This is a genomic window from Bacillus sp. BSL6, assembly GCF_052928345.1.
The window spans coordinates 286,601-344,271 of sequence record NZ_JAVGCW010000001.1; the positions used below are offsets into that span (position 1 = coordinate 286,601).

General features: G+C 36.2%; 60 protein-coding genes, 1 pseudogene and 3 other annotated features (2 of these 64 running past the window's edge). Of the genes and pseudogenes, 45 read left to right on the forward strand and 16 right to left on the reverse strand.

The annotated features are described in order from the left end of the window. From rpmI to RCJ96_RS01685, 4 genes are all read left to right on the forward strand, one after another. Positions 1 to 58, forward strand: partial view of a 50S ribosomal protein L35 gene (rpmI, locus tag RCJ96_RS01670; RefSeq protein WP_001125945.1) — the 3' portion only. It extends 143 nt beyond the left edge of the window; only the last 58 of its 201 coding nucleotides appear in the window; its start codon lies off the left edge, out of view; it ends in the stop codon at positions 56 to 58. Positions 59 to 95: 37 nt separating this feature from the next. After that, entirely contained in the window at positions 96 to 452 is a 357-nt protein-coding gene (gene rplT / locus RCJ96_RS01675) for a 50S ribosomal protein L20 (protein ID WP_001138362.1), read from the forward strand. Between the two features lie 470 nt (positions 453 to 922). Then, positions 923 to 1,414 carry a dUTP diphosphatase gene (locus RCJ96_RS01680; RefSeq protein ID WP_000365050.1) on the forward strand — a complete coding sequence of 164 codons (492 nt, stop codon included), beginning with the start codon at positions 923 to 925 and terminating at the stop codon, positions 1,412 to 1,414. A gap of 69 nt (positions 1,415 to 1,483) precedes the next feature. After that, positions 1,484 to 2,569, forward strand: coding sequence for a M42 family metallopeptidase (locus RCJ96_RS01685; RefSeq protein ID WP_000163568.1), 1,086 nt, complete (start codon positions 1,484 to 1,486; stop codon positions 2,567 to 2,569). Positions 2,570 to 2,609: 40 nt separating this feature from the next. Here RCJ96_RS01685 and RCJ96_RS01690 read toward each other — a convergent pair whose 3' ends face one another. Further along, positions 2,610 to 3,227 carry a TetR/AcrR family transcriptional regulator gene (locus tag RCJ96_RS01690; RefSeq protein ID WP_000023665.1) on the reverse strand — a complete coding sequence of 206 codons (618 nt, stop codon included), beginning with the start codon at positions 3,225 to 3,227 and terminating at the stop codon, positions 2,610 to 2,612. A gap of 297 nt (positions 3,228 to 3,524) precedes the next feature. On the opposite strand from RCJ96_RS01690, the gene RCJ96_RS01695 reads away from it, so the two are divergent. Further along, positions 3,525 to 4,178, forward strand: a complete 654-nt coding sequence (locus RCJ96_RS01695; protein ID WP_001071404.1) for an HlyD family secretion protein — start codon at positions 3,525 to 3,527, stop codon at positions 4,176 to 4,178. 12 nt (positions 4,179 to 4,190) lie between these two features. Then, positions 4,191 to 5,990: a DHA2 family efflux MFS transporter permease subunit gene (locus tag RCJ96_RS01700; protein ID WP_074610072.1), complete on the forward strand. Its 1,800-nt coding sequence runs from the start codon at positions 4,191 to 4,193 to the stop codon at positions 5,988 to 5,990. 22 nt (positions 5,991 to 6,012) lie between these two features. On the opposite strand, the gene RCJ96_RS01705 is transcribed toward RCJ96_RS01700, so the two are convergent. Beyond that, a complete protein-coding gene (locus RCJ96_RS01705) occupies positions 6,013 to 6,369 on the reverse strand; it encodes an ammonia permease (RefSeq protein ID WP_074610074.1) in 357 nt (118 codons plus the stop codon). Between the two features lie 37 nt (positions 6,370 to 6,406). Continuing rightward, entirely contained in the window at positions 6,407 to 6,778 is a 372-nt protein-coding gene (locus tag RCJ96_RS01710) for a hypothetical protein (protein ID WP_000950050.1), read from the reverse strand. A gap of 146 nt (positions 6,779 to 6,924) precedes the next feature. Between RCJ96_RS01710 and RCJ96_RS01715 the strand changes: the two genes are divergently transcribed. Both RCJ96_RS01715 and RCJ96_RS01720 read left to right on the forward strand, forming a co-directional pair. Beyond that, entirely contained in the window at positions 6,925 to 7,467 is a 543-nt protein-coding gene (locus tag RCJ96_RS01715) for a sigma-70 family RNA polymerase sigma factor (protein WP_074610076.1), read from the forward strand. Positions 7,468 to 7,488: 21 nt separating this feature from the next. Further along, positions 7,489 to 8,514: a DUF4179 domain-containing protein gene (locus RCJ96_RS01720; protein ID WP_316148872.1), complete on the forward strand. Its 1,026-nt coding sequence runs from the start codon at positions 7,489 to 7,491 to the stop codon at positions 8,512 to 8,514. Positions 8,515 to 8,541: 27 nt separating this feature from the next. On the opposite strand, the gene RCJ96_RS01725 is transcribed toward RCJ96_RS01720, so the two are convergent. From RCJ96_RS01725 to sspI, 4 genes are all read right to left on the reverse strand, one after another. After that, complete coding sequence (locus RCJ96_RS01725; RefSeq protein ID WP_270795625.1) at positions 8,542 to 9,216, reverse strand: CPBP family intramembrane glutamic endopeptidase; 675 nt, start codon at positions 9,214 to 9,216, stop codon at positions 8,542 to 8,544. A gap of 240 nt (positions 9,217 to 9,456) precedes the next feature. After that, entirely contained in the window at positions 9,457 to 10,170 is a 714-nt protein-coding gene (locus RCJ96_RS01730) for a CPBP family intramembrane glutamic endopeptidase (protein WP_074610084.1), read from the reverse strand. A 139-nt stretch (positions 10,171 to 10,309) separates the two neighbouring features. Then, positions 10,310 to 10,867 carry an HD domain-containing protein gene (locus RCJ96_RS01735; protein ID WP_000554791.1) on the reverse strand — a complete coding sequence of 186 codons (558 nt, stop codon included), beginning with the start codon at positions 10,865 to 10,867 and terminating at the stop codon, positions 10,310 to 10,312. A 174-nt stretch (positions 10,868 to 11,041) separates the two neighbouring features. Then, positions 11,042 to 11,251 (reverse strand): small acid-soluble spore protein SspI, encoded by a 210-nt coding sequence (sspI, locus tag RCJ96_RS01740; RefSeq protein ID WP_000009513.1) that lies wholly within the window; start codon positions 11,249 to 11,251, stop codon positions 11,042 to 11,044. 82 nt (positions 11,252 to 11,333) lie between these two features. Here sspI and RCJ96_RS01745 point away from each other — a divergent pair, with 82 nt between their 5' ends. The 5 genes from RCJ96_RS01745 to RCJ96_RS01765 all read left to right on the forward strand — a co-directional run bounded on the left by RCJ96_RS01745 (position 11,334) and on the right by RCJ96_RS01765 (position 18,042). Next, positions 11,334 to 12,131: a TrmH family RNA methyltransferase gene (locus tag RCJ96_RS01745; RefSeq protein ID WP_139302891.1), complete on the forward strand. Its 798-nt coding sequence runs from the start codon at positions 11,334 to 11,336 to the stop codon at positions 12,129 to 12,131. A gap of 48 nt (positions 12,132 to 12,179) precedes the next feature. Beyond that, positions 12,180 to 12,408: a binding site (T-box leader), on the forward strand. 43 nt (positions 12,409 to 12,451) lie between these two features. Further along, positions 12,452 to 13,486 carry a phenylalanine--tRNA ligase subunit alpha gene (pheS, locus tag RCJ96_RS01750; protein ID WP_000388219.1) on the forward strand — a complete coding sequence of 345 codons (1,035 nt, stop codon included), beginning with the start codon at positions 12,452 to 12,454 and terminating at the stop codon, positions 13,484 to 13,486. Between the two features lie 18 nt (positions 13,487 to 13,504). Then, a complete protein-coding gene (pheT, locus tag RCJ96_RS01755) occupies positions 13,505 to 15,925 on the forward strand; it encodes a phenylalanine--tRNA ligase subunit beta (protein ID WP_316148862.1) in 2,421 nt (806 codons plus the stop codon). 194 nt (positions 15,926 to 16,119) lie between these two features. Then, positions 16,120 to 16,371 (forward strand) — a binding site (T-box leader). A gap of 52 nt (positions 16,372 to 16,423) precedes the next feature. Next, the gene (gene asnS, locus RCJ96_RS01760) at positions 16,424 to 17,815 is read left to right on the forward strand and encodes an asparagine--tRNA ligase (RefSeq protein ID WP_000432167.1); all 1,392 of its coding nucleotides are present in this window, start codon (positions 16,424 to 16,426) and stop codon (positions 17,813 to 17,815) included. Between the two features lie 92 nt (positions 17,816 to 17,907). Further along, positions 17,908 to 18,042: a YuzL family protein gene (locus RCJ96_RS01765; protein ID WP_000039589.1), complete on the forward strand. Its 135-nt coding sequence runs from the start codon at positions 17,908 to 17,910 to the stop codon at positions 18,040 to 18,042. Positions 18,043 to 18,082: 40 nt separating this feature from the next. Here the strand turns inward: RCJ96_RS01765 and RCJ96_RS01770 are convergent, their stop codons facing one another. The 3 genes from RCJ96_RS01770 to rnhC form a co-directional block, all read right to left on the reverse strand. Further along, positions 18,083 to 18,334, reverse strand: coding sequence for a hypothetical protein (locus RCJ96_RS01770; RefSeq protein ID WP_000994759.1), 252 nt, complete (start codon positions 18,332 to 18,334; stop codon positions 18,083 to 18,085). Next, the gene (locus tag RCJ96_RS01775; protein WP_000925546.1) at positions 18,331 to 18,600 is read right to left on the reverse strand and encodes a hypothetical protein; all 270 of its coding nucleotides are present in this window, start codon (positions 18,598 to 18,600) and stop codon (positions 18,331 to 18,333) included. The genes RCJ96_RS01770 and RCJ96_RS01775 overlap by 4 nt, the downstream gene beginning before the upstream one ends. A 116-nt stretch (positions 18,601 to 18,716) precedes the next feature. Beyond that, positions 18,717 to 19,652, reverse strand: a complete 936-nt coding sequence (gene rnhC, locus RCJ96_RS01780; protein ID WP_270795621.1) for a ribonuclease HIII — start codon at positions 19,650 to 19,652, stop codon at positions 18,717 to 18,719. 124 nt (positions 19,653 to 19,776) lie between these two features. Here rnhC and zapA point away from each other — a divergent pair, with 124 nt between their 5' ends. From zapA to srtB, 12 genes are all read left to right on the forward strand, one after another. Further along, positions 19,777 to 20,046 carry a cell division protein ZapA gene (zapA, locus tag RCJ96_RS01785; RefSeq protein WP_000082701.1) on the forward strand — a complete coding sequence of 90 codons (270 nt, stop codon included), beginning with the start codon at positions 19,777 to 19,779 and terminating at the stop codon, positions 20,044 to 20,046. 1 nt (position 20,047) lies between these two features. After that, the gene (locus tag RCJ96_RS01790) at positions 20,048 to 20,587 is read left to right on the forward strand and encodes a CvpA family protein (protein ID WP_000565408.1); all 540 of its coding nucleotides are present in this window, start codon (positions 20,048 to 20,050) and stop codon (positions 20,585 to 20,587) included. A 55-nt stretch (positions 20,588 to 20,642) separates the two neighbouring features. Further along, positions 20,643 to 22,361, forward strand: a complete 1,719-nt coding sequence (gene polX / locus RCJ96_RS01795; RefSeq protein ID WP_000867535.1) for a DNA polymerase/3'-5' exonuclease PolX — start codon at positions 20,643 to 20,645, stop codon at positions 22,359 to 22,361. 19 nt (positions 22,362 to 22,380) lie between these two features. Next, on the forward strand, positions 22,381 to 24,741 hold the full coding sequence (locus tag RCJ96_RS01800; protein WP_000893749.1) for an endonuclease MutS2: 2,361 nt from the start codon (positions 22,381 to 22,383) through the stop codon (positions 24,739 to 24,741). Positions 24,742 to 24,936: 195 nt separating this feature from the next. Then, positions 24,937 to 25,626: a 23S rRNA pseudouridine(2604) synthase RluF gene (locus RCJ96_RS01805; RefSeq protein WP_074610099.1), complete on the forward strand. Its 690-nt coding sequence runs from the start codon at positions 24,937 to 24,939 to the stop codon at positions 25,624 to 25,626. Positions 25,627 to 25,734: 108 nt separating this feature from the next. Beyond that, positions 25,735 to 25,990, forward strand: a binding site (T-box leader). A gap of 113 nt (positions 25,991 to 26,103) precedes the next feature. Further along, positions 26,104 to 27,429 (forward strand): branched-chain amino acid transport system II carrier protein BrnQ6, encoded by a 1,326-nt coding sequence (gene brnQ6, locus RCJ96_RS01810; RefSeq protein ID WP_074610102.1) that lies wholly within the window; start codon positions 26,104 to 26,106, stop codon positions 27,427 to 27,429. Between the two features lie 499 nt (positions 27,430 to 27,928). Further along, complete coding sequence (gene isdC / locus RCJ96_RS01815; protein WP_074610104.1) at positions 27,929 to 28,654, forward strand: heme uptake protein IsdC; 726 nt, start codon at positions 27,929 to 27,931, stop codon at positions 28,652 to 28,654. 51 nt (positions 28,655 to 28,705) lie between these two features. Then, complete coding sequence (locus RCJ96_RS01820) at positions 28,706 to 31,411, forward strand: NEAT domain-containing protein (protein ID WP_316148970.1); 2,706 nt, start codon at positions 28,706 to 28,708, stop codon at positions 31,409 to 31,411. Positions 31,412 to 31,480: 69 nt separating this feature from the next. Further along, entirely contained in the window at positions 31,481 to 32,362 is an 882-nt protein-coding gene (gene isdE, locus RCJ96_RS01825; RefSeq protein WP_139302892.1) for a heme ABC transporter substrate-binding protein IsdE, read from the forward strand. Positions 32,363 to 32,389: 27 nt separating this feature from the next. Beyond that, entirely contained in the window at positions 32,390 to 33,373 is a 984-nt protein-coding gene (locus RCJ96_RS01830; RefSeq protein WP_074610110.1) for a FecCD family ABC transporter permease, read from the forward strand. Next, on the forward strand, positions 33,363 to 34,133 hold the full coding sequence (locus RCJ96_RS01835) for an ABC transporter ATP-binding protein (RefSeq protein ID WP_074610112.1): 771 nt from the start codon (positions 33,363 to 33,365) through the stop codon (positions 34,131 to 34,133). The genes RCJ96_RS01830 and RCJ96_RS01835 overlap by 11 nt, the downstream gene beginning before the upstream one ends. A gap of 31 nt (positions 34,134 to 34,164) precedes the next feature. Beyond that, positions 34,165 to 34,929 (forward strand): class B sortase, encoded by a 765-nt coding sequence (gene srtB, locus RCJ96_RS01840; RefSeq protein ID WP_270795618.1) that lies wholly within the window; start codon positions 34,165 to 34,167, stop codon positions 34,927 to 34,929. A 65-nt stretch (positions 34,930 to 34,994) separates the two neighbouring features. On the opposite strand, the gene isdG is transcribed toward srtB, so the two are convergent. Next, entirely contained in the window at positions 34,995 to 35,318 is a 324-nt protein-coding gene (isdG, locus tag RCJ96_RS01845) for a heme oxygenase (RefSeq protein WP_000587815.1), read from the reverse strand. 343 nt (positions 35,319 to 35,661) lie between these two features. On the opposite strand from isdG, the gene RCJ96_RS01850 reads away from it, so the two are divergent. Continuing rightward, positions 35,662 to 37,452 carry a cation:proton antiporter gene (locus RCJ96_RS01850; RefSeq protein WP_000230341.1) on the forward strand — a complete coding sequence of 597 codons (1,791 nt, stop codon included), beginning with the start codon at positions 35,662 to 35,664 and terminating at the stop codon, positions 37,450 to 37,452. Between the two features lie 89 nt (positions 37,453 to 37,541). Next, a complete protein-coding gene (locus RCJ96_RS01855) occupies positions 37,542 to 38,741 on the forward strand; it encodes a class I SAM-dependent rRNA methyltransferase (RefSeq protein WP_074607603.1) in 1,200 nt (399 codons plus the stop codon). A gap of 38 nt (positions 38,742 to 38,779) precedes the next feature. On the opposite strand, the gene RCJ96_RS01860 is transcribed toward RCJ96_RS01855, so the two are convergent. Together RCJ96_RS01860 and RCJ96_RS01865 are read right to left on the reverse strand one after the other, a co-directional pair. Next, entirely contained in the window at positions 38,780 to 38,974 is a 195-nt protein-coding gene (locus RCJ96_RS01860) for a YwbE family protein (protein ID WP_074607606.1), read from the reverse strand. Then, on the reverse strand, positions 38,975 to 39,148 hold the full coding sequence (locus tag RCJ96_RS01865) for a hypothetical protein (RefSeq protein WP_446699716.1): 174 nt from the start codon (positions 39,146 to 39,148) through the stop codon (positions 38,975 to 38,977). A gap of 168 nt (positions 39,149 to 39,316) precedes the next feature. Here RCJ96_RS01865 and RCJ96_RS01870 point away from each other — a divergent pair, with 168 nt between their 5' ends. The 7 genes from RCJ96_RS01870 (at position 39,317) to RCJ96_RS01900 (ending at position 44,514) form a co-directional block, all read left to right on the forward strand. Beyond that, the gene (locus tag RCJ96_RS01870) at positions 39,317 to 40,009 is read left to right on the forward strand and encodes a response regulator transcription factor (protein ID WP_074607607.1); all 693 of its coding nucleotides are present in this window, start codon (positions 39,317 to 39,319) and stop codon (positions 40,007 to 40,009) included. 1 nt (position 40,010) lies between these two features. Next, positions 40,011 to 40,946, forward strand: coding sequence for a HAMP domain-containing histidine kinase (locus tag RCJ96_RS01875; protein ID WP_316148846.1), 936 nt, complete (start codon positions 40,011 to 40,013; stop codon positions 40,944 to 40,946). A gap of 125 nt (positions 40,947 to 41,071) precedes the next feature. Beyond that, a complete protein-coding gene (locus RCJ96_RS01880; RefSeq protein ID WP_087968427.1) occupies positions 41,072 to 41,995 on the forward strand; it encodes an ABC transporter ATP-binding protein in 924 nt (307 codons plus the stop codon). Next, the gene (locus RCJ96_RS01885; protein WP_000931774.1) at positions 41,988 to 42,149 is read left to right on the forward strand and encodes a hypothetical protein; all 162 of its coding nucleotides are present in this window, start codon (positions 41,988 to 41,990) and stop codon (positions 42,147 to 42,149) included. The genes RCJ96_RS01880 and RCJ96_RS01885 overlap by 8 nt, the downstream gene beginning before the upstream one ends. Positions 42,150 to 42,183: 34 nt before the next feature. After that, positions 42,184 to 42,888 carry an ABC transporter permease gene (locus RCJ96_RS01890; protein WP_270795611.1) on the forward strand — a complete coding sequence of 235 codons (705 nt, stop codon included), beginning with the start codon at positions 42,184 to 42,186 and terminating at the stop codon, positions 42,886 to 42,888. A 37-nt stretch (positions 42,889 to 42,925) separates the two neighbouring features. After that, on the forward strand, positions 42,926 to 43,795 hold the full coding sequence (locus RCJ96_RS01895; protein WP_316148844.1) for a DUF4097 family beta strand repeat-containing protein: 870 nt from the start codon (positions 42,926 to 42,928) through the stop codon (positions 43,793 to 43,795). Between the two features lie 26 nt (positions 43,796 to 43,821). Continuing rightward, positions 43,822 to 44,514: an ABC transporter permease gene (locus tag RCJ96_RS01900; RefSeq protein WP_270795608.1), complete on the forward strand. Its 693-nt coding sequence runs from the start codon at positions 43,822 to 43,824 to the stop codon at positions 44,512 to 44,514. A gap of 63 nt (positions 44,515 to 44,577) precedes the next feature. Here the strand turns inward: RCJ96_RS01900 and RCJ96_RS01905 are convergent, their stop codons facing one another. Further along, entirely contained in the window at positions 44,578 to 45,081 is a 504-nt protein-coding gene (locus tag RCJ96_RS01905) for a DinB family protein (RefSeq protein WP_316148843.1), read from the reverse strand. 113 nt (positions 45,082 to 45,194) lie between these two features. Further along, a pseudogene (locus tag RCJ96_RS01910) lies at positions 45,195 to 45,527 on the reverse strand (iron chelate uptake ABC transporter family permease subunit); the annotation flags it as partial. Positions 45,528 to 45,710: 183 nt separating this feature from the next. Here RCJ96_RS01910 and RCJ96_RS01915 point away from each other — a divergent pair. From RCJ96_RS01915 to uvrC, 8 genes are all read left to right on the forward strand, one after another. Further along, positions 45,711 to 46,496 (forward strand): BclA C-terminal domain-containing protein, encoded by a 786-nt coding sequence (locus RCJ96_RS01915; RefSeq protein ID WP_316148842.1) that lies wholly within the window; start codon positions 45,711 to 45,713, stop codon positions 46,494 to 46,496. A gap of 189 nt (positions 46,497 to 46,685) precedes the next feature. Continuing rightward, positions 46,686 to 48,371, forward strand: coding sequence for a long-chain-fatty-acid--CoA ligase (locus RCJ96_RS01920; protein ID WP_316148841.1), 1,686 nt, complete (start codon positions 46,686 to 46,688; stop codon positions 48,369 to 48,371). A 106-nt stretch (positions 48,372 to 48,477) separates the two neighbouring features. Beyond that, the gene (locus RCJ96_RS01925) at positions 48,478 to 49,065 is read left to right on the forward strand and encodes a TetR/AcrR family transcriptional regulator (RefSeq protein WP_000742222.1); all 588 of its coding nucleotides are present in this window, start codon (positions 48,478 to 48,480) and stop codon (positions 49,063 to 49,065) included. An 11-nt stretch (positions 49,066 to 49,076) separates the two neighbouring features. Continuing rightward, the gene (locus RCJ96_RS01930) at positions 49,077 to 49,853 is read left to right on the forward strand and encodes an enoyl-CoA hydratase (RefSeq protein WP_000911295.1); all 777 of its coding nucleotides are present in this window, start codon (positions 49,077 to 49,079) and stop codon (positions 49,851 to 49,853) included. A gap of 78 nt (positions 49,854 to 49,931) precedes the next feature. Continuing rightward, the gene (etfB, locus tag RCJ96_RS01935; protein ID WP_001029030.1) at positions 49,932 to 50,705 is read left to right on the forward strand and encodes an electron transfer flavoprotein subunit beta; all 774 of its coding nucleotides are present in this window, start codon (positions 49,932 to 49,934) and stop codon (positions 50,703 to 50,705) included. 36 nt (positions 50,706 to 50,741) lie between these two features. After that, positions 50,742 to 51,719, forward strand: a complete 978-nt coding sequence (etfA, locus tag RCJ96_RS01940; protein WP_000101965.1) for an electron transfer flavoprotein subunit alpha — start codon at positions 50,742 to 50,744, stop codon at positions 51,717 to 51,719. A gap of 211 nt (positions 51,720 to 51,930) precedes the next feature. After that, on the forward strand, positions 51,931 to 52,245 hold the full coding sequence (trxA, locus tag RCJ96_RS01945) for a thioredoxin (protein ID WP_001018943.1): 315 nt from the start codon (positions 51,931 to 51,933) through the stop codon (positions 52,243 to 52,245). Positions 52,246 to 52,393: 148 nt separating this feature from the next. Then, positions 52,394 to 54,178, forward strand: a complete 1,785-nt coding sequence (gene uvrC / locus RCJ96_RS01950) for an excinuclease ABC subunit C (RefSeq protein WP_000544272.1) — start codon at positions 52,394 to 52,396, stop codon at positions 54,176 to 54,178. A 114-nt stretch (positions 54,179 to 54,292) separates the two neighbouring features. On the opposite strand, the gene RCJ96_RS01955 is transcribed toward uvrC, so the two are convergent. Further along, positions 54,293 to 54,742: a YslB family protein gene (locus RCJ96_RS01955; protein WP_000042220.1), complete on the reverse strand. Its 450-nt coding sequence runs from the start codon at positions 54,740 to 54,742 to the stop codon at positions 54,293 to 54,295. Positions 54,743 to 55,042: 300 nt separating this feature from the next. Between RCJ96_RS01955 and sdhC the strand changes: the two genes are divergently transcribed. The 3 genes in view from sdhC to sdhB are tightly spaced (at most 13 nt apart) and all read left to right on the forward strand, a layout consistent with a single transcriptional unit that may run on beyond the window. Further along, entirely contained in the window at positions 55,043 to 55,669 is a 627-nt protein-coding gene (gene sdhC, locus RCJ96_RS01960) for a succinate dehydrogenase cytochrome B558 (protein ID WP_000678354.1), read from the forward strand. A gap of 13 nt (positions 55,670 to 55,682) precedes the next feature. Beyond that, positions 55,683 to 57,476 (forward strand): succinate dehydrogenase flavoprotein subunit, encoded by a 1,794-nt coding sequence (gene sdhA / locus RCJ96_RS01965; protein WP_000676735.1) that lies wholly within the window; start codon positions 55,683 to 55,685, stop codon positions 57,474 to 57,476. Next, positions 57,469 to 57,671, forward strand: partial view of a succinate dehydrogenase iron-sulfur subunit gene (gene sdhB / locus RCJ96_RS01970; RefSeq protein ID WP_001291826.1) — the start only. It continues 559 nt past the right edge of the window; only the first 203 of its 762 coding nucleotides appear in the window; the start codon lies at positions 57,469 to 57,471; its stop codon lies beyond the right edge, outside the window. The genes sdhA and sdhB overlap by 8 nt, the downstream gene beginning before the upstream one ends.

A 57,671-nucleotide genomic window follows, 5' to 3' on the forward strand; every position in this document is an offset into this window, starting at 1 on the left:
TGTAGTAAGCGCTGGTGACTTCAAACGCATTCGTCAAATGCTTGACAACTTAAAATAAGTTCGGCTGATATATAGAACAATTAGGAGGTAATATTATGCCAAGAGTAAAAGGTGGTACAGTTACTCGTCAACGTCGTAAAAAAGTAATTAAATTAGCAAAAGGTTACTACGGTTCAAAAAATACATTATTCAAGGTTGCTAACCAACAGGTTATGAAATCTCTAATGTATGCATTCCGTGACCGCCGTCAAAAGAAACGTGACTTCCGTAAATTATGGATTACACGTATCAACGCAGCAGCTCGTATGAATGGTCTTTCTTACAGCCGCTTAATGCACGGTCTTAAAAATGCTGGCATCGAAGTTAACCGCAAGATGCTTGCTGACTTAGCTGTTCATGACGAAAAAGCTTTCGCTGAATTAGCAACAGTTGCAAAAAACAACATTAACTAATTAATTAGTTGAAACCTTAGAAGATTTTTCTTCTAAGGTTTTTTTATTTGTATGCAAAGAGAAGTATGTCGTTATCGATATGACAAAATCAATATAAAAGTTATAGCAATATAGAAGAATATGCATATGAAGTCAGGAGAATCCTCCTGGCTTCTTTTAATTATCATCCTCTGGAAAGAAGAGTATCTTTCCTACCTGAAACGACACTGCTATAATGGAAAGATGATATGGAACTTTCATCAGATAAAATAATATTTTTAATAGTGGGTAATTCCTGGATAATTATTAACTATCACCAATCGGAGTGAACAATCTAATCGTGATGATTGAAACGTATTTGTAAATTAAGGACAAGCTATTTTGTAAAGAGGTAAATGGCTGACTTATTAATAAGAAACGAAAAATAATAATGAACTTTGAGATGAAACAACATTGTTGCGTAAAATGCGATGTTGGAGGAGGGCAATAGAGTGGACTTACTACAACTATTTAAATTACAAAAAGAATTAGATGACCGTATTGCGAAAGAACATGACTTACAACCGAAAAAATTGTTAAAAGAGAAAATGTTAGCTCTTCTTGTAGAAATTGGAGAACTTGCAAATGAAACACGTTGTTTTAAATATTGGAGCAATAAACCAGCATCAGAACGTGAAGTCATACTAGAAGAATACGTAGATGGTTTGCATTTTATTTTATCAATCGGAATTGATTTAGGTATTGATAAAAACTTCTTATTCTATAAGTGTGCACAGACGAATAAAACACAAGTAGAAATTTTCTTAGACACATATGCGAAGGTGATTCGTTTTACAGATCAACCATCTATTACGAACTATATTGAATTATTTACAAGTTATCTTCGACTTGGACAAGCGCTTGAGTTTGAACAAGAAGAGATTGAAAAGGCATATTTAGATAAAAACGAAGTAAATCATCAGCGTCAAACACAAGGATACTAAGTTGATTTTTGAATATTTCAATTTCCTTTTGTATAATGAAGTGACTGAAGAAAAAGGAGGGTGTTGGCAATGACAAAATTAGACGAGACATTGACAATGCTAAAAGAATTAACAGATGCACGTGGTATTGCGGGTAACGAGCGTGAACCACGCGAAGTAATGAAGAAATATATTGAGCCGTTTGCGGACGAACTTTCTACTGATAATTTAGGAAGTTTAGTTGCGAAAAAAGTAGGGGAAGAAAACGGCCCGAAAATTATGGTTGCAGGTCATTTAGATGAAGTTGGCTTTATGATTACGCAAATTGATGACAAAGGTTTCCTTCGTTTCCAAACAGTTGGTGGCTGGTGGTCACAAGTTATGCTTGCACAGCGCGTAACAATTGTAACGCGTAAAGGAGATGTAACAGGTGTTATCGGTTCAAAACCACCGCATATCTTACCTCCAGAAGCGCGTAAAAAGCCAGTTGAAATTAAAGACATGTTCATCGATATTGGTGCTTCTAGCCAAGAAGAAGCAATGGAGTGGGGCGTACGACCAGGAGATCAAGTTGTACCTTACTTTGAATTCCAAGTGATGAAGAACGAAAAAATGTTACTTGCAAAAGCATGGGATAACCGAATTGGTTGTGCAATTGCAATTGACGTATTAAAACAATTAAAAGATGAAAAGCATCCAAACGTTGTATACGGCGTAGGGACTGTACAAGAAGAAGTTGGTCTTCGTGGTGCAAAAACATCTGCAAACTATATTAAACCAGATATCGCGTTCGCGGTAGATGTTGGTATTGCTGGTGACACACCTGGTGTAACGTCAAAAGAAGCGCAAAGTAAAATGGGTGATGGACCACAGATCATTTTATATGATGCTTCTGTTATCGGTCATACCGGTTTACGTGACTTTGTAGTTGATGTTGCTGATGAATTACAAATTCCATACCAATATGATTCAGTAGCGGGCGGAGGAACGGATGCAGGTGCGATTCATATTGCTGTAAATGGTATTCCGTCTATGGCAATTACGATTGCAACTCGTTACATTCATTCTCACGCGGCAATGTTACACCGTGACGACTATGAAAATGCAGTGAAGTTAATTGTAGAAGTTATTAAACGTCTTGATAAAGAGGCTGTACATAACATTACATTTAATTAATAAAAAAAGCGAAGGAGCCTCTCCTTCGCTTTTTTATGTTTTAAAAAGGTCGTTCTAATCCCGCTGCAGTATGAGCCCCTAAAATGATTAAACGAGTTAATTGCATGGCCATAAAATGCGGGGTATATATCATTCCTCTCTTTAGCCATGACATAATCATGCCGAGGTGGGCACCGGTAACATAACTAATGAGAATATCACGCGGAACCATTAGTTTTTCATCGTTAGGTTGTGAAATAGAGAGGCTTAATGTTAAATGTGTTTGAATGGCTTTCATCATTTTATACGTATAGTTTCCGGCAGCTTTATCACCAAGCATGACGTTATAGAAATTCGCATTTTCTGCAATATGTTCAAACAATGCTAAGAAATTTGGATGTGGTGAATCAAATGCAAGTTGAAAATCTTCTTTATTTCTATTTTTCGGTTTAATAACTTCTGTTAGCTTCTCTAACATTTCTTCAATGCTTTTGTCCAATAAGTCATATTTATCGTGGTAATGGCTATAAAACGTAGCACGATTTACAGGAGCACGTTCTGCAATATGTTGAACAGTTACATTTTCAAACCCTTTTTCGCCTACTAAAGCGACAAAAGCATCCTGTATGAGTTGTCTCGTCCGTTTTACACGTGGATCATTTGTATTTTTAATAGACATTTTTATTTCCCCTCGTTTAATTTTCTGTACTTAAGCAACATATTGGTATTATATTGTTGTTTAAGCGACATTTCATACGTAAATTGTCGGTTGTAGATTTAAAATAATTATTTATAATTATAAACGATAGTCCTTCAGAAATCAGCACCGCTCGCAGGTAGATAAATTTCGATTTACACCGCAGATGGTGTGATTTTTTTGTTTAAAAGTTAATATAATTAACAATTAAACAATCTAAACAATAAGGACGTAAATAGTTTAGAAAAAAATTATATGCGATATAAGGAGAGGAATGCAATGAATCAGTTTCGAAGAATGGTGATTATCAACATTATCACATTAATTGTACTAGTTGGCGGCGGTATTGGCGGTTATTACTATTACAATCAAGCGGAAAATTACTTAAAAACAGACAATGCAAAAATTGATGGAAAGGTAATTCCGATTGCATCACCAGTAGCAGGGAAATTAACTGACTGGAAAGCTGAAGTAGGTAAGAACTACAACGAGAATGATAAATTAGGTGCTGTCACTGTAGCAGCAGCGAATGGAGAACAAACAGTAGATGTAACAATTCCACAAAATGCAACAGTTGTACAATCAAACGCGACAACAAATGCTTTCGTTGGAGCAGGTAGCCCGATTGCTTATGCATTTGATATGAACAATTTATGGGTAACAGCAAACATTGAAGAAACAGATGTTGATGATGTTCAAAAAGGTCAAGATGTAGATGTGTATGTAGATGCATACCCAGATACAACGTTAACAGGAAAAGTAGAACAAGTGGGCTTAACAACAGCGAACACATTCTCTATGTTACCATCAAGCAACGCAACAGCGAACTATACGAAAGTAACACAAGTAGTACCAGTTAAAATTTCTTTAGATCATAGCAAATCAGTAAATATTGTTCCTGGCATGAATGTGACAGTTCGTATTCATAAGTAAGGGGGAGATGAGATGTCCTCAATCGTAATTGCAGGATATGCACTATTTTGTATAATCGTCTTCTTCCTTGTAAATCGTCTTTTACGAAAGAAAAAAACGAAAATGGGAGAAGAACAAGTCCCAGCCGTAAGTAAAATAGAAGTAAGTAAGGTAGAAACAGAAGAGAAAGACATTGAACGAAAGCAAGAACCAGAAATTTCTAATGTAGTTGAGTTGGAAACAGGAAAGCAAGAAGAAGTAAAACAAGAAAAAGAAGTGCCGAAAAAACAAATGTCTATGCCTGTAGAGAATGTGAACGTAAAAGCAGTGGTAGCTGTATTAATTCTCGGCATGTTCGTTTCTATTTTAAACCAAACAATCATTAACGTTGCATTGCCTCCGTTAATGAATGAATTTAACGTATCAACTTCAACAGCACAATGGTTAATTACAGGCTTCATGCTTGTAAATGGTATTTTAGTACCGATTAGTGCCTTTTTAGTTTCACGATTTACGTATCGTAAATTATTCGTAGCCGCAATGTTATTCTTCACGGTAGGATCTATCATTTGTGCTACTTCAGGAAACTTTACAATGATGATGACGGGCCGTGTTATTCAAGCGGTTGGCGCGGGTATTTTAATGCCGGTTGGTATGAATATCTTCATGACACTATTCCCGCCTCATAAGCGCGGAGCAGCGATGGGATTACTAGGTGTAGCAATGATTTTAGCACCAGCTATCGGACCAACTGTAACAGGTTGGGTAATTGAAAATTACAGCTGGAACTTAATGTTCTATGCGATGTTTATTATCGGTTTAATTATTACGTTCCTATCTTTAAAATTCTTTACACTAGCTCAGCCAGTGTCTAAAACAAAATTAGATATATTTGGTGTTGTTAGTTCAAGTATTGGACTAGGAAGCTTATTGTACGGATTTAGTGAAGCTGGAAATAATAGTTGGACTAGTGCAGAAGTTGTTATTTCACTTATTATCGGTGTAATTGGTTTAGCGTTATTTATTTGGAGAGAGTTAACAACGGACAATAAAATGCTTGATTTACAAGTATTTAAATACCCAGTATTTACTTTTACTTTAGTAATTAATGCAATCGTTACGATGGCATTATTCGGAGGTATGTTATTACTTCCGGTATATCTGCAAAACATTCGTGGCTTTACGCCAATTGAATCTGGTTTACTACTTCTTCCAGGATCATTAATTATGGGAATCATGGGGCCAGTAGCGGGTAAATTATTCGATAAATATGGCATTCGTCCATTAGCGATAATTGGATTGGCAATTACGACGTATGCGACATATGAATTTACAAAATTATCGATGGATACACCGTATAGCGTTATTATGACGGATTATATTATACGCTCAATTGGTATGTCATTCATTATGATGCCAATTATGACAGCTGGTATGAACGCGCTACCGATGAAATTAATTTCTCACGGTACAGCAACGCAAAATACGTCAAGACAAGTAGCTGGTTCAATTGGAACAGCGATATTAATCACGCTTATGACGCAACAAACGACTGCGCACGTAGCAGATTATGGAAATATGTTAACAACGTCAAACCCAATTTTAGTTGATAAAGTACACGGCATGGGGCAAAGCTTAGCGGCCTTAGCCGGCTCAGCGCAAGCAGGAGATGCGATGAGCACGCAGCTATTATATGGACAAATTTCAAAGCTATCTGCAATTAACGGTATTAACGATGCCTTCTTAATCGCGACAATACTCGCAGGGATTGCTTGGGTGTTATCGTTCTTCTTACCATCAGGCAATAAACCAAATAGAAAAGCAGGGAATTAATTTCCCTGCTTTTTTGTGCTTTTTATGCAGTTACATATAAAAGATGATAACCAGTTACGGAGCAAAGCCCTGCTATAAACAAAATCGTCCCCATAGAACGAATACTCGATATTTGTCTTCCGCTTATAATAGCTAATAGTCCAGCTAAAGAGAAGAAGCACCAATATAAAGTTCCCGAAATTGGAACCATCCCCTCTAAATCTATTCCAGAACCTATACAAATGATAGGAACAATGATAAGGGATATGCTAATGAAACCAGCTATAGTGGTAAGTGATTTCCGATGTTTCATGCCACCAATAATTAAAAAAATACCGACAATGAATTCGCATAACATCAAAGTAAGAGCTAAAATCATCCAAGTTAATATTCCGAACACTTCTGTACTACCTCCGATTTGTGAGTTTCAAAAAATATTATATATAGTATGAATCACCCACAGTCATGAGTAACCAGAAGATAACCCCTAATATACCAGCGATAAAAATAATGAATCCCATATTACGGATACTTTTAATCTTTGCTTGTAATCCACTTAATCCAGCTAATAATCCAGTTAAAGAAAACAGTACCCAATATAAAGTAGTTGAAATAGGGATGATTGTATTGCTCTCCACTCCCATGCCCCAAAAAACAAAAGGTAGTGTGACAAAGGAAAAGCTAAGTAGCCCCATTAAACCGACAAATAATTTACGGTGTTTCACGCTAGTAACAATTAAAAAAATACCACCGAAGAATCCGCATAAAACAAGAAGTGGCATATAAACAACCCAAAGTAAGCTCAACATATGTAATCTCCTTCTGTGTAATCAGTTATATTTTACTACATGAGGTTTATTTTGGATATTATATAATAAATATGTATAAATTGATAGAAATGAGTAGTACCGATACGAATTAATAGATGTAGAGCATGAGAGAGGGGAGGAGACGTATGAAAATTACAGAAGAAAATGTTGTAAATCAGCTAAGGAAAAGGAATGAAAAAGCATTGTATTTTATTATTGACCAATACGGCGGACTAATAAAAAGTATTATTCAGAAGCATTTAGCTTCGTTTGAAGATGTGCAAGAGGAATGTATGGATGATGTGTTATTGGCAATTTGGAATCATATTGAAAAGTATGATGAAGAGAAAAATACGCTAAAAAATTGGATTGCAGCTATTACAAAATATAAATCTATCGATTATGCGAGAAAATATACGAAGACAGTAAATGAAAAAGGAATAGATCAAATAGATGAAATAGCGGTACATACCGATACTACTAAAAAAGAGATTAGTAATGATATGGAACATATATTAAATCATTTAAAGAAGAACGATAAAGAAATTTTTATGAAGCATTACGTGGAAGAGGATAGTGTAGAAGATATTGCGGAGAAAATGGGGGTGAAAACTTCTTTTATATACAATCGCCTATCAAGAGGTCGAAAGAAGTTAAGGGCATTATTTTTACATAACCGGATGAAATAAATAAGAAAAGAGGTGAAGGAAATGAAAGATCCATATGAAATGTTAAATGATATAAAAATGGATGAGAATGAATATGAAGAGATTAACCTAACGCACATAGAGAAAAAGAAAATAAAAAAGCGAATTCACAAAAAAATAAACAAGAACAAAGCCCATACGAAACAGAATATAGCTATTGTAACAACGGCCGCGGCATTATTTATTATGATGATGACTGTAGATATGAGAAGGATGATTGCAGATATACCGTTAATCGGAAGTAAAATGGAAGACTACGTGAACAGTAGAGGAGAACCTTTAAAAGAATATAAAACGACAATAGGACAAACAGTTTATGATAATGGTGTAGAAGTACGATTAGACGAAGTGATGATAGATGAGGGACAGATTATTGTTAATAGTACGTTTAAGTCTAGTCAGGTCAATTTAGAGGACTCTTATCCTAGCCCTGATATTTATATAAATGGAAAACTGTTAAATGGCAGCGGTAGTGGCGGAGACAAAAAAATAAATGAATACACATATACATTTTTCTCAAATGTAGATTTAAAAGACGATGAAATGAATCCTCTAGAAATTCGTGGAGAATGTGATATACAAGTTGTGTATAGGGATATCTCTTTAAAAGAGGGGAAATCAACATGGAAAGGAGAATGGGGTTTTTCCTTTAAAGCATCTGGGGACAAATTAAAAGCTGAAACGAAAACAATTCCAATTCATAAGCATTTTAAATTAGAAAATGGTCAAAAAATAGAAGTGGAAGATTTGAAAGTGTCTCCTATATCTATAAAGTTGAACTATAAGATGTTGAATGGAACAAAGGTAGATGTAACATTTATTGGAAAAGATCAAGATGGTAAAGAGTTAATACCACATTCAGGTCTTACCTTATCGAAAAATAGTTATTGGCGTTTTGAAAAACTAGAAAATAGTGTAACGAAAATTATACTGACGCCTGTCCTAACTTCTGGTGAAGAGGGAGAAAAGAAAACGAATTATCGAAAAGTGTTAACGGAAGAAGAGTTTGAAGTTGTTATAAAAGAGTAAAGAGAGGTATCGTGATGATACCTCTCTTTATCCTAAAAATGCCAACATATTATTTATAATATGAAGTAATATAGCTGGAATAATGGATTTTGTTTTTTTACATAAAATCGCCATAAATAGACCCATGATGAACATACTAAACATCACACCAGTTGAGTATATATGACCTATTCCGAAGAGGAAACTAGACCCAAGTGCTGCAATCCAAAAGGGGAAGCGCTGTTGTAGGAAGTGAAGAATAATACCGCGGACTATAAGTTCTTCAAAAATAGGTACAAGTATAGCGCCACCTATCAGCAATAACAGTTTGTATTGTTTTAACATTTCTAGGTCTAAGGCGGATGACTGTTCATTTACCGCATCAGGAAAAATATTATTAATTACAAATATATCATTAACGATATGTATCCCGTAAAAAAGGATTATATAGATGTATGTGCTTACTTTTTTTAATGCTGTAAAGTTTAGTGTTGGGACAATTAAATTTCTTAACGGTTTATATGCATAAATTAAAATTAATAAAATGCACAATACAAATAAATGCCTTCCAAAAGTAGTAAGTGATTTTGCTAAAGCAATTTGTTTTGGATCGGTTAAACCTTCTGTATAAATAACGGTAGGAAGACCTATAAAGAGGTCAGCTAGAAATCCTGTTCCCCAAATCGCGAAAACAAGCGAAAATAGAAATTGCGAGAGTGACATAGGATGCTTTTGTGGGTAAGTTAGTTGCGTGGCTTGTATAATAGTGAATCACCTATCCTTTTATATTAAATAATTATATATAAAGATTATAGGATATTTGTACAAAAAAGTCATCATTGTAGTAAAAAAGATATGTTGAAGCTACTATTTACAGACAGTAATAATTTTATATTGATGTTCTGTACAAATGGTTTGTCTAAAAGTGTTAACAGAAGAGTTTATAATTGTGATACCTCTCTCTTAATGTAAAAAAGCGATTATGTTGGTTAAAATGTGTAATAGGATAGCTGGAATAATAGATTTAGTTTGTTTGTATAATAAACAAGCGAAAATTCCAGTAACAAATGCACTAAACATAACTCCCACAGAGTAGGCATGAGCAATACCGAAAATTAAACTTGAGAGGATTACAGCTATCCAAAAGGTAAACTTCTCTTCGAAAAAACGAAGAAGAATCCCTCTGCATACAAGCTCTTCAAAAATAGGGGCAAAAATCCCACTAGCTAGAAGTAAGAGAAGTGGATAGTGCTCTAGTGTTGAAAGTTGTAATGCATCAGACTGTTCTTGTACGGATGAAGGGAATAATTTATCTAGCACAAACATATCTACAAACAAGGTGATTACATAATAAATAAGAACATAGATGTACATCCGAAAAGATTTTAAAACTCGAAAATCGAATGTAGGTAATACTAGTTCTTTCAGTGGTCTATATTTCGTGATAAATGCAATTAGTAAAAGTAAGGCAACTAATTCATAACTTACATTTTTTATAGAATCAAGCAAAAATTTATTTGTATTTGGGTTAATGTATCCGTATAACTCAATAGGTAAAAATGTAAGAATTATATTTATTAATGAGAGACATGGAAAGAGAATGAATAGAACTCCAAGAAATTGTAACCATGACATAGAGTAGTTCTGTTCATTAGAAAGTTGTGTAGCAGATTGTATATGTAAAATCACCTCTTTATATTTGTATATTTAATTATAAAACATCTTGTTTTCGGGTGTAATATTTAAATATTACATATAAAGGTGTATTTTCCATAAAATAATAAAAGAGGTATCACCCTATAGTGATGCCTCTTTCTTATTGGTAACTATGTTCTGCTTTGTTATTTGATTTTGATTGCTCTATTTGTAATTCACGTTCTACCAATCGGTCTAACTGTTGAATTGCTTTTAGTGCTTTTTCATAAGAAATTGTTCGATAATGATGCGCTCCGCCCGGTTCTTCATCTGCTTCGTCTGCCCATTTAATAATGTTTTGCAGAGATGTTCTTTCGATTTCTTGCTGTACTAAGAAAGAATCTGTATGAAGAAGAATGGCGATAGAAATTTCTTTTGCTAGTTTAGGGTGCTCTCCTAATCTAATAAGCAATTTATGAGCTCTTTCTGCTCCTTTAATTGCGTGTATATCATTCTTTTTATATAAATCATAGTCCCATTCGCCGCCTGTGTACCACGTATGATGTCCGATATCATGAAGGAAACCGGCTTTTGTCGCAGCATCGACTGAGGCGTGATGCTTTTTAGCTAAGTGAAACGCATGGTAAGCGACAGCGATCGCGTGGACCATCCCAGAACGATTTACGTATTTTTGTGTAATGTGGTGTTTAAAAATTTGTTCAAGCGTAATACGGTGCATAAAACATTCACTCCTTTTATCTAATGGTGTCTATAAAGAAAATCGATCGGTTTAAATGTATTTTGAACATTGTACTCCATCATAGTTCGTTAGTAAAGTAGAAATGTTTAGGAGAAGAAAAAAATTTCCGCAAAAAAATCACCTTAGCTTATGCAAAGGTGATTTTTAAATTGCTTATTTTTTTAATCCTTGCTCTAGTGTTTCTAACATTTCATGCTTTTCATTTTCATCAGCGTTTTTCCAAATGACTTCGAATAAAACACCAAGACCTGGAAGCATTTTTTCTTCACCGCTTTGAATTGCATCGACAATTGTTTCTTGTAATTGGTCTTGTGTATTACCAGATACATTTGCTAATACAGCACCGCGTAAATTAAAACTCATTGTTTTCACCTCTTCTTCAGAATTGAAACTGACGTTAGTTTTTGTTCTTTTTTATGTAAATATGTATGAAAAATAGGCTATAATGATAAGACAAGAAGAGAGGGAAATACATATTATGAAAAACATTGATTCAGTACAAAATCCGCGTGTGAAGCAGTGGAAAAAGCTGCAGACGAAGAAAGAGCGCGATAAAAAAGGTTTATTTTTTGTAGAAGGATTCCATTTAGTGGAGGAAGCTTTAAAAGCAGGAGTTGTAACAGAACTTATCGTTTCAGATCAGACAGACCTTCCGAAAGATTGGACAGTTAATGATGTAGAAATGTATATCGTACCGGAAGCAATCGTAAAAGTACTTCGTGAAACAGAAACGACGCAAGGTGTATTTGCTGTTTGTGAAAAGCATGAGAAGGAAGTAGCTCTTGCTGATGGGAAGTTTCTTTTATTAGATGGCCTGCAAGACCCAGGTAACTTAGGGACAATTATTCGTACAGCTGATGCAGCTGGTATTCATGCCGTTGTGCTTGGAGAAGGTTGTGTTGATGCATATAATAGTAAAGTACTCCGCTCTACACAAGGCTCTATTTTTCACTTACCAATTGTAAAAGGAAACTTAGAAGAATGGGTAGACAAACTAAAAGAAAATAACGTTCCTGTATATGGAACAGCTCTTGAAAATGGAGTTCCGTACGGGGAAGTAACACCAGCTGGTAGTTTTGCATTAATTGTAGGAAATGAAGGAAACGGCGTACGCCAAGAAATTCTTGCGAAAACGGATCAAAACTTGTATATTCCGATTTACGGCGGGGCAGAATCATTAAATGTTGCAGTTGCAGCAGGGATTTTAACGTATTATTTGCAAAGCCCGGTTGCGAACAAATAAAAAACTTCTTATAATAAGTTGAAGTACATTATATTAAAAGTTAAATAACGAAAAACGTTGATAGAGAAGAGTAGCTTACAAAATCGCCATATAGGGAGAGAATGCCGTAGACTGAAAGCATTCTTATGGTAGACGGAAGTGAATTCACCTCTGGAGTTGACGCCAGGACCATGTATATGTAAAGGCGTTCCGGTCAGAATTGATCGTTATAACTAATGAGTGGGCAGACATGTTCTGTCAATTTAGGGTGGTACCGCGAATTTACCTCGTCCCTTTTTGGGAGCGAGGTTTTTTTATTTTTAAAATTAGGAGGGTTCCAAATGGAAGCACGTTTAAAAGAGCTAAAGCAAAAAGCGTTAGAGCTTATTGAAGAAGCGAAAGAGCTAAAAGGCTTAAACGACGTACGCGTAGCGTATTTAGGAAAAAAAGGTCCAATTACAGAAGTATTACGCGGCATGGGAAAATTATCAGCAGAAGAGCGTCCACGTATGGGAGCATTAGTAAATGAAGTACGTGAAGCGATTCAAACGCGTCTAGACGACAAAATCAGCAACTTAGAAAAAGCAGTAATTGAAGCGAAATTAGCAACTGAAACAATTGATGTTACATTGCCAGGTCGTCCTGTTGAAACAGGTTGTCACCATCCGTTAACAGCTGTTGTTGAACAAATTGAAGATGTATTCATCGGTATGGGTTATGAAGTAGCGGAAGGAACAGAAGTAGAAAAAGACTACTACAACTTCGAAGCATTAAACTTACCGAAAGATCACCCAGCACGCGATATGCAAGATACATTCTACATTACAGAAGAAACGTTACTACGTACACATACATCTTCTGTGCAAGCACGTACGATGGAAAATAATAAAGAAAAAGGCCCAATTAAAATTATTTGTCCTGGTAAAGTGTATCGCCGCGATGACGATGATGCGACTCATTCACACCAGTTCATGCAAATTGAAGGTCTTGTAATTGATAAGAACATTCGCATGAGTGACTTAAAAGGTACACTGCAAGTATTCGTGAAAAAGATGTTCGGTGAAGATCGTGAAATCCGTCTTCGTCCAAGTTTCTTCCCATTCACAGAGCCATCTGTAGAGATGGATATTTCTTGTATGATGTGTCACGGCAAAGGTTGCGGCACTTGTAAAGGAACTGGTTGGATCGAAATTTTAGGCGCAGGTATGGTTCACCCGAACGTACTTGAAATGGCTGGTTATGATTCAAAAGAATATCAAGGTTTCGCATTCGGTATGGGCGCAGAGCGTATCGCAATGTTGAAATACGGCGTAGATGACATTCGTCATTTCTATACAAATGATGTACGTTTCTTACAACAATTCAAACGAGCGTAAGGGAAGGAGAGGATAAGTATGTTCGTATCATATCGTTGGTTACAAGAGTATGTAGATATTAAAGATGTAACAGCACAAGAACTAGCAGACAAAATCACGAAAAGTGGTATTGAAGTAGAAGGCGTTGAAGTATTAAATAAAGGTGTAAAAGGTGTTGTAGTTGGTCACGTATTAGAATGTGAAAAACACCCAGAAGCTGATAAGTTAAGCAAATGTTTAATCGATATCGGTGAAGAAGAACCAGTTCAAATTATTTGTGGTGCTGCTAATATTGCAAAAGGTTTAAAAGTACCAGTTGCAAAAGTTGGCGCTGTACTTCCTGGTAATTTCAAAATTAAAAAAGCAAAACTACGTGGTGAAGCTTCTCACGGTATGGTTTGTGCTCTTCAAGAGCTTGGCATTGATGGAAAGTTAGTTTCAAAAGAATACGCAGATGGTATCTTCATCTTCCCAAGTGACGCTGAAGTTGGTGCAGATGCACTTGAAATTTTAAACTTACATGATGAAGTACTTGAGCTTGGTTTAACACCAAACCGTGCAGATTGCTTAAACATGTTAGGTGTTGCATATGAAGTAGCTGCTATTTACGGCCGCGAAGTAAAACTTCCAGCTATCGACTTACAAGAAACAGCAGAAAAAACTTCTGATTACATTTCTGTAAGTGTAGAAGCGAAAGAAGAAAACCCATTATATATTGCAAAAATGGTGAAGAACGTAAAAATTGGTCCATCACCAATGTGGATGCAAACTCGCCTAATGGCAGCTGGCATTCGTCCGATTAGCAATGTAGTTGATATTACAAACTACATTTTAATGGAATACGGTCAACCGTTACATGTATTCGATTACGATAAATTAGGTTCAAAAGAAATCGTTGTTCGTCTTGCAAAAGAAGGCGAAAAAATTGAAACATTAGATGATCAAGAACGTACGTTACAAAGCCACCACCTTGTTATTACAAACGGCACAAAAGCGTTAGCTGTTGCTGGTGTAATGGGCGGAGCGGATTCAGAAGTTACAAATGAGACAGTAAACGTTCTAATTGAGTCTGCATACTTTGCAGGTCAAACAGTGCGCCGTACATCAAAAGACTTAGGTCTTCGCAGTGAATCAAGTGCACGTTTCGAAAAAGGAATCGATCCAACACGTACATTTGAAGCAATTCAACATGCAGCTGCTTTAATGGCGAAATACGCTGGCGGTGAAGCACTTGAAGGAGTAGTAGAAGCTGACAACTTACAAGTACAAGAGCGTACAGTATCTGTTACTGCTGAAAAAGTAAACCGTGTATTAGGTACAAATATTTCTGCAAGTGAAATGGGTACAATGTTCACAAACTTAAAATTCCCATTTACAGAAGTAGAAGGAACATTCCACGTGAATGTACCAGCACGTCGTCCTGATATTACAATTTCAGAAGACTTAGTAGAAGAAGTGGGCCGTCTATACGGTTATGATCACATTCCAGTTACATTACCATCTGGAACAATGACACGTGGTAAATTAACAGCAGCGCAAACGAAACGTCGTAAAGTACGTCGCTTCTTAGAAGGTGCTGGTTTATATGAAGCAATCACGTATTCATTAACAAGCGCTGACAAAGCGAAACAATATATGGTGGAGCCAAACGAAAAAGCGCCTGTAGCTCTTGCACTTCCAATGAGTGAAGAACGCAGCCAACTTCGTTTAAGCTTAGTGCCACAATTGTTAGAAGCAGTTTCATACAATGTCGCTCGTAAAAACGATAGCGTTGCTTTATACGAAGTAGGTTCTATCTTCTTACCGACAGAAGAAGGAGAACTTCCGAAAGAAGAACAACATCTTGCGGGTGTTATGACAGGTCTTGCTCTTCACCATGCATGGCAAGGTGAGAAAAAAGTAGTAGACTTCTTCGTTGTGAAAGGTGTACTAGAAGGTCTATTTGACGTACTTGGCGTTTCAAACCAAATCACATATGCACCAGCAAAACGTGAAGGTATGCACCCAGGTCGTACAGCTGACATCGTATTAGAAGGCGAAGTAATTGGTTTCATCGGTCAATTGCACCCAGAAGCAGAAAAACAATTAGATGTGAAAAATACATTCGTATTCGAACTATCTCTTGTAAAAGTATTCGGTGCAGACGCTGAAGAAACTTACTACTCAGCAATTCCACGTTTCCCATCTATGACACGTGACATGGCTGTTGTCGTAACGAAAGAAACAAAAGCTGGCGAAATGAAGCAAGTTATTGCTGAAGCTGGTGGAGAACTTCTGAAAGACGTAACACTATTTGACTTATACGAAGGTGAAAAAATGGAAGAAGGCAAGAAATCACTTGCATTCTCTATGAACTACTTCGATCCAGAGCGTACGTTAACAGACGAAGAAGTAACAGAAGCACATAACCGCGTGTTAACAGCGGTAGAAGAGAAATTTGGTGCGGAGTTACGTAAGTAATAAGAAATTGCCGGATTTATTCCGGCAATTTTTTTAGTGGATTGGTTGTCGGAAAATGTCGGTAAGTCGATAAATTATAAAAATCGCCGATATATTTGGAGTTACGTTCGATATATTGTAAAAATCGCTGATATATTTTCTGGCACCTTGCATCTTTCTCACGAATGTAGTACATTAATTTTAGTTTAACAAAATGAAAGACGATGATAAGGAAAAGTAGTATATACTATAATCCAAAGCGAGTCAGGGATGGTGAGAGCCTGATGAGGCGGTATATGTGAAGAACACCTTGGAGTTGCTAACCGAAATTGAATCTTGTATTCAAGAGTAGACTTAGACGGGAATCCGGCCTGTTACAAACCGGGAAGTATGTATTACATACGAGTTAAAGTTGGTCTTTATGACAAATTGGGTGGTACCGCGAAGTTTAACCTTTCGTCCCTTTATGGATGAAAGGTTTTTTTGTATTTAAATATATCAGCAAAGGAGAATTTCACTATGGAAAACACATTAGTAAAAAGTCTGTATAGAGATACAGATAAATACGCAGGTCAAACAGTACAAGTATCAGGGTGGATTCGTAACTTACGTGATTCAAAAGCATTTGGCTTCATCGAATTAAACGACGGTAGCTTCTTCAAAAGCGTTCAAATCGTTTTCGATACAGAATTAGATAACTTCAAAGAAATTGCAAAACTTCCACTTAGCTCTTCAGTTAAAGTAGAAGGTAAAGTAATTGTAACGCCTGGAGCGAAACAACCATTTGAAATTAAAGCAGAAAAAATTGATATTGAGGGCTTATCAGATTCTGATTACCCACTTCAAAAGAAACGTCATACGTTTGAATACTTACGTACAATTGCTCACTTACGTCCAAGAACAAATGCATTCTCTGCAACGTTCCGCGTACGTTCTATCGCAGCATTTGCGATTCACCAATTCTTCCAAGAGCGTGGATTCGTACATGTTCATACACCTATCATCACTGGTAGTGATACAGAAGGTGCGGGCGAAATGTTCCGCGTAACAACGCAAGATTTAAACAACGTACCAAAAGGCGAAGACGGACAAGTTGATGAATCAAAAGACTTCTTCGGCAAAGAAACAAACTTAACAGTAAGTGGACAGCTGAACGCTGAAGCTTATGCATTAGCATTCCGTGATGTATACACATTCGGACCTACATTCCGTGCAGAAAACTCAAACACAACTCGCCACGCTGCTGAGTTCTGGATGGTTGAGCCTGAGATTGCATTCGCTGAACTAGGTGACGTAATGAACCTTACAGAAGATATGCTGAAATATGCAATGAAATACGTATTAGAGCATGCACCAGAAGAAATGGAATTCTTCAACAGCTTCGTTGATAAAACAGTTCTAGAGCGCATGAACAACGTAATTAACTCTGACTTCGGTCGCATCACTTATACAGAAGCAATTAAAGTACTTCAAGAATCAGGTGCTGACTTCAAATACCCAGTAGAATGGGGTATTGACTTACAAACAGAGCATGAAAGATACTTATCAGAAGAAATCTTCAAACGCCCTGTATTCGTAACTGACTATCCGAAAGACATTAAAGCATTCTACATGCGCTTAAATGACGACGGTAAAACAGTAGCTGCTACTGACCTTCTAGTTCCTGGCATCGGCGAATTAATCGGCGGAAGCCAACGTGAAGAAAGAATGGACGTTTTAGTAGACAGAATTAAAGAACTAGGCATGAACGAAGAGGACTACTGGTGGTACTTAGAACTTAGAAAATACGGCGGTACAAAACACGCTGGATTCGGTCTAGGTTTCGAGCGCTTCCTAATGTACATCACTGGCATGGCTAACATCCGTGACGTAATTCCATTCCCAAGAACTCCAGGTTCTTCTGAATTCTAAAATGTGAAAAAAGCGAGAGGATTTCCTCTCGCTTTTTATTTTGCATAGTTTACTACCTCGTAGCAAAAAGTAACGCGAAGGGGTGAATATAAATGAGTAAAAAAGTGAAAAAAGATCATTCAAGATCGGGCCTAGGTTCTCCAGAAGTAGAAGGACAAGGAACGACAACACATGAAACAGGTTCTCATAAAGTATCTTCATCTAATAAGAAGCAGAAACAAAGCTAACATAAAAAGGAGAGTCTTGGCGACTCTCCTTTTTTATGTCTTACATCTTTTTATCATGAATCTCTTTTGTAATGTTATCTACATCTTTGTCTAATCGATCGAAATAGAAAAACCACAGTAAACTTATGAATACGTAATAGATGGCCATAACGCCAAGATTATCAGATATATTTTCGAATGTAGATTTAGTAGTGAAAAAAGCGCCCCAAATGGTAGAAATAGTGAGGTAAGAAAGTGGACCTACGAGGTGTACGAAAGCATATAATACCTTTTTTACTTTTACAGCGTTCATATGAAAAACCCCCTTTTTCTAATCATACATTCAAGTTCCTCACAGAAGTGTTGTAGTTTTGCTGGATTATGTATTAACAAGCGGGCATCGTGTTTTCCGATAAATCTGCGAATCCGCAAGTTTAATAAGAAAGATCGGCCATAACGCTCTATTAAATCGTTGAACTCTCGTTGTTCACTTAGCAGCTGAATGTTTTCTCTAATTTCAAACTGCCTTTCGTGTGGATCACCTAGTAAAATATTTAGAATCATTTGTAGAAGTAGCAATGGGAATCTCCTCCTATGTTAGAATAATCTGTATATTGTAATTATAACAAAACTATAAGGACAATAGTAGGATAAAACAAAAAACAGGAGTTTGTAGGCTCCTGTTTTTGTCGATACTATTTTAGTAAGCGAAACGCCTTTTCCGTATTAGCAAAATGCAGTTTCACAAACTCAGGTAATCGTTCTTTACCAAGCTTTTGAATTAATTTAGCGGCGGCGATATCAACTTGTTTACCTGCACCTTTTGGAAGTGGCATACCAGCTTTTTTGCTTAGTTCGTTAAATTGTTTTACGAATGAGTAACGGGCTAAAATGGAGGCGGCGGCAACAGCTAAATGGACGCTTTCTCCTTTTGTCGCGAAATAAACATTTTCACGCTGTACCTGTTTTTGTTTTGCTAAATATTTGTAGTATGTATCAGGCTGTGTGAATTGGTCGATTAAGACGCCTTCAGGTTTTGTAGGCGCAATTTTAGTTAATAAGTTTGTAATAGCTTTATTATGTAGCAAAGCTTTTAGTTTACCTTGGTTGTTTCCTTTATCAAATAGCTCGTTATATTTTTCGTTATGAAGGACAAGAGAGCTGTAAGGAACGACGTGTAGAAGTTGTTTTGCAATGGCAGTAATTTGATCGTCATTTAAGTTTTTAGAGTCTTTTACACCAAGTTCTTTTAGTAGTGGAATTTGCTTCGCATCCACATATACAGCAACGACTGTCATCGGTCCGAAGAAATCACCAGTACCCACTTCATCTGACCCTACGATCGACATTGTACCGATGGAAGCAGGCGGTGCATAACGGTGTGAATCGACAGCTTTTTTTACAGCTGTTTTTGGAGTTTGGGAGACAGTTTGCCAACGGGCAGCTTCTGCTTCAGCACGTCCACCTTGGAACATTACTTTTCCAGATTTATATGCTGTAATTGTGCAAGATGGCACCTTTGCCATGAAGATCCCGCCTTGCGGAGTTTTCGGGCTAAGCGAATGTTTATATTGTTGTTTCATGTCTTCAATTACTGTAGAATTTGTTTGAATTACGATAGAATTTGACATAATGGTTGCCCCTTTTTTTATATTGTTATTTTTATCATATCGGATTGTTCTTTCTGTTTCCATATTATGAAGGTTCATGGTATGATAAACTTTAGGATTCTGTACGTGATTGGAGGCCGGTGAGTTGTCACAACAAAAGGGAAAGAAAAGTCGAATTAATGTAGAAATCTATGGTCAGCAATATTCAGTTGTTGGCGATGAAAGTACAAGTCATATCCGCATGGTAGCAGCGATTGTGGATGATAAAATGCGCGAACTCAATGCCAAGAATCCTTCGCTTGACACGAGTAGACTAGCGGTATTGACGGCGGTAAACGTCATACACGATTACATAAAATTAAAAGAAGAACATGAGAAATTGAAAGAAAGTATGACAAAAAAAGGAATGGAATAACATGATTGATATTATTATCATTTTACTGCTTGTTATGGGATTTTTCCTCGGCTTACGCAGAGGGTTTATTCTGCAACTTGTAAAGTTAACAAGCTTTATTATCGCATACCTTGTTGCATACTGGTACTGTAAAGATTTAGCGCCAGCACTTGCGAAATTTATTCCGTATCCATTTGATAAAAATGTATCTGTTCCAGAATGGATTGATGCAAATAATATTGAAACAGTATTTTATCAAGCACTTGCGTTTATTATATTGTTTATTATTACAAAAATTGCACTTTCATTACTTGGTAATTTGTTAAATATGTTTGCAGAAATACCGGTTTTAAAGCAAGTAAATGCGTTTGCGGGGGCAATCCTCGGATTTTTAGAAGTATATATTATTTTGTTTGTCTTAATTATCATTGGGAACATTCTTCCGATTGAACAATTACAAACACCATTACAACAATCATCAATTAGCAAAATAATTGTAGACGATACACCGATTCTCTCTGAAAAGGTGAAGGAACTATGGCAGACAGGTAGCAGAGTATAACTTCTCTTTTTTCGGAAAGAGAAGTTTTTTTCTATGAAAGAAAGGCGGGACAATGATGAAAGTAAATAAAAAACAAGTAATTAAATTATTAGAGACAATCGGGCTTTTTATGGAACTAAAGGGCGCGAATCCATTTAAAATATCTGCATTTCGTAAAGCGGCAGCAGCGCTAGAAAGTGACGATCGTAGTCTTTCTGAGATTGAAGATTTCACGAAGATTCCGGGCATTGGAAAAGGAACAGCAGCAGTTATTCAAGAATATATAGAATCGGGAACATCTGAAGTGTTACAAGAGCTTGAAAAAGAGGTTCCAAGTAGCTTATTACCGTTATTAAAATTGCCAGGCCTAGGTGGTAAAAAGGTAGCTAAGTTATATAAAGAACTTGGTGTTGTTGATATGGAGTCGCTAAAAGCGGTTTGTGAGGAAAATAAAGTACAAGCTTTAGCTGGTTTCGGCAAAAAAACAGAAGAGAAAATATTAGAAGCAATCGATCAAGTAGGATCCCGTCCGGAGCGTTTACCAATCGCAATGGTATTGCCTATTGCCGGGGAAATAGAGGAGAAATTGTCGAATATTGCTGAGGTAATTCGTTTCTCTCGCGCTGGTAGTTTGCGCCGTGTTCGTGAAACAGTAAAAGATTTAGACTTTATCATTGCAACGACAGAACCAGCTGCAGTACGTGAGCATTTACTACAATTTGATAATATGATTGAAGTAATCGCGAGCGGAGATACGAAAGTTTCGGTCCGTCTTCAATATGAATATGATATTTCGATTGATTTCCGCCTAGTAAAACCAGAAGAGTTTATTACAACTCTTCACCATTTCACAGGATCCAAAGACCATAACGTAAAAATGCGTCAAATCGCAAAAGATAAAGGCGAGAAAATTAGTGAGTACGGTGTAGAGAACTTGGAAACAGGGGAAGTGAAAACATTTGAGACTGAAGAAGAATTCTTTGCTCATTTCGGTCTTCCATTTATCCCGCCAGAAGTTCGTGAAGATGGAAAAGAAATTGAATTAATTAAAGAGTATCCAAACTTAATTCAGTTCTCTGATATAAAAGGTGATTTACATATGCATACAACATGGAGTGATGGTGCTTTTTCTATTGAAGAGATGGTACAAGCGTGCCGTGCTCGTGGATATAAGTTTATGGCAATTACTGATCACTCACAATACTTGAAAGTAGCGAACGGTTTAACGAAAGAGCGCCTTCGCGAGCAGGCGAAAGAAATTGAACGTATGAACGAAAAGTATCCAGACATTACAATTTTACGCGGAATTGAAATGGACATTTTACCGGATGCCTCGCTTGATTTTGATGATGAAGTATTAGCAGAACTAGATTATGTCATTGGAGCAATTCATTCTAGCTTCTCACAAGACCGTGAAACGATTATGAAACGTCTTCGTGCTGCGCTAGAGAATAAACATGTCACAATGATTGCCCATCCGACAGGACGCCTTCTTGGACGTCGTGAGGGCTACGATGTAGATACAGACTTATTAATCGAACTCGCAAAAGAAACAAATACAGTTTTAGAATTAAATGCGAATCCAAACCGTCTAGATTTAAGCGCGAAATTATTAAAACAAGCACAAGATGCCGGTGTAAAAGTAGCGATTAACACGGATGCTCATACACTTGAAATGTTAGAAGATATGGAAACAGGTGTAGCGGCAGCACGTAAAGGTTGGATTCAAAAAGATAACGTAATTAACACGTGGGATATTGAACGTTTATTAGACTATATTAAACGTAATAAGTAACACAAGGGGGACCTGCAACATGTTAGAAAGAACGTTGCGTGTATTAGAATATAATAAAGTAAAAGAACAATTACTTGAACATACAGCATCTTCACTTGGTCGTGACAAAGTGAAGAACTTAGTGCCGAGCACTGATTTTGAAGAAATTGTAGAAATGCAAGATACAACGGATGAAGCAGCGAAAGTTATTCGTCTAAAGGGTAGTGCACCATTAGGCGGTATTACGGATATTCGCTCCAATGTGAAGCGTGCAAAGATTGGAAGTATGTTAAGTCCGAATGAACTACTTGATATTGCCAATACGATGTATGGTAGTCGCAATATGAAACGTTTCATTGAAGATATGGTTGATAATGGTGTTGAGCTTCCCATTTTAGAAACTCATGTCGCTCAAATTGTATCTTTATATGATTTAGAAAAGAAAATTACAAATTGTATCGGTGATGGCGGGGAAGTAGTCGATAGCGCAAGTGATAAACTGCGCGGTATTCGTACTCAAATTCGTACTGCAGAAAGCCGTATTCGTGAAAAGTTAGAAAACATGACGCGTTCTTCAAACGCGCAAAAGATGCTGTCTGACTCGATTGTAACGATTCGTAACGAACGTTACGTAATCCCAGTAAAACAAGAATACCGCGGTGTATATGGCGGTATTGTTCACGATCAATCGGCTTCTGGACAAACATTATTTATTGAACCGCAAGTCATTGTAGAATTAAATAACGCGCTTCAAGAAGCACGTGTGAAAGAAAAACAAGAAATCGAACGCATCTTATTAATGTTAACAGAAGAAGTGGCAGTAGAAGCGGATATCGTTTTATCAAACGTAGAAGTAGTTGCAAATCTTGACTTCATATTTGCGAAAGCTTTCTATGCGAAGCGTATTAAAGCAACGAAGCCAATCGTAAATAACGAGCGTTATATGGATTTAAGACAGGCACGTCATCCGCTTATTGATCCAGAAGTTATCGTGCCAAATAACATTATGTTAGGTAAAGATTTCACGACAATTGTTATTACGGGACCGAATACAGGTGGTAAAACAGTTACACTGAAAACAGTTGGTATTTGTGTTTTAATGGCGCAATCTGGTCTTCACATTCCAGTAATGGATGAGTCAGAGATTTGTGTATTCAAAAATATCTTTGCTGATATCGGTGATGAGCAATCGATTGAACAAAGTTTAAGTACGTTCTCCTCACATATGGTGAACATTGTTGATATTTTAGAAAAAGCTGATTTTGAAAGCTTAGTTTTATTCGATGAGTTAGGTGCTGGAACAGACCCGCAAGAAGGGGCTGCACTAGCCATTTCAATTTTAGATGAAGTATGTAATCGTGGTGCTCGCGTTGTTGCTACGACGCATTATCCAGAATTAAAAGCATACGGATATAACCGTGAGCAAGTTATTAATGCGAGCGTTGAGTTTGACGTAAACACGTTAAGCCCAACATATAAATTATTAATCGGTGTACCAGGACGTAGTAATGCCTTTGAAATTTCGAAACGTCTTGGATTATCTGATCGTGTCATTGATCAAGCGCGTAACCACATTAGTACAGATACAAACAAAATTGAAAATATGATTGCGAAGTTAGAAGAAAGTCAAAAGAACGCAGAGCGTGACTGGAATGAAGCAGAAGCGCTTCGCAAGCAATCTGAAAAACTGCATCGCGAATTACAACGTCAAATTATTGAATTTAACGAAGAACGTGATGAACGATTATTAAAAGCGCAAAAAGAAGGAGAAGAAAAAGTCGAAGCTGCAAAGAAAGAAGCAGAAGGCATTATTCAAGAACTTCGTCAATTGCGTAAAGCACAGCTTGCAAACGTGAAAGATCACGAGTTAATTGAAGCGAAGAGCCGTCTAGAAGGCGCAGCACCAGAGCTTGTGAAGAAACAAAAAGTAAACGTGAAAAATACTGCGCCGAAACAACAGTTACGCGCAGGTGATGAAGTAAAAGTATTAACGTTCGGTCAAAAAGGTCAATTGCTTGAAAAAGTAAGCGATACAGAGTGGAGCGTACAAATCGGTATTCTGAAGATGAAAGTAAAAGAGTCTAACATGGAATACATTAACACACCGAAGCAAACAGAGAAAAAAGCAGTTGCAACAGTAAAAGGTAGAGACTATCATGTTTCGCTAGAGCTTGATCTTCGTGGTGAACGATTTGAAAATGCAATGGCGCGCGTTGAGAAATACTTAGACGATGCCCAGCTTGCAAGCTATCCTCGCGTATCAATCATTCACGGTAAAGGAACAGGAGCACTTCGCCAAGGTGTTCAAGATTACTTGAAGAAGCACCGCGGTGTAAAAACATTCCGTTACGGTGACATGGGCGAGGGAGGCCTAGGCGTAACAGTTGTCGAATTAAAATAGAAAACAACGAAACAAAGGGGAAACCATTATATGTTTATGGACAAACTTGCAAAAGTATTGTTAGCTTGTTGCGGAATATTTTTGGTGATTGGGGTTATTTATTTAGTTGTTTTTGCGAAGTAAACGAGCGTCAATCGTGGCATAATGATATTGCCATAGATTGACGCTTTTAATATATGTGAAAAGGAATAAAACATGAAAATCAACCAATACATAAGCGAAGCAAAATCCTGTTCAAGACGTGAAACAGATCGCCTTATTAAAGCTGGACGCGTGGCTATTAACGGCGAAATATGTACGCACGGTGCAATTGTAAGTGATGATGTAGTAGTAACGATTGATGGACGGGTTATTGTAAAGGAAGAGAAAGAAAAGGTGTATATAGCCTTTCATAAGCCAGTTGGCATTACTTGTACAGCAGCGGATCATATTGAAGGTAATATTATTGATTATATTAATTACCCAGAGCGTATCTTTCCTGTTGGACGATTAGATAAAGCGTCAGAAGGACTTATTTTATTAACGAATGACGGCGGGATTGCCAATCAAATTTTACACGGTGATCATGAGCACGAGAAAGAATATGTTGTTACAGTTGATAAACCTTTTACAGATTGGTTTATTAATGAGATGTCCAGCGGTGTAAAGATTAAAGATGGAATGACGAAGCCATGTAAAGTGACGAGAGTGGATCAGTCTACATTTCGCATCGTTTTAACGCAAGGAATGAACAGACAAATTCGTAGAATGAGTCGAGCTTTCGGGTTTACTGTAACAAAGTTAAAGCGAGTACGCATTATGAATATAGAGCTAAATGAGCTTGAAGTTGGAAAGTGGCGGAGCGTTACAGCTGAAGAGTTAGAAATTTTAATAGGGCAGTTATAGGGAGGGAAAATTTTCTCCCTATATTTTTTTGTCAGAAAAAATAAAACTATTGATTTTTTAAAAAATAGCCCATATAATAAAAAACAACAAGTTTCGACAAGATATTTTATAAAAGTAATGATGAGGACATGAGTTGTTTTTTACGATTCTCAGAGAGGGAAGCCTTAGGCTGTGAGCTTCCTAATACGAAAAGACAAGCTTACCACCTCTAAACTTCAAGAGTGAACTGCATGTATAATGCATTGTAATTCTTGGCGGATAAAACCGTTATCAATTTACACGAGCTATAAAATGAGCTTATTTCGTTATAAATTCATTTTATTAGAATAAGGGTGGAACCACGATTTCAACACTCGTCCCTTTGTTAGGGACGGGTGTTTTTTGCGTTCTTTTACGGGGAAGTATGCTTGAAAGAGGATATATGACGGATTTTAATTCAGAATATTTTGTTAAATTTAAATTAGGAGGTTAGTAGAAATGAAATCATCTTTAAAGTTTTCTGAGATGTTTGCAATAAGTTTAATGTTATTTGCACTGTTTTTCGGTGCAGGTAATATGATTTTTCCACCAGCATTAGGACAAGGCGCTGGAACAGATGTATGGATTGCGTTGTTTGGTTTTGTCGTAACAGGCGTTGGATTGCCTTTATTAGGAGTTATCGTTATAGCTTTAAAGGGAGATATTAATGAGTTAGCAGGGCGTGTACACCCTATATTCGCACTAGTTTTTATTACTGCAATTTATTTATGTTTAGGTGTATTCGTAAGCGTGCCGCGTACAGGAACAGTTGCTTATGAAATGAGTGTTGCACCGTTCTTACCAAGTGAGATAGCTGGTCAATCGTACCCACTTGTTATCTTTACATTTATTTTCTTTGCTGTAACTTTTTATTTAGCTTTAAACCCATCAAAATTAGTGGGCCGCATCGGTAAAGTATTAACTCCGATTTTATTAGCTGTTATTGCAATTATTGTAGTGAAAGCACTTATTACACCAATGGGTGAATTTGGTGCACCAACAGAAGCATATAGTGCTCCGCTATTTAAAGGTTTTATTGACGGATATTTAACTTTAGATGGACTTGCAGCACTTGTATTCGGAAATGTTGTAATTCATGCGTTAAAAGAAAAAGGTATTACAAATAAAAATAGCATTGCAAAAGTAACAATTTTTGCAGGGTTTATTGCAGCACTTGGTTTACTACTCGTTTACTTAGCGCTTGCTTATCTTGGAGCTTCTAGTGTCTCTCTTGGAATGGGAGCAAACGGCGGAATTATTTTAACAAACGTTGTAAATCATTTATTCGGTAGTTACGGAACTTTATTATTAGGAATCGCAATTTCAGCAGCATGTTTAACAACTTCAGTAGGGATTGTCGCAGCTTGCGGAGAATATTTCTCTTCTTTATTACCGAAGTTTTCTTATCAAAAAGTTGTTTTCATTTTCTGTGTATTAGCATTTATGGTAGCGAATCTTGGTTTAACTCAGTTAAATGCATTAGCATTACCAATCTTAATCGCAATTTACCCAATTGGTATCGTGCTAATTATATTATCACTGGTTGAAAACTATATTCGTCTTCCTTTAGTCATGTATGTAGGTGGTATTGTAGGAGCATTCATGATTAGCTTCTTTGATGGATTACACAATGCAAATCTTGAGATTGCAGCATTAACACCAATTTTAAATAAAATTCCATTATATAGTGTTGGGATTGGTTGGTTCGTTCCTGCTCTAGTAGGTATTGTAATTGGATATGTCATTTCATTGTTTCAAAAGCAAGAAGTTGCTGTAGAAAAATAGAGAAAAGAGGCTTTCTATGAAAGAAAGCCTCTTTTTTTGTAGAAAAAGCCACATATAAGGAAATTCAGATATTTAAAGTTTTATACGTAATATAGTTGACAAAAAAATTATGAGTAGGCTAAGATTGACTTAGTTGTGGAAATATTGGAAGGAAAGTGAGGAGTGAAAGGTATAAGATTTTCTATAACGATATCATTTTGGTAGATAGAGGTGATAGAGTAGAAAAATGGTTAGTTTTATTTTTTTTGAGCTTTATTGAGAATGATAATCAACGAGAAATAGAGACTTATGTTAAAATACGAATCGCTCTTTATAAAGAATAGGGAGGGGTATTATTTTTAACATACAGTGAGAATGATAATCAGTAATATCTACATTACATAAATAAACTACAATTAAATAATGATAGAAGATTATTATTTTTTTCTAACAAAATGAGAATAATTATCATTTTCAAAAAAAGTAGGGATGAAAGATAAACAAGGAGGAAGTAAGCCAAATGAGAAAGATTTCTGTATTACCCGCTTTTATTATAACGTTCGTATGTATGCTAGCTTTTCTTATCATGCCATATGGGAAAGTTTCAGCACAACTAGCTGACGGTACGTATGACATTAACTATGTCATTCAAAAAGCGGAAAATGATTCAGCTTCAATGGCAAATGATTATTTTGAAAAACCAGCTAAGCTAGTTGTGAAAAATGGTGAGATGAAAGTTCAAGTTCCAATGAATCACAGTGCTTGGATTACAGAATTTAAAGCTCCTGAGAACGGGAATTTTGTTGATGCAAAAGTAGTTAGCAAGGACGAGGCTGCTGATAAAAGAACGGTTGAATTTAAAATTGATGATTTATCAAAACCATTAGGAGTAAAAATTCATGTTGTCGTACCAAGTGCAAACTATGACCACCACTACACAATTCGTTTTGCTTTTGATGCAAATGTAAAAGCTGTAGGTGGAGATAACGGCGCGGCTGCTACAACAAAAAACAATGATCAAACGAAAACAGGTACACAAGTCAAAGAAGAGAAAACAAAAGTAGAGAATAAAGAAACAACAAAAGAAGCGAACAAAGAAACAAATAAAGATACAAAAAATGAAAATGGTAAAGCTGAAAAAACAGATAATCCTAAAACAGGCGATGAAGCACGTATCGGATTATTTGCGGTGTTAATTCTTATTTCAGGTGTTTTCTTAATTCGTAACGTGAAGTTTAGTAAATAAATAAAAAGGAGCGTTATTTCATTGAACAGGTATCTTAAGATCGTTGTTACTATGTTTTTAATGATATTTACATTCGTATCAACACTACAACCACTTGCAGTTCAAGCGGCTACTCAATTAGCTGACGGCGAATACTCAATCGATTTTAAAGTTCTTAAAGATGCATCGGATGAAGTATCCATGATGAATGAATACTCTGTAAGTCCAGGAACTTTAAAAGTGAAGGATGGGAAAAAGAAAGTGTCCTTTACATTAAAAAATAGTTCATGGATTACGAAATTTGAAACAGACAAAGCAGGTCAACTTGTTGAGACAAATGTAATTAGTGAAGATAAAGAAAAAGATACAAGAGTAGTAGAATTCGATGTGGAAGATGTAGGGAAGATATTAAAAGCGAAAGTAAAAGTAGATATTGATTTTCTGAACTATCATCATGAATATGATGTTCGTATTGCATTTGATCAAAATAGCATTACACCAATTCATGTAGAAAAACCAGATGAAAAAGAGGATCCAGCTAATAAGCCAGATCCAAATGAAACTACGGATCCAGGTCAGAAGCCCGACCAAAAGCCTGACCCAGATCAACAACCAAATTCTAACACAATTGAAGATGGTGCGTACAGCATTCCTTTCAAAGTGTTAAAAGATCAAACAGATGAAGAATCTAAAATGAATAGTTACATGGAAAATCCAGGAGTATTGAAAGTAGAAAATGGTAAGAAAAAAGCGGTTGTAACGTTAAAAAGTAGCTCATTAATTAAAAATTTCCAAACGGAAAAAGATGGTGCATTTGTTGACGCAAAAGTAGTGAGTGAAAATAAAGAAAAAGATACAAGAGTAGTAGAGTTCGAAGTAGCTGATTTATCAAAAAAACTAAATACAAAAGTATTTATTGAGATGGCATCAAGAAATTATAAACAAACGCATGATGTACAACTTTTATTTGAACAAGATAAACTTGAACAAATTAAAAATGAAGAGAAACAACCAGAAGTAGAAAAACCGGAAGTAGAAAAACCAGATGAAAATAAAAAACCAGATGCTGAAACAATTAAAGATGGTGAATACAGCATCAATTTTAAAGCGTTAAAAGATCAAACAGACGAAATTTCAATGATGAACACATATACAAAAAGTCCAGGTGTGCTAAAAGTAAAAGATGGTAAGAAGTATGTATCATTTACGTTAACGAACAGTTCTTGGATTACAAAATTTGAATTTGAGAAAAATGGTTCGTTTGTTGATGCAAATGTAATAAGTGAAGATAAAAAAGCTGATACACGTGTAGTTGAAGTAGAAGTACCAGATTTATCGAAAAAGTTAAATGCAAAAGTAAAAGTAGATATCGATTCAATGAATTATCACCATTTCTATGACATTCAATTTGCATTTGATAAAGGTAGCATTAAACCGTTAGACAACCAAGGTGGAAACAACAACCAAGGTGGAAACAACAACCAAGGCGGAAACAACAATCAAGGCGAAAATAACGACCAAGATGGAAACGATAACCAAGGCGGAAACGACAACCAAGGTGGAAACAACAACCAAGGTGGAAATAACGACCAAGGCGGAAACGACAGCCAAGACGATAACACAGCAATTGATCCAAACGCTCTTAAAGACGGTGAATACAGTATCGGTTTTAAAGTGTTAAAAGATAAAACAGAAGAAATTTCAATGATGAACACATATACGAAGAATCCAGGTGTATTAAAAGTGAAAGATGGAAAGAAATATGTATCCTTCACATTAACAAATAGCTCATGGATTACGAAGTTTGAGTTTGAAAAGAATGGTGCGTTCGTCGATGCGCAAGTATTAGGTACAAATAAAGAGAAAGATACAAGAGTAGTAGAAGTGGAAGTAGCTGATTTATCGAAAAAGTTAAATGCAAAAGTGAAGGTAGATATCGATGCAATGAATTATCATCATTTCTATGATATTCAATTTGCATTCGATAAAGGAAGTATTAAAGCTTTAGGTAACCAAGGTGGAGATACTAACCAAGATGGTAATGGTAATCAAATCGGAAGCGACAACCAAGGCGGAAACGACAACCAAGGTGGAAGTAACAACCAAGATGGAACGAATAATCTAAATGAAAACCCAACAGTTGATCCGAAAAATTTAAAAGATGGTCAGTACGATATTGCTTTTAAAGTGTTAAAAGATAAGACAGAAGAAATTTCAATGATGAATCAATATGTTGTAAGTCCAGCAAGATTAACAGTGAAAGATGGCAAGAAGTATGTTGCAATGACACTGAAAAATAGTGACTGGATTACGAAGTTCCAAACAGAAAATAATGGTGGATTTGCAGATGCAAAAGTAGTAAGTGAAGATAAGGCTGCCAATACAAGAGTCGTAGAATTTGAAGCTAATGATTTATTTGCAAAATTAAATGCAAAAGTAAAAGTAGATATCGATTCAATGAATTACCATCATTTCTACGACGTACAAATTCAATTTGATACGACGAAGATTGGCGCTGTAGGAACGGTAAAAGAAGAGCCAAAGAATGAACCGAAAAAACCAGTAACTACACCAAAAGTAGATAATGTAAAAACAGTAGGAACTCCTGATTTTAACCGAAATGCAGATGGTAAAAAGAAAAACGGAGCTACAAATAATGATTCGAAAAAAGAGAAAAACTCAAAAACTGCAGATACAGCACAACTTGGTTTATACATGATGTTACTGCTAGGTTCACTTGCTTTACTAGTTCGTAAATATAGAGCAGGTAGATTGTAATTTTTGGAGTCTTGATGCATGTTCGCGTGCATCAAGACTTGTTTCATATTGTTTGGAAAGGAGTGGTGATTGAGAGTGAAGAAAATTGCAAGTGTACTAATGGCTATCATTTTATTAGTGAGTATAGCTGGGTGCTCATCACCTAAAAAAGAAACCGCGAAGCAAGTAAAGAGTGAAAGTAAAGAGCGAATTGTTGCAACGACAGTCGCTGTTACTGAAATTATGGATGCGTTAGAGGTAGATTTAGTTGGTGTTCCAACTAGTTCTAAAACCTTACCGAAGCGATATAAAGGTTTACCTGAAGTCGGGAATCCGATGAGTCCTGATATGGAAAAGGTAAAGTCATTAAAGCCGTCAGAAGTATTATCTGTTACAACACTTGAATATGAATTAAAGCCAGTTTTTGATGGTGTAGGTATGAAAGCAAACTTTGTAGACTTAACTAGTTTAAAAAATATGCAAAATGCCATTAGTAATTTAGGTAAGCAATATGGACGTGAGAAACAAGCTGAAGCAGTTGTAACGAAGTTAGATAAAAAGGTTGCTAGCATTCAAAAAGAAGTAAAGGGAAAGAAAGAACCGACAGTACTTATTTTATTAGGGGTGCCGGGGAGTTATTTAGTAGCAACAGAGCATTCCTATATTGGTGATTTAGTGAAACAACTAGGTGGTAAAAATATTGTACAAGGTGAACAAGTAGAATATTTAGCTTCTAATACAGAGTATTTAAAGAAAGCTGATCCGGATATTATTTTACGAGCAGCTCATGGTATGCCTGATGAAGTTGTAAAAATGTTTGATAAAGAATTTAAAACAAATGATATTTGGAAACACTTCGCTGCAGTTAAAAATAATCGTGTTTACGATTTAGAAGAGCGTTTATTTGGAACGACAGGAAATTTAGCAGCAATCGAAGCGTTAGATGAATTGAAAAAAATGATGTATCCGTGATGCATTTTCATATAAAGGAAGAGTGAAATGAATAAAAAAACTTGGAGTTTCCTCATTGTTACTGCATTACTTATCGTTATGACATCATTGTCAGCGATGAAAGGGAGTTTAGAAGTAGGTATTGTTGAACTTGTACAAGGGATATTTACAGGTGGAAATGAAGATGTTGAGGTCATTAAAGATTTACGTTTCCCGCGTATTATTATTGCGTTATTCACTGGAGCAGCTCTTGCTGTTTCAGGTGTGCTTTTTCAAGCTGTTATGAAAAACCCACTCGCTGATGCTGGGGTAATCGGGATATCTTCAGGAGCAAGTTTTATGACACTTGTTATTATAACGTTGTTCCCGCAATTCTTTTTCTGGACACCAGTATTCGCCTTTTTAGGTGGTGCGTTTGCGTGTTATCTCGTTTATGCCTTTTCATGGAAGTCAGGGTTAAGTCCACTTCGTATTATTTTAGTTGGTATAGCTATTAATGCGATGTTTACTGGATTAAATGAATCGTTCATTACGATTTGTGGATATTTCATTAAGAGTATTAAGCAAACGACGACTTCTAATATAACGATGAAGACGTGGAGCGATGTAGAAATAATGGTTACGTATGGAACAATTGGTTTGGTTCTTGCTCTGTTTGTAGGAGCTTGGTGTAACTTATTATCGCTACAAGATAAGACTGCGAAAAACTTAGGTTTGCACGTGACGAGAGTTCGTCTTATCATCTCTGCTATTGCAGTACTTTTAGCAGCAGTATCAACAGCGATTGCAGGTGTTATTGCTTTTGTAGGATTACTCGTTCCGCATATTTCAAGGCAATTAGTCGGTTCAGATCATAAAGTATTAATTCCATTTTCTGCTCTTGCAGGAGCGTTATTAATTTTGACGGCGGATACGATTGGAAGGTTAATTGTGCCACCTAATGAAATTCCAGCAGCAACAATTATGGCAGTCATTGGTGGCCCATTCTTAATATTCTTGCTTAGAAAGAGTGATAAAGTTCATGGAAATTAAAAATGTAACCTTTTCGTATGATAATGTAACGGATCGATTAAAGTCGGTTAGTAGTGAAATAGAAATTGGTAAAGTGACAACAATTATTGGTCCAAATGGTTGCGGGAAATCGACATTACTTGGCGTGATGTCAAGAAATCATGATCCTCGTAGCGGAGAGGTCATACTAGATGGGAAAGCAATTAGCCAATATAAACCGAAAGAGTTTGCTAGAAAGTTAGCCGTTGTCCATCAACAAAATGAAGCACCAGCAGATATGACGGTAGAGAAATTAACAAGTTTTGGTCGTATGCCTCATAAAAATATTTTTTCCTCGCAAACGGATGAAGATAGAGAAGCGATCGAAAGGGCTTTAGCATGTACGAATTTACTAAGTAAACGTGATAAAGAAATTCATGCTTTATCTGGTGGAGAAAGACAACGTGTTTGGATTGCCATGACGTTAGCTCAGAAAACACCAATACTCTTTTTAGATGAACCGACAACCTATTTAGATATTTATTATCAACTTGAAATATTAGAGTTAGTAAAAGAGTTAAATGAAGTACATGGATTGACGATCGTCATGGTATTACACGATATTAATCAGGCAATTCGCTATAGTGATCACATCATCGTTATGAAAGATGGCGAGATTGTTACGAAAGGTAAGCCGGATGACGTTGTGACAGAAAGTATGATAAAGGCGATATACGGTGTAGATGTCGTTGTAAAGCAAGATGAAGATACAGGATTGTATATGGTCCCAATGGGTATTTAAATATGCGAACAATCCGTTTTGAGGTGATAATTTGAGTAGTCAAAAAGAACGGAAGAAGAATTCTTTTTTTCAACGAATACTTACAGTTGTTTTTTTAGGTACCTTTTTCTATTCAGTATATGAATTAGGTGATATTTTCATGGATTACTATGAAAATCGTAAAGTAATGGCCGAAGCACAAAATATTTATGAAAAAAGTCCGATGGAAGAGCAATCACAAGACGGGGAAGTACGTAAACAGTTCAAAGCTCTGCAGCAAATTAACCAAGAAATAGTTGGCTGGATTACGATGGATGATACACAAATTAATTATCCAATCGTTCAAGCGAAAGACAATGATTACTATTTATTTCGTAATTATAAAGGGGAAGATATGAGAGCAGGAAGCATCTTTATGGACTATCGTAATGATGTGAAATCTCAAAATCGAAATACTATTTTATATGGTCACCGTATGAAAGATGGTTCTATGTTTGGAAGTTTAAAGAAAATGTTAGATGAAGATTTCTTTATGTCACATCGTAAATTATATTACGATACATTATTTGAAGGATATGATCTTGAAGTGTTCTCGGTGTATACAACAACAACTGATTTTTATTACATTGAAACGGATTTTAGCAGTGATACGGAATACACATCATTTTTGGAGAAAATTCAAGAAAAATCGTTGTATAAAACGGATACAACAGTAACAGCAAGTGATCAAATTGTAACACTTTCGACGTGTGACTATGCACTCGATCCGGAAGCAGGAAGGTTAGTCGTACATGCGAAACTAGTAAAAAGACAGTAAAAAAAGTATAGAATAGGAGAAGTGGTAACGCTTCTCCTATTCTATACTTTAAAAAAGAAATATATTTACTGTGCTGCAGCCATTGGCATACGTACAACTTTTACATCATAGTAAGAGATTTTATTATCAAGAATATAATCTGGCATTCCGCCTTGATGGGAGTGAGCAGCTTTAAATGCTGGGCTCTTTGTCCAACCTTGGAAATCTTCTTTTGCATTCCAGCGCGTGCTAATTGTTACCTCGTCATAATCAACTGTATTCTGCGTTAGAAGAACTTCTAATCCTAAAAATCCTGGCATTGTTTCGACTTGACCTACTTTATTAAAACGATCAATTAATTTATGTCCATTTCCCTTTGTAATTTTAGCTGTATTTGTAACAATAATCATGTTTATTCCTCCTATAAGTTGTAGCCTTTATTTTCGAGAATTCATATACATTAAATGATAATGAAAATCATTATCATTGTCAATGGTAATCTTAAATTATGATAATATTTTTAATCCCGCTATTTGTTGGGCAGTAAGCCCCCCATCTCAAAATTTAGCGAAAGCGAAGAAGTTAGGTGGAGGGCGGGCTGATTAAAGTTTCACTTTATGTAGTATAATATCCTCCTGTTGACTATATATTTAACTTAGTTATATATTATGCAAATAGAATCAATCGAAAATATATAGAAGTAAAGTATGGTTTATACTTTGCTGTCGCAATACTATGAACAAGGAGGGCATTATGGTTGAATCACTTTTACTTAGTATCGTTATTATTATTACATTAGGTATTGCTTCACAATGGACTGCATGGCGCTTCCAGCTCCCTGCGATTGTTGTTATGGCAGTTGCTGGATTATTAATTGGTCCGGTTTTCGGTATTATTAATCCAAAAGAGGTGCTTGGAGATGTTTTTAGTCCACTCGTATCACTTTCTGTTGCGATTATATTGTTTGAGGGTAGTTTAAGTTTAGATATACGTGAACTGAGGGGGCTATCAAAACCAGTATTTCGTATCGTTACGTTTGGTGCGTTTATCGCGTGGATTGCTGGCTCACTTGCAGCTCATTACGTCGCTGGATTAGATTGGGCGGTTGCATTTATTATTGGAGGACTTTTTATTGTGACAGGTCCAACGGTAATTATTCCGTTGTTACGCCAAGCGCGATTAAAACCAAGAACAGCAGCAATTTTAAAATGGGAAGGGATTATCGTTGATCCATTTGGAGCTTTACTTGCTGTATTCGCCTTTCAAATTGTAAATTTCTTAACGAAAGAAAATGTACAATTACATACGTTGTTGTATTTCTTTGCAGGTTCATTATTTGCAATGGTACTCGGTTATGTATTTAGTATTTTTATGAGCTATATGATTTTAAAGGGAAAAGTACCAGAATATTTAAAAGCCCCAATTTTGCTAGTTACGGTACTGTTATGCTTTGGCATTGCGGATGAAGTGATGCATGAAACAGGTATGCTAGCTGTAACTGTAATGGGGATTACGCTTGCGCGGATGAAAAAATATATTTCTTCTATCGGTGATATTCGTCATTTTAACGAAAATATTTCTGTGCTACTAACGTCGACTGTTTTTATTATATTAACAGCATCCCTTCCAAGAACAACGATTATGGAGATTTTCAGCTGGCCTATTATAAGCTTCGTACTTATGATGCTATTTGTTGTACGCCCTTTATCGATTTGGATATCGACAATCGGCACAGAGTTAACAAAAGCAGAACGGGCGCTAGTTGGATGGATTGCGCCGCGAGGTATTGTTGCATTAACGGTTTCAAGTTACTTTGCGACGGAGTTATTACAAGAAGGTTATAAAGATGCTTCTATATTAACGGCACTTACATTTGCACTCGTTATTACGACCGTTTGTGCTCATGGATTTTCAATTGGATTTTTAGCGAAAAGATTAGGATTGGCGAATACGGAGCCACCAGGAATTTTAATTTCAGGTGCGAGTACATTCTCATCTGCTTTTGCATTGCATTGTAAAGAGATGGGTATTCCGAGCTTAATTGTAGATGTATCAGAAGAGCATTTGCAATGTGCAAAGGTGAAAGGGCTTAATACATATAATGGTCAAGTACTCTCTGAACAGTTACAATTTGAAGTTGATATGAATCAGTATGAATACTTAATTGCAGTTACAGATACGGATTCTTATAATGTATTAGTCGCAAATACATACGTACCGCAGTTTGGACATCATAATACATTTTTACTTCCAATCCATGATGTGGAAAAGATTGAACAAGAACGCATTTCCCTTTCGAAAAAAGCTCATTTACTGTTTGGTCAAAATGAAATTTATGAAGAATTAAATAGAAAAATTGAAGATGGTTATACGTTTAAAACGATACAAGTTGCAGAAGAACAAAAGATTAATAAAGAAGAAATCGATTCTGAGGATTTAATACTATTTATTCGCCATAGAGATGGTAGTCTTACTTTTTCAACATTGTATAAATATATAGCTGTTATGCCAGGGGATGAGCTAGTTGTACTAGCAAAGCAATAATATGGTATAGTGAAACGAGGCTGTTTTTCAGTCTCGTTTTTTAAGTGCTTCCTATAAAGAAAGCATGCAAATGGAAAGGAAGTTTTTATATGCGATCAGAAGTAACTGTAAAAATAAAACCGAAATTTATAAAAGAAATTAAAAGTGGATACCCGCTTATTTTAAAAGATGCGATTCAAAATCTAAACGATGTTCGTGAAGAAGGGACAATCATCAAAGTAGTAGATGAGAAGAACAACTTTGTCGGAAAAGGTTATTATGGAAAACAAAATAAAGGTTACGGTTGGATTTTAACGAGAAAAGAGAGTGAACAAATTAATCAATCTTTCTTTGAAAGTAAAATAAAATCTGCCTTACATAAACGAAAGCAATTTTACAAATCAAGTGATACGACAGCATTCCGCGCCCTAAACGGTGAAGGTGATGGTCTTGGCGGCTTAATCATCGATTATTATGACGGTTATTATGTAGTGAGCTGGTATAGCGAAGGGATTTATACTTTCAGAGATGAGATTATAGCAGCTCTTCAAAAAGTAGCAAACTTTAAAGGTATTTATGAGAAGAAGCGTTTTGATACGAAAGGGAAATACATTGAAGGCGATGATTTCGTAGCAGGAGAGCGCGGTGAGTTCCCACTTATCGTAAAAGAGAATGGTGTGAACTTCGCTGTTTATTTAAATGACGGAGCGATGGTTGGGGTATTTTTAGATCAACGTAACGTGCGAAAACAAATTCGTGATAAATATGCGAAGGGAAGAACCGTGTTAAATATGTTCTCTTATACAGGTGCTTTTTCTGTATTTGCAGCGCTTGGCGGAGCGAGCAAAACGACGAGTGTCGACCTTGCAAATCGTAGTTTAAGTAAAACGATTGAGCAGTTTAGTGTAAATGAAGTTGATTATGAAGCGCAAGATATCATTGTAGAAGATGTATTTCTTTACTTCAAATATGCAGCGAAGAAAAAAATGAAATTTGATATGGTCGTACTTGACCCTCCAAGCTTTGCGCGTTCAAAAAAATATACATTTAGTGCAGCAAAAGATTATAAAAATTTATTAAAAGAAACAATTGCCATTACAGAAAATAACGGTATTATCGTTGCTTCTACAAATTGTAGTGCATTCGATATGAAAAAGTTTAAAGGCTTTATTGATACGGCCTTTAAAGAAATGAATGGTAAATATAAAATATTAGAAGAACATTCTTTACCAGAAGATTTCCGTACAATTGATCAATTTAAAGAAGGAGACTATTTAAAAGTAGTTTTCATCGAGAAAATTAAAGGGTAATAAAGAAAAGGAGCTCGAGTTTACTTGAGCTCCTTTTCTTATTGAACGATATTTTGTACTCTACCGACTTGCCCGTCCTGCAATCGCACTTTAATGCCATGCGGATGAGAAGAGGAGTTCGTTAAAATATCTTTTACAATTCCACGTGTTAATTTGCCGGTGCGTTGATCTTGTTTTAATACAATATCAACTTCAAGGCCGGGTGCGATATTAGAACGTTTTTGTCCGTTCATTTATACACCTGTACGTCTACGTTGGTTGTTTGTCTTTTTCGTTTGTTGGTTTTGTAATTTTTTTGTTTCTTGGCTTTGGTTTTTGGCATTTTGACCATTACCGTTACCTTGCTTTTTCTTTGCAAGTTGTTCGTGCATTAAATCAGCTAAGCTTACTTTTTTATTTTCTGACATGATAAGTCTCCTTTATATAAAGTTAATTATGAACAATCGTAGTGAGTTTCATCATATCATTGTTAAGGAAGGAAGGGAAGTTGGTTTGAAAATTCATATATTTGTTTCAAGTCTGTAGTAGTTACGATACAATTGAATTGTTAACGTTTGTAAAAAGGGGATAGACATATGTCACATCATATTTTATTAGTTGAAGATGATCTCTCAATTCAAGAGATGGTGGAAAAGTATTTAATAAAAGAGGGCTTTCAAGTTACAATCGCATCTGATGGAGAAGAAGGGGTAAACACATATTTAAAAGGTTCATTTGATTTGATTATCCTCGACATTATGATGCCGAAGTTAGACGGATTAGAAGTTGTACGTATTATTCGTGAAAAAAGTGCAGTACCGATTTTAATGATGTCAGCAAAAGATACAGATGTTGATAAAGCTGTTGGATTAGGACTTGGAGCAGATGATTACATTTGCAAGCCATTTTCTATGATTGAATTGGCGGCGCGTGTAAAAGCAGGTATTCGCAGGTCTACGAAATATTCGGCTACAGAAACAACAGAAAAGACGATTCAAATTGGTGATTTAACGATTGATCCAATTAATTTTACTGTGGAAAAAAACGGGAAGCCTCTGAAACTGACTTTAAAAGAATTTGAGATTTTAAAACTGTTTGTAAAGAATCAAAATCGTGTATTTACAAAAGCGCAAATATATACATTAATTTGGAACGAAGAGTATTACGGTGACGATAACGTTATTAATGTTCATATGAGAAGGTTGCGTGAGAAAATCGAAAGTGATCCATCTAATCCAGAATATATTAAAACGTTATGGGGCATCGGCTATAAGCTGGAAGTGATGTAATATGATTAATTTGTTAATAGGTATTATTTTTATATTGTTATGTGTCATTTATATACAATATAAAATGAGGAAAAATAGTAGCAAAAATTTGCGATACACATATGAAAAGTTAGAAAGTATTGTAAATGAAAAAACAGGCGAGAAGTTACTTGTTATGACAGATGATCTGGAATTGCAAAAATTGTTAGTGGCAATTAATCAATTGTTAGATGCGAAACAGAAAACGAATGCTGATCATGCGAAAGTAGAAATTTCGATGAGAAAAATGCTTTCAAATATTTCACATGACTTGAAAACACCGCTAACAGTTATTCTTGGATATACAGAAATGTTAAATAAGGATAAAACGATGAGTAAAGAAGAACAACAAATATTACTTGAAAAGGTGCATGTGAAAACACTAGAAGTAATGGAACTAATTCATAAGTTTTTTGATTTAGCAAAATTAGAATCTGGTGACAAAGCAATCGAGATGACAAAAGTGAATATGAATGAAGTTTGTCGTGAGAAGATTTTATCTTTTTATGATTTAGTGACGTCGAAAGGTTTTCATGTTCATATTGATATACCAGAAAGAAATATATATGCACTTGGAAATGTAGAAGTATTAGGTAGGGTATTGAACAATTTTATATCAAATGCGATTACATATGGAGACGATGGAAAGACACTTGGTATGACGTTAAGAGATGATGAAACGAATGTGTATATAGACGTATGGGATACAGGAAAAGGAATTGATGAATCGCATATTGATAAAGTGTTCGAGCGTATGTACACACTTGAAGATTCAAGAAATAGATTGTACCAAGGAAGCGGTTTAGGGTTAACGATTACAAAAAGACTTGTGGAAGCGATGGATGGAAAAATTCATCTTTCTAGTAAGCCGTATGAAAAAACAATTTTTACAGTTGCATTAAAAAAGATGCAGTTTTAGCTTGTAGAGAAGTAGATTCTACAAGCTTTTTTTCAGCGTAAGAAATTTGTAAGAAACGGGTAAGAAAAAAGAGATTTCCGTTGTCTATTATAGAAATATAAAGTAGTGCGAAAGGGGAAAGTGGCATGACCTATATATTAAAAACGAATCAGTTAACGAAAGTGTTTAAAGGGAAAGAAGTTATTTCTAGCGTTAACATGCATGTGAAAAAAGGAGAGATATACGGTTTCTTAGGACCGAATGGTGCTGGTAAAACAACGATTATGAAAATGATTACAAATTTAATAAAACCGACGAGCGGTGAGATTGAAATTTTCGGTGAGAAGTTAACAGATACATCTTATGAAGTATTAAAAAGAATGGGGACGATTATTGAATATCCAATCTTTTATGATAAATTAACGGCGAAAGAAAACTTAGAATTACATTGTGAATATATGGGCTATTACGATAAAAATGAAATTGACCATGCTTTACATTTAGTGAAGCTGCAAGGGATAGATAATAAAAAAGTAAAAGATTTTTCATTAGGAATGAAACAACGACTCGGTATTGCAAGGGCAATCGTAACAAAGCCAGAACTGCTCATTTTAGATGAACCCATTAACGGTTTAGATCCAATTGGTATTAAAGAGTTACGAGACTTATTTAAAATGCTTTGCAAAGAATATGGTATTACATTATTAGTTTCTAGTCATATTTTAGGTGAGATGGAATTAATGGCGGATACAATTGGTGTCATTCAAAATGGAAAACTAATAAAAGAAGTTTCAATGAAGAGTATTAACGGAAAACAAACAGAGTACATTGAAATTACTGTTCCTGATGTGAAGCGTGCAGCTTACATTTTAGAAGATAAACTTGGTATAAAAAATTATAAAATAATGAGCGGAAATATGATTCGTGTGTATGATACGGCAGTGTCTCAGCAAGCTATTTCAAAAGCACTTATTATGAACGATGTGGAAATAGAAAGTATGAATAAGAAACATAGTTCCTTAGAGGAATATTTCTTAAATGTAATGGATGGAGAGGGCATTCATGCTTAATGGATTGTTAGTGAATCTAGTAAGTGGATTGGTCGTAATGTTCATAAGCGGGATTTTATATTATAGGAAACCAGAGCGGAAATGGTTGTTAATTTTACTAATGATAGGAATGTTAAGCGTAGTTACTGCTGGAATTAGAATGTTAGCAGTGTAGAGACAGTTATATAAAGAATGGAGGCGTGGTTTGTATGTTTAAATTAATGAAACTCGAATGGAAGAAACATCAATTATCTAGTTACTTTAAAAGTGTAGCAATTTGTATTATAGCAATTTTCACTGTAGTGAGCCTTATGGCATGGGGAATGAAAGCCGAGGAAGACATGCTATTTTCTGACTTCAAACAGAACATGGCTTTAGCAAATATTTTTATTAGAATAACATTCATTATTTTTAGTTCGGTCATTTTATCACGTTTAGTAATTGATGAGTATAAGAATAAAACGATTCAACTATCATTTATGTATCCGCTGCAAAGGAAAATGTTAATGAGTGCGAAATTAACAATTGTTTTTTGTTTTTGTTTTGTGAGCACGATTATCGCTACTTTCATTATTAGTTTGCTCGTATATTTTGTGAGTCCAATGATGGGACTGATTGAAACACCTGCTACGATAGGTGAAATAATAGCTACCGTTCCAGGTACTGTTATAAGTGCATTTATGATATCAGGTATAAGCTTAATTCCTTTATTTTTTGGAATGAGAAAGAAATCGACACCGACAACGATTACTTCAGCAGTAATAATTGGTATGCTGATTAGTGGTAACGTTGGTGCTGGAAACGGTCAAGTAAGTATGTTTGATTTTATAGCTATTCCAATCGTGCTCTGTTTATTAGGAATTTTCATTAGTTATCTATCATTTCGTAAAATCGACAAGATCGATGTGGCGTGAAGTAAGCTTAAAACAAAAACGAACTGGGGTATGAATAATGAAAAAAATGATAGTAATTGCAATATTATTCATTACAATTGCTAGTGTAGTTTTTGGTATTAAGGTATTTCAGTGGAAAGATTTTAAGCAAGAAAAGTCTTTTGAGATCAATAATATAAAAGAAATAGAAGTAGACAATGAAAACTGGAATATTGAATTTAAAAGTACAGACGCTAATAAAATAGTAATTTCTGCTCAAGGTCAACAAGTAGATAAAGAGATAGATCCCGTCAAAATAGAAAATGACGAAAATAAAATTTTGATTAAGCAAAAACAAAAGGTGACCAAATTTTTTAATGGTTTTACGTTTAGGAAGAAAAATAGTATATCTATAGCTATTCCGAAGAAAGAAATAGACAAAATTGTAGTAAATAATAAATCGGGTGATGTGAAAATAAACGATATAGTAGTAAAAAGTATTGTGACAAAAGGCAAGTCTGGAGATGGAATGATTGCAGGGCTATCAGCCGAGAAAGGTGAATTCATATCGCAAAGTGGAGAGTTAGTTGTAAAAGATAGTTCAGTACAAGAATTAAATATAAAGTCTACGACTGGTGATAACTATATAACAAATGTAAGTAACTCAAATATGAACATCACTTCAATATCTGGGGAAGTATTGTTGAAAGATATGACAGAAGGAAAATCATTATTTATAGAAACAAAATCAGGGGATATTGGCGTACGATATAAAGGGGTTCCGACTTCTTTACAACTTACGGCTAAAAGTAAGTTGACTGACGTAATAGTGGATTTAAAAGGATTTAAGAAAGATAAAAATACAGAAAAAATAAAAGTAGGAACGATTGGTGATGCAAAAAATGAAGCGAAGATTTTAAGTGAAACAGGAGTCATTTATATTGATTAAATCTTAGGAGGAAGGAGGACACTATCATGCTACATTTAATGAAGCTAGAATTGAAAAAGTTTAAGCTTGGTTGGTACGTGAAGAGAGCAATTATTGCGAATATTGTTATACTGGCATTAATGATCTTTGTGAGCATCATCGCTCAAGTAGAAGGTGATGCAGAAATAAGGAATCCAGAGACGATATTGTTAATGGCTAGCGCAATAGTAAGAGCAACGTTTATTATTTTTGGTAGTGTGTTAATCGCAAGGTTAATAATTGGTGAATATAAAGATAAAACAATACTACTTATGTTTTCTTATCCTATTAACCGAAAGAAAATGATGGCTAGTAAGTTGGCTATTACAGCGATAGTAACATTTATAACAGTTATTGTATCTAACATTTTAGTAGTAGGAATTTTCTTTGGGATAGATAGTTATTTTTCAATTCTTCCTAATTCATTCACAGTAGATCAATTGATGCAAGAAGGAATAAAACTAGTTCCTTTAGCCATTGCAACTGCGGGAATGAGTTTAATCCCATTATATTTCGGAATGCGTAAACGTTCCGTGCCAACTACAATTGTTTCATCTCTTATCGTTGTCTCAATTGCAATGAATAGCAACCCATCGTTTTCTACAGCAACTTTTCTTCCTCTTCAACTAGCATTGGCAGCAATTGGAGTAGTGATTGCATATTACGGCATTAAAAATATAGAGAGTGAAGATGCATTATAAAGTTTCACATGAAACAAGTTACAGAAAAAGACAAGATGGTAAACACCTTGTCTTTTTTTGTAGTTACATTTTAGGTGCTTCCATTCCAGCGGCAGCCCATTCTTCTTTTGCGGGGCCATATACGCCAGGAACTGTTAAGCCAGCTTGCCGCATTAAAACTGTCATTTGTCCACGGTGATGATTTTGATGATTAATAAGTGTCATTAAAAATATAGAATTTGGCATAGGACGACCAAAGAAGTCATTGATAGTAGCTAAGTCTTTATCCGTCCATTCGCTTTGAAGTGCTTCAACAAAAGCCGTATTCACTTTACGATACCCATCTGCAATTGTTTTTGCTGAAGTTGGTACAGGATAATCTTTCGTTTCTCCTTCAAATTTAAGTCCCGTACCAGATAGTATAACTGGAATTGCCGTCACGATATGCCAAGCAACTCTGCCTAACGTCCAATGTCCAGGTGCAATTTCTTGTGACAAAGATTCATCTGTTAGTACATCGAGCATCTTTTGAGTAGATTCAGCCTCGTATGTCCACGATTGTAAGAAGCCTTCAATAGTTTGGTACATATTTATCCCTCCTAGTTATGTTCATAGGTTACATTCGTGAAAAAAAGATAGTTTCCTTTAGTTAAGTGAACGAATACAAAAAGAGGCTTCTCATATAAGAAGCCTCTTTTTAACTAACCAACCTTCGTCTCGCTCTTCCTCATCAACCATAAGAAATAAGGTGCTCCAAGTACAGCAACGACAAGACCAGAAGGGATTTCTTTCGGGTATGCAATTGTTCGTCCGAGTAAGTCAGCAATGGCAAGAAGGATTGCTCCAAATAGTGCGGAGCAAACGAATAATCTTTGATGATTCATACCAACGACGATTCGTGCTAAGTGAGGTGCAACAAGACCTAGAAAGGCAATCGTACCGACAGCTGCGATATTTACAGATGCAAGTAGTATTGCTAACACAATGAGAGCAAGGCGTGTTTTATTTACTGATTGCCCGAGTGATTCAACTAATAATCTGTGGAGATGAGGCGAAAGTACAAGCAAAAGGAGAGCAAATTGCATGTAATAATTACTAGAATCTATGGAATGTATCTGTGTTTATCCTATTAAGTAAATTATTTCTTTGTTAGTTAGATAGGTGTTTTTTAACTAGATGATTGTACTTAAAAGATCGAAGTAAAGGAAGTGATCAACATGTCTTCATGGAGAAATAATATAAATGGATATTGTGGGTGTAATAATCAAAATGGTGTACATGTTGATTCATGCTGTTTTAGTTGCGATGGGACAGTCCCTAAGCTGGGTCCAACAGGTCCGACGGGAGCAACAGGTCCAACGGGAGCAACAGGAATAACCGGAGCGACAGGAATAACGGGAGCAACAGGTCCAACAGGAGCGACAGGAGCAACGGGAGCAACAGGCCCAACCGGAGTAACGGGTCCAACGGGAGCAACAGGTCCAACGGGAGCAACAGGAATAACCGGAGCGACAGGAATAACCGGAGCGACAGGAATAACGGGATCAACAGGTCCAACGGGCTCAACGGGGGCAACCGGAGCTACAGGTACAAGTATCACGGCGACGTATGCATTTGCAAATAATACGTCGGGAACAGCGATATCGGTACTTCTCGGTGGAACGAATGTCCCGCTTCCGAATAATCAAAATATCGGTCCTGGTATTACTGTTTCCGGGGGAAATACAGTATTTACGGTTGCAAATGCTGGGAATTATTATATTTCATATACGATTAATATAACGGCTTCATTATTAGTCAGTTCTCGTATTACAATTAATGGAGCACCACTTGCTGGAACGATCAATTCTCCTGCGTTAGCAACTACATCATTTAGCGCAACAATTATTACAACTCTTGCAGCAGGAGATGCTATTAGTTTGCAACTATTTGGTTTGTTAGCTGTTGCAACATTATCAACAACTACACCAGGAGCTGTGTTAACGATAATAAGGTTAAGTTGAATAATAACTCTCTTACTCTTTTAAGATTCGGAGAGATTCTACATATAATAAGAAGTTAATGAAGTAAAGCATAGTTATATAAAAGTCAGAATATTATGATTGTAACGTTATGGTGACTATAATATAATGAAAACAACCATCATGAATGAACATTCATTTATTTTTTATGTATTTGAAGGGGGAATGAAGGTGGAAAAACCATGGTTGAAAAGTTATCCAGAGGAAATTCCGAGTACGATTTCTTATGATATTCAGCCGCTTCATAAATATGTAGAACAGATGGCTTCTCGCTATCCAGAAAAGAAAGCGCTTCACTTTTTGGGCAAGGATATTACATTTTCGGTCTTCCATGATAAGGTGAAGAGATTTGCAAATTATCTTCAAAAGCTCGGTGTGGAAAAAGGTGATCGAGTTGCTATTATGTTGCCGAATTGTCCGCAAGCTGTAATCGGTTATTACGGTACATTACTTGCGGGAGGTATCGTAGTCCAAACAAATCCATTATATACAGAAAGAGAATTAGAATATCAACTTCATGACTCGGGAGCAAAAGTCATTCTTTGCCTCGATTTAGTGTTCCCAAGAGTAACGAATGTTCAATCTGCTACAAAAATTGAGCATATTATCGTAACTCGTATTGCGGACTTTTTGCCCTTCCCTAAAAATCTATTGTATCCATTTGTGCAGAAAAAACAGTCAAATTTAGTTGTGAAAGTATCAGAGAGTGAAACGATTCACCTTTGGAACTCAGTAGAAAAAGAAGTGAATACAGGTGTTGAGGTGCCTTGTGATCCTGAAAATGATCTAGCTCTTTTACAGTACACAGGAGGAACAACTGGATTTCCGAAAGGCGTTATGTTAACGCATAAAAACCTCGTTTCTAACACTTTGATGGGAGTTCAATGGTTATATAATTGCAAAGAAGGAGAAGAAGTCGTTCTTGGGGTTCTTCCATTTTTCCACGTGTACGGCATGACGGCTGTTATGAATTTAAGTATTATGCAAGGATACAAAATGGTTCTTATTCCAAAATTTGATATGAAAATGGTTTTTGAAGCGATTAAGAAGCATAAAGTGACATTGTTTCCAGGAGCACCAACTATTTATATCGCTCTTTTAAATAGCCCGCTTTTAAAAGAATACGATATTTCGTCTATTCGTGCTTGTATTAGTGGATCAGCACCACTACCAGTAGAAGTACAGGAAAAGTTCGAAACAGTTACAGGGGGTAAACTAGTAGAGGGATATGGTTTAACAGAATCATCTCCAGTTACACATAGTAATTTTTTATGGGAAAAGCGAGTGCCAGGTAGCATTGGAGTTCCGTGGCCAGATACAGAAGCAATGATTATGTCGCTTGAAACTGGTGAGGCATTACCACCGGGAGAAATCGGTGAAATTGTAGTAAAAGGCCCTCAAATTATGAAAGGGTATTGGAATAAGCCAGAAGAAACAGCAGTTGTACTGCAAGATGGATGGCTCCATACAGGGGATGTTGGCTACATGGATGAAGATGGCTTTTTCTATGTGAAAGATCGTAAGAAAGATATGATTGTTGCGAGCGGATTTAATGTGTATCCTCGTGAAGTAGAAGAGGTATTATATGAGCATGAAAAAGTGCAAGAAGTAGTGACGATTGGAGTTCCTGATCCGTATAGGGGAGAGACAGTTAAAGCGTTTGTTGTGTTAAAAGAAGGTACGGAGTGTTCTGAGGAAGAATTAAATCAGTTTGCTCGTAAATATTTAGCGGCCTATAAAGTTCCGAAAGTATATGAGTTTAGAGATGAACTGCCGAAAACGACAGTTGGGAAAATTTTGCGCCGTGTCCTAATTGAGGAAGAGAAAAGAAAGAATGAGGATGAGCAAACGGGCTAAGGCCCTTTCTTTTTGAAAAAATGGGATTGACACTTTTCTAAATAGTCAGTATTATAAGAATATGAATGACTATTCATTCAGTCATCTTCTTGAAGGGGACAGTAAAGTGAAGAAAAATAGACCGAAATACAATCAAATTATTGATGCGGCAGTCATTGTGATTGCGGAGAATGGGTACCACCAAGCGCAAGTTTCTAAAATAGCAAAGCAAGCTGGGGTAGCTGATGGCACGATTTATTTATATTTTAAAAATAAAGAAGATATATTAATATCCTTATTCCAAGAGAAGATGGGAGAATTTGTCGAAACAATTCGTCAAAAAACAGCAGGAATTGAAAGCGCTGTATCGAAGTTATTCATGTTGGTAGAAACGCACTTCTTGCTGTTGTCGCAAAATGATCCTCTTGCTATCGTTACGCAATTAGAGCTAAGACAGTCCAATCAAGACTTACGCCTAAAAATAAATGAAGTATTAAAAGGCTACTTACAAGTTATTGATGAGATTTTAGAGACAGGTATAAAGCAAGGTGAATTCCAAGCGGATTTAAATGTTCGCGTGGCAAGACAAATGATCTTTGGAACAGTAGATGAAGTTGTGACCAATTGGGTAATGAGCGATCATAAGTATGATCTGGTCGCACTTTCAAAAACGGTACATGGGCTACTTATTGCAGCTTGTGGTTATCGTCAATAATGGGAGGGATCATGTTGAAATTCCTATCTGTAAGAGTTGAAGATCATATCGCGGTGGCTACGTTAAATCATGCGCCAGCTAACGCGATGTCTTCACAAGTTATGCATGACGTTACTGAATTAATTGATCAAGTGGAGAAGGATGATAACATTCGTGTTGTTGTTATTCACGGTGAAGGGCGCTTCTTCTCGGCGGGAGCAGATATTAAAGAATTTACATCTGTTACTGAAGCGAAGCAAGCGACTGAATTAGCGCAGCTTGGACAAGTTACGTTTGAGCGCGTTGAAAAATGTTCAAAACCAGTTATCGCGGCAATTCATGGAGCGGCACTTGGCGGCGGTCTTGAGTTTGCTATGTCTTGCCACATGCGCTTTGCAACTGAAAGTGCAAAACTTGGTTTACCTGAATTAACACTTGGATTAATTCCTGGATTTGCAGGTACACAGCGATTACCACGTTATGTTGGGAAAGCGAAAGCTTGTGAAATGATGTTAACAAGTACACCGATTACTGGTGCAGAAGCATTAAAATGGGGACTAGTTAACGGAGTTTTTGCTGAAGAAACATTTTTAGATGATACGCTTAAAGTTGCAAAACAGATTGCTGGAAAAAGCCCAGCGACGACTCGTGCTGTACTAGAGTTATTGCAAACGACGAAATCGTCTCATTATTATGAAGGTGTACAACGCGAAGCTCAAATCTTTGGTGAAGTATTTACGAGTGAAGATGGAAGAGAAGGTGTCGCAGCATTTTTAGAAAAGCGTAAGCCTTCATTTAGCGGCAGGTAGTTCAATTATTTTTTTAATATAAATTAACAGAAAATTAAAATTGATAGAATCTTTCTGAAAAACAAGGGGGTAAATGGAATGAACATCTACGTACTCATGAAACGAACATTTGATACAGAAGAAAAAATCGTAATTAAAAACGGTGCAATTTACGATGGCGAAGCGGAATTCATCATCAACCCTTACGATGAATATGCAATTGAAGAAGCAATTCAAGTAAGAGACGCACAAGGTGGAGAAGTTACTGTCGTAACAGTTGGTGGCGAAGATAGTGAGAAAGAACTTCGTACGGCGTTAGCGATGGGCTGCGATAAAGCGGTATTAATTAATATTGAAGATGATGTAGAAAATGGTGACCAGTTCACGACAGCAAAAGTGCTTGCTGAATATTTAAAAGATAAAGATGCAGATTTAATTTTAGGCGGAAACGTTGCAATTGATGGTGCATCTGGACAAGTTGGTCCGCGTGTAGCTGAAGCATTAAATATTCCGTACGTAACGACAATTACAAAACTTGAAATTGACGGTACAAACGTGAAGATTGAGCGCGATGTTGAAGGTGATACAGAAGTGATTGAAACTTCATTACCAGTTTTAGTAACAGCACAGCAAGGTTTAAATGAACCTCGTTATCCATCGCTTCCAGGTATTATGAAAGCGAAGAAAAAGCCACTAGAAGAATTAGAATTAGATGATTTAGATTTAGAAGAAGATGATGTGGAAGCAAAGACAAAAACAATTGAAATCTATTTGCCTCCTAAGAAAGATGCAGGAAAAGTGTTACAAGGCGAGCTGCAAGATCAAGTAAAAGAACTTGTATCGTTGCTCCATACAGAAGCGAAAGTAATCTAATAAAATACGAAATTATATATGCAGGAGGGAAAATCTATGGCTCGTAAAGTATTAGTAATGGGTGAAGTTCGTGATGGATCGCTACGTAACGTTTCGTTTGAAGCGGTAGCAGCAGCAAAAACAATTGCAGAAGGCGGTGAAGTAGTAGGTCTTCTAGTTGGAGACAGCGTTGCCTCTTTTGCAAATGAGTTGATTCATTACGGTGCAGATCGCGTTGTGACAGTTGAAAATGATAAATTAAAATCATATACATCTGATGGGTATGCACAAGCATTTTTAGCTGTATATGCTGAAGAAAATCCAGAAGGTATTGTATTTGGACATACAGCACTTGGTAAAGATTTATCACCAAAATTAGCAGCGAAGCTTGAAGCTGGTCTAGTTTCTGACGTAACTGCTTTAGAAGTTGAAGGTGGAAATGTTATCTTTACTCGTCCAATTTACTCTGGTAAAGCGTTTGAGAAGAAGATTGTAACAGACGGCATCTTATTTGCGACAGTGCGTCCAAATAACATCGCAACGCTTGAAAAAGATGAGTCTCGCAGTGGTGACGTGTCTTCTATTACAGTAGATGTGAAAGACTTACGTACAATCATTCAAGATGTCGTCCGTAAGACGGCAGAAGGCGTTGATCTTTCTGAAGCAAAAGTTATTATCGCTGGCGGACGCGGTGTGAAGAGCGAAGAAGGATTCAAACCATTAAAAGAGTTAGCTGACGTATTAGGCGGCGCTGTTGGAGCATCTCGTGGTGCTTGTGACGCTGAGTATTGCGATTACTCATTACAAATTGGTCAAACTGGTAAAGTTGTTACGCCAGACCTATACATTGCATGCGGTATTTCTGGAGCGATTCAGCATTTAGCTGGTATGTCTAACTCAAAAATAATCGTTGCGATTAATAAAGACCCAGAAGCAAGTATATTCAAAGTAGCTGACTACGGTATTGTTGGCGATCTATTTGAAGTCGTACCTCTTTTAACAGAAGAGTTTAAAAAGTTAAAAGTACATTCATGATTTGAGTACCCTTGAGTTCCAAGTGAAGTACCCCTATATATAGAAAAAGGTGAGAGATCCCCTGTCTCTCATCTTTTTAGTATTTAATCCGTATTTTTATATAGTATAAAGGAACACTTTTTTGTTACAATACATAACGATACATATTATTCGCCACGTATATAAGTTAATGATATACTCTTGGTAGAATATACTTGAAGGAGGAAATAAAATGGCAATTGTAAACGCAAATGACCAAAGCTTCGCAGCAGAAACTAGCGAAGGTGTTGTATTATTAGATTTCTGGGCACCTTGGTGTGGACCTTGTAAAATGATCGCTCCTGTATTAGAGGAAATTGATGCAGAACTAGGCGAAAAAGTAAAAGTAGTAAAAGTAGACGTGGATGAAAATCAAGAAACTGCTCGTCAATTCGAAGTAATGAGCATTCCAGCTCTTTTCGTATTAAAAGACGGTAAAGTAGTTGATCAAGCGTTAGGTTACAAACCGAAAGAAGCGTTAGTAGAATTAGTTTCTAAACACTTCTAAAATAAAAAGGCTACCATTTGGTAGCCTTTTTTATTTTCCTTTTTTACACCTTTCCGTTACAATGAAAGAACGTATGTTGGGTATTTTGGCATAGTATGTTTTCATGTGAAAATAAAAATGCTAAGCATGTAGAAATGGAGGGTAACGAGTGCACGAACATTTAAAAGAGAAGTTGGCTATTTTACCAGATCAACCTGGTTGTTATTTAATGAAAGATAAGCAAGGAACGGTTATATATGTCGGAAAGGCAAAAGTGCTTAAAAATCGTGTGCGCTCGTACTTTACTGGTTCGCATGATGGGAAAACACTTCGGTTAGTAGGAGAAATTGTAGATTTTGAATATATTGTAACCTCCTCAAATCTAGAGGCGCTCATTTTGGAGTTAAACTTAATAAAAAAACATGACCCAAAATATAATATTCAATTAAAAGATGATAAAACATATCCTTTTATTAAAATTACAGCTGAGAAACAACCGCGATTACTTATTACGCGAAATGTAAAAAAGGATAAGGGAAAGTATTTTGGTCCTTATCCGAATGCACAATCAGCTCATGAAACGAAAAAACTGCTAGATCGTATGTATCCGCTTCGTAAGTGCTCAAATATGCCCGATAAAGTTTGTTTATATTATCATATGGGTCAATGTTTAGCACCTTGTGTGAAAGAAGTTACGGAAGAACAAAATAAAGAAATTGTAGATGAAATTATTAAGTTTTTAAATGGTGGACATAAAGAAGTTCGTTCAGAATTAGAAACAAAAATGTATGAAGCTTCAGAGAAACTAGAGTTTGAACGTGCAAAAGAGTTACGTGATCAAATCGCTCATATCGATGCGATTATGGAAAAACAAAAGATGATTATGAGTGATTTAGTGGACCGTGATGTGTTTGGCTATGCAGTTGATAAAGGGTGGATGTGTGTTCAAGTTTTCTTCGTTCGAAAAGGAAAGCTAATTGAACGTGATGTTTCTATGTTTCCAATATATGATGAACCAGAAGAGGGATTCTTAACGTTTATCGGTCAATTTTATGAAAACAGCAGTCATTTTAAGCCGAAAGAAATAGTTGTTCCAGGAAGTATAGACTCAGAATTAGTAGAACGCTTTTTAGAAGTGGAAGCGACACAGCCGAAACGCGGTAAGAAAAAAGATCTTGTAGAACTGGCAAATAAAAATGCGAAGATTGCCTTGGAAGAGAAATTCTATTTAATTGAGCGTGATGAAGAGCGAACGATTAAAGCGGTAGAGAATTTAGGGAAGCAGCTCGGAATTGAAACGCCTTATCGTATTGAAGCATTTGATAACTCAAATATTCAAGGGACAAATCCTGTTTCGGCAATGATTGCTTTTATTGATGGGAAACCAGCTAAGAAAGAATACAGGAAATATAAAATTAAAACAGTTCAAGGACCAGATGATTATGAGTCTATGAGAGAAGTTGTGAGACGCCGTTATACAAGGGCGCTGAAAGAGGGGTTACCTTTACCAGATTTAATCATTATTGATGGCGGAAAAGGCCATCTGGCGGCTGCAAGTGATGTTTTAGAAAATGAGCTCGGTTTATATATTCCGATGGCAGGTCTTGTAAAAGATGATAAACATAAAACATCTCATTTAATTATTGGAGATCCACCTGAACCTGTGATGCTTGAGAGAAATAGCCAAGAATTTTATTTATTGCAGCGCATTCAAGATGAGGTGCATCGATTTGCAATTACATTCCATCGTCAATTACACGGGAAATCTGTCATTCAATCGGCACTCGATGATATTCCTGGAATTGGAGATAAACGAAAAAAGATATTGTTAAAACATTTCGGATCGCTAAAAAAGATGAAAGAGGCTTCTGTAACAGAATTTGTCGAAGCGGGTATGCCGAAAAATGTCGCAGAGACGATTTATAGTTATTTAGCGGATAAGAAGACGTTGTAGTTTACAACGTCTTCTATTTTTTGGTATAATTTCTGAAGATTTAAAATAAATTCAAATGAATGAAAATGCAAAAAAGTCAACTAAACTGATATGTCTAGTTGACTGTGGGTAATGCTACACTTCAATGAGATCTTTTATATCCCATTTTACGAGAAATGTAATAGAGTCTGAACGTTTTTTCTTTTCTTCGTAGGACTCTGCAACGACGTTTCGTTGCTTTTGAATTTGTTCAGCGATGAACCCAGCTTCTAATTGATAAGAAGAATGTCTTTTTTGTTTTTGACGTTCAGCGATGAGTGTGCCTTTAAGTTGGAACTGCATTTCACGACGCTTATGTTCAATAATGCTTAAAGTGCCCCAGCCAGCTTTTTCAAAGAACTGAATGACTTCTTCAATTGTGTCTAGTGGATATTTTCTTGCAAGGTTTCTACCGGACCAGTATAAAATACCATCTAGATCGTTACCGATTAAATCAGGTAGTAATTCTTCACGTAGCAATTCGTAAGCGAAGGCGTTCAATGAAACATCTTCTAAAGATGTTGTATCGATTGTATTTTTACTCACAATATTCCCCTCTTTCTATAGGGATTATTATATAACATTTCTCATTTATAAAAACAGATTTTTCTTTAGGAAAATCTGAATATATAAGAAGAAAAAAAGAAATGGCAAATTATATGCAAATTATGTATACGTTTTCTTGACGCTTCGACAAAAATAGGAGTAAAATGAACTTGGTATCAAATTATGCTGAAATATTTCGAATAATTTTTTCAGTTTTTCTTATGCCAATAGTGAAAAAACATTATTGCCATAAACTAATCTGAAAACAGCAGTCAATCACTCAAGGGGGGTAATGGGGACATGAAAGGCCGCGAGTATACGTTTCGTAAGTGGCACTCATTAATGGGGGTCATCCCGGTTGGTGTCTTTTTGACGCAACATTTAATTGTAAACAACTTTGCAACACGAGGAGCAGAGGCTTTTAACAAAGCTGCAGGCTTTATGGAGCTCCTTCCATTCCGGTATGCGCTAGAAATTTTCATTATCTTTTTACCAATACTGTACCATGCTATATATGGCTTATATATTGCATTTACAGCTAAGAACAATGCGGTTTCTTACGGTTATTTCCGTAATTGGATGTTCGTCTTCCAAAGAATTTCAGGTATCGTTACGCTGATTTTCATTTCTTGGCACGTCTGGGAAACTCGTATTCAAGCAATGTTAGGTAAAGAGGTAAACTATGATATGATGGCTGATATTTTAAACAATCCAGCTATGTTCGCATTCTACTTAGTTGGTGTTGTTTCAACAATTTTCCACTTTGCAAATGGACTATGGACATTCTGCATTAGCTGGGGAATTACAGTATCACCACGTTCACAAAGAATCTCTACTTATGTAACATTAGCTATTTTCTTAGGTCTATCTTATGTAGGTGTGAGTGCATTATTAGCGTTCATCGATCCACAGCTAGCAAACCAGTAAGGAGTGGGAGAGCATGAAAGGGAAACTTATAGTAGTCGGCGGTGGCTTGGCTGGCTTAATGGCAACGATTAAAGCGGCGGAAGCAGGAGTAAATGTTGAACTGTTCTCTTTAGTACCAGTAAAACGTTCGCATTCTGTATGTGCCCAAGGTGGAATTAACGGTGCCGTAAATACGAAAGGTGAAGGGGATTCTCCATGGATCCACTTTGACGATACAATTTATGGTGGGGACTTCTTAGCGAACCAACCACCAGTTAAAGCAATGTGTGAAGCAGCACCTGGTATCATTCATTTAATGGACCGTATGGGTGTTATGTTCAACCGTACGGAAGAAGGACTTCTTGATTTCCGTCGTTTTGGTGGAACTCAACATCACCGTACAGCATTTGCTGGTGCAACAACTGGACAGCAATTACTATACGCATTAGATGAGCAAGTACGTCGTCACGAAGTAGCAGGACTTGTAACGAAATATGAAGGTTGGGATTTCTTACGTGCTGTTATTGATGATGAAGGTGTGTGCCGAGGAATCGTTGCACAAGACTTACAAACTATGGAGATTAGAAGTTTCCGAGCTGATGCCGTGATTATGGCAACAGGGGGCCCTGGTATCATCTTCGGAAAATCAACAAACTCCATTATCAATACAGGTACAGCAGCTTCTGCTGTATATCAACAAGGCGCATATTATGCAAACGGTGAGTTCATTCAAATTCACCCAACGGCAATTCCTGGAGACGATAAATTACGTCTGATGAGTGAATCTGCACGTGGTGAAGGTGGACGTGTTTGGACATATAAAGATGGTAAACCATGGTACTTCTTAGAAGAAAAATATCCGGCTTACGGAAACCTTGTACCTCGTGATATCGCAACGCGTGAAATCTTTGATGTTTGCGTAGAGCAAAAACTAGGTATTAACGGTGAAAACATGGTGTACTTAGATCTTTCTCATAAAGATCCGAAAGAACTAGATATTAAACTTGGTGGAATTATTGAAATCTATGAGAAATTTACAGGTGACGATCCTCGTAAACTACCAATGAAAATCTTCCCGGCTGTTCACTATTCAATGGGCGGGCTATGGGTTGATTATAAGCAGATGACAAGCATTCCAGGTTTATTTGCAGCAGGTGAGTGTGATTATTCTATGCACGGTGGTAACCGTCTTGGCGCGAACTCACTATTATCAGCAATTTACGGTGGTATGGTAGCAGGACCAAATGCAATTGAATATATGAAAGGTCTTTCTAAATCATCAGATGCTGTTTCATCTACTGTGTATGAACAAAATGAATTAATCGAAACAGAGAAATTTAACAATATTTTAACGCTCGATGGTAACGAAAATGCGTATGTTCTTCATAAAGAGCTAGGAGAATGGATGACAGATAACGTTACAGTAGTTCGTGAAAATAAAAAATTATTAGAAACAGATGCAAAAATTGAAGAGTTAATGGCTCGCTACAAACGTATTAACATTAACGATACAGCGAGATGGAGCAACCAAGGTGCTTCATTTACACGCCAACTTGCAAATATGTTTGAATTAGCACGTGTTATTACAATTGGCGCATATAACCGTAATGAGAGTCGTGGGGCGCATTACAAACCTGAATTCCCAAATCGTGATGATGCAAACTTCTTAAAAACTACGATGGCGAAATTTGAAGGAGAAGGAAATGCACCGGCATTCCATTACGAAGACGTGGATATTTCATTAATTAAACCACGTAAACGTGATTATTCTTCAAAACACGATGTAGCTGCTAAGAGTGAAGAGAAGGGGGATAAACAACATGTCTGAGAAAACAATCCGCCTCATCATTACGAGACAAGACGGACCAGATGCGCAAGCGTTTGACCAAGAGTTTGAAATTCCGTATCGTCCGAATATGAATATTATTTCGGCGCTTATGGAAATTCGTCGTAATCCTGTTGATTCAAAAGGAAACAAAACAACTCCGATTGCATGGGATATGAACTGTTTAGAGGAAGTATG

What these genes read in the sequence shown, in the direction of transcription:
- RCJ96_RS01895 (WP_316148844.1), top strand. Translation starts at nt 42,926, where the DNA reads ATGAAAAAAATGATAGTAATTGCAATATTATTCATTACAATTGCTAGT.
- brnQ6 (WP_074610102.1), top strand. Translation starts at nt 26,104, where the DNA reads ATGAAATCATCTTTAAAGTTTTCTGAGATGTTTGCAATAAGTTTAATG.
- RCJ96_RS01855 (WP_074607603.1), top strand. Translation starts at nt 37,542, where the DNA reads ATGCGATCAGAAGTAACTGTAAAAATAAAACCGAAATTTATAAAAGAA.
- RCJ96_RS01880 (WP_087968427.1), top strand. Translation starts at nt 41,072, where the DNA reads ATGACCTATATATTAAAAACGAATCAGTTAACGAAAGTGTTTAAAGGG.
- asnS (WP_000432167.1), top strand. Translation starts at nt 16,424, where the DNA reads ATGGAAAACACATTAGTAAAAAGTCTGTATAGAGATACAGATAAATAC.
- RCJ96_RS01850 (WP_000230341.1), top strand. Translation starts at nt 35,662, where the DNA reads ATGGTTGAATCACTTTTACTTAGTATCGTTATTATTATTACATTAGGT.
- RCJ96_RS01770 (WP_000994759.1), bottom strand. Translation starts at nt 18,334, where the DNA reads ATGAACGCTGTAAAAGTAAAAAAGGTATTATATGCTTTCGTACACCTC.
- RCJ96_RS01885 (WP_000931774.1), top strand. Translation starts at nt 41,988, where the DNA reads ATGCTTAATGGATTGTTAGTGAATCTAGTAAGTGGATTGGTCGTAATG.
- RCJ96_RS01725 (WP_270795625.1), bottom strand. Translation starts at nt 9,216, where the DNA reads ATGTCACTCTCGCAATTTCTATTTTCGCTTGTTTTCGCGATTTGGGGA.
- RCJ96_RS01790 (WP_000565408.1), top strand. Translation starts at nt 20,048, where the DNA reads ATGATTGATATTATTATCATTTTACTGCTTGTTATGGGATTTTTCCTC.
- RCJ96_RS01890 (WP_270795611.1), top strand. Translation starts at nt 42,184, where the DNA reads ATGTTTAAATTAATGAAACTCGAATGGAAGAAACATCAATTATCTAGT.
- RCJ96_RS01900 (WP_270795608.1), top strand. Translation starts at nt 43,822, where the DNA reads ATGCTACATTTAATGAAGCTAGAATTGAAAAAGTTTAAGCTTGGTTGG.
- RCJ96_RS01685 (WP_000163568.1), top strand. Translation starts at nt 1,484, where the DNA reads ATGACAAAATTAGACGAGACATTGACAATGCTAAAAGAATTAACAGAT.
- RCJ96_RS01690 (WP_000023665.1), bottom strand. Translation starts at nt 3,227, where the DNA reads ATGTCTATTAAAAATACAAATGATCCACGTGTAAAACGGACGAGACAA.
- trxA (WP_001018943.1), top strand. Translation starts at nt 51,931, where the DNA reads ATGGCAATTGTAAACGCAAATGACCAAAGCTTCGCAGCAGAAACTAGC.
- pheT (WP_316148862.1), top strand. Translation starts at nt 13,505, where the DNA reads ATGTTCGTATCATATCGTTGGTTACAAGAGTATGTAGATATTAAAGAT.
- rplT (WP_001138362.1), top strand. Translation starts at nt 96, where the DNA reads ATGCCAAGAGTAAAAGGTGGTACAGTTACTCGTCAACGTCGTAAAAAA.
- polX (WP_000867535.1), top strand. Translation starts at nt 20,643, where the DNA reads ATGAAAGTAAATAAAAAACAAGTAATTAAATTATTAGAGACAATCGGG.
- sspI (WP_000009513.1), bottom strand. Translation starts at nt 11,251, where the DNA reads ATGAGTTTTAATTTACGCGGTGCTGTATTAGCAAATGTATCTGGTAAT.
- RCJ96_RS01695 (WP_001071404.1), top strand. Translation starts at nt 3,525, where the DNA reads ATGAATCAGTTTCGAAGAATGGTGATTATCAACATTATCACATTAATT.
- RCJ96_RS01735 (WP_000554791.1), bottom strand. Translation starts at nt 10,867, where the DNA reads ATGCACCGTATTACGCTTGAACAAATTTTTAAACACCACATTACACAA.
- RCJ96_RS01905 (WP_316148843.1), bottom strand. Translation starts at nt 45,081, where the DNA reads ATGTACCAAACTATTGAAGGCTTCTTACAATCGTGGACATACGAGGCT.
- RCJ96_RS01720 (WP_316148872.1), top strand. Translation starts at nt 7,489, where the DNA reads ATGAAAGATCCATATGAAATGTTAAATGATATAAAAATGGATGAGAAT.
- RCJ96_RS01765 (WP_000039589.1), top strand. Translation starts at nt 17,908, where the DNA reads ATGAGTAAAAAAGTGAAAAAAGATCATTCAAGATCGGGCCTAGGTTCT.
- isdC (WP_074610104.1), top strand. Translation starts at nt 27,929, where the DNA reads ATGAGAAAGATTTCTGTATTACCCGCTTTTATTATAACGTTCGTATGT.
- sdhA (WP_000676735.1), top strand. Translation starts at nt 55,683, where the DNA reads ATGAAAGGGAAACTTATAGTAGTCGGCGGTGGCTTGGCTGGCTTAATG.
- pheS (WP_000388219.1), top strand. Translation starts at nt 12,452, where the DNA reads ATGGAAGCACGTTTAAAAGAGCTAAAGCAAAAAGCGTTAGAGCTTATT.
- RCJ96_RS01700 (WP_074610072.1), top strand. Translation starts at nt 4,191, where the DNA reads ATGTCCTCAATCGTAATTGCAGGATATGCACTATTTTGTATAATCGTC.
- RCJ96_RS01805 (WP_074610099.1), top strand. Translation starts at nt 24,937, where the DNA reads ATGAAAATCAACCAATACATAAGCGAAGCAAAATCCTGTTCAAGACGT.
- RCJ96_RS01865 (WP_446699716.1), bottom strand. Translation starts at nt 39,148, where the DNA reads ATGTCAGAAAATAAAAAAGTAAGCTTAGCTGATTTAATGCACGAACAA.
- etfA (WP_000101965.1), top strand. Translation starts at nt 50,742, where the DNA reads ATGGCTCGTAAAGTATTAGTAATGGGTGAAGTTCGTGATGGATCGCTA.
- RCJ96_RS01745 (WP_139302891.1), top strand. Translation starts at nt 11,334, where the DNA reads ATGATAAGACAAGAAGAGAGGGAAATACATATTATGAAAAACATTGAT.
- isdG (WP_000587815.1), bottom strand. Translation starts at nt 35,318, where the DNA reads ATGATTATTGTTACAAATACAGCTAAAATTACAAAGGGAAATGGACAT.
- RCJ96_RS01930 (WP_000911295.1), top strand. Translation starts at nt 49,077, where the DNA reads ATGTTGAAATTCCTATCTGTAAGAGTTGAAGATCATATCGCGGTGGCT.
- RCJ96_RS01715 (WP_074610076.1), top strand. Translation starts at nt 6,925, where the DNA reads ATGAAAATTACAGAAGAAAATGTTGTAAATCAGCTAAGGAAAAGGAAT.
- RCJ96_RS01800 (WP_000893749.1), top strand. Translation starts at nt 22,381, where the DNA reads ATGTTAGAAAGAACGTTGCGTGTATTAGAATATAATAAAGTAAAAGAA.
- RCJ96_RS01870 (WP_074607607.1), top strand. Translation starts at nt 39,317, where the DNA reads ATGTCACATCATATTTTATTAGTTGAAGATGATCTCTCAATTCAAGAG.
- RCJ96_RS01820 (WP_316148970.1), top strand. Translation starts at nt 28,706, where the DNA reads ATGTTTTTAATGATATTTACATTCGTATCAACACTACAACCACTTGCA.
- rnhC (WP_270795621.1), bottom strand. Translation starts at nt 19,652, where the DNA reads ATGTCAAATTCTATCGTAATTCAAACAAATTCTACAGTAATTGAAGAC.
- RCJ96_RS01830 (WP_074610110.1), top strand. Translation starts at nt 32,390, where the DNA reads ATGAATAAAAAAACTTGGAGTTTCCTCATTGTTACTGCATTACTTATC.
- RCJ96_RS01835 (WP_074610112.1), top strand. Translation starts at nt 33,363, where the DNA reads ATGGAAATTAAAAATGTAACCTTTTCGTATGATAATGTAACGGATCGA.
- etfB (WP_001029030.1), top strand. Translation starts at nt 49,932, where the DNA reads ATGAACATCTACGTACTCATGAAACGAACATTTGATACAGAAGAAAAA.
- RCJ96_RS01915 (WP_316148842.1), top strand. Translation starts at nt 45,711, where the DNA reads ATGTCTTCATGGAGAAATAATATAAATGGATATTGTGGGTGTAATAAT.
- sdhC (WP_000678354.1), top strand. Translation starts at nt 55,043, where the DNA reads ATGAAAGGCCGCGAGTATACGTTTCGTAAGTGGCACTCATTAATGGGG.
- RCJ96_RS01710 (WP_000950050.1), bottom strand. Translation starts at nt 6,778, where the DNA reads ATGTTGAGCTTACTTTGGGTTGTTTATATGCCACTTCTTGTTTTATGC.
- RCJ96_RS01875 (WP_316148846.1), top strand. Translation starts at nt 40,011, where the DNA reads ATGATTAATTTGTTAATAGGTATTATTTTTATATTGTTATGTGTCATT.
- RCJ96_RS01860 (WP_074607606.1), bottom strand. Translation starts at nt 38,974, where the DNA reads ATGAACGGACAAAAACGTTCTAATATCGCACCCGGCCTTGAAGTTGAT.